This is a genomic window from Furfurilactobacillus curtus (assembly GCF_045862785.1).
Classification (GTDB): domain Bacteria; phylum Bacillota; class Bacilli; order Lactobacillales; family Lactobacillaceae; genus Furfurilactobacillus; species Furfurilactobacillus curtus.
This window is the reverse complement of the sequence record NZ_BQXO01000007.1, coordinates 650-57,872: the sequence shown is the minus strand read 5'-3', so window position 1 is coordinate 57,872 and position 57,223 is coordinate 650. Positions and strand designations below refer to the sequence as shown.

Sequence of the window (57,223 nt, the reverse complement as noted above, 5' to 3'; positions counted from 1 at the left end):
TGTAAAAGTCATGTAATCATTCAATCGATCAATTTGCCGTTCAAAATTGGGGACATTGGTTAAAATACCAAGAGGATCATCCACAATTCGCATCGGAATCGTCGTGGGTTCGATCGCGACCATCCGGCCTGTACGATCGGCTACCGCAAAGTGTAACTCAGGACGTCCAAATTTATGATCGCTGAAAGTGTCTGCCATTAGTTCAATTTCATTGATATGCGCTTCAATTTCCGCAATCGAGTGAAAGTTTCCCAGCAGCCAAAATGCAAATTCATAGGGCGCCAATTGGACACGGTCGGTCCGCTTTATCTCTGCATGTTTAAAACCATTTGCAAACGTTAGTTTTTGCGCCGTCAATCCCCATTCGTTCACACCGTCGGACAAATCAATGCGTTCTGGACGTTGAAAAGCCCCACCTACCATCGCATATTGATTGGTATATTGGCGATGATCAAAATCGCTTTGCCACTGATAACCACGGGGTACAAATGCCGGTGTATTATCGAGCGTGGGCCAATCCATAGTCCGCGATAAAACATGCGTGCCATCAACGGCAATTTGAAAAATACTGGTACACATTTATGCCTCCGTACTCTTGGTTGATTGGTGCTGCTTACTTAAGTGTAGATAGGCGATAAAATGAAAAATAATTCCGGCGAGTAATAATAATCCGCCGACCCAATTGGACCAAATGGCACCAATAATGGCTAACCCATATAGAATCATAGACCGCACAGGATCCAATTGGACACTGTGGTCAATCACTAAATTAGTTGTACTCATTAATTCTTGATGATCATGAAGATAGCGATACAGCCAATAATAGACCGCTGAGATAAATAGTGCCACCGTCGCGTAGATCATGAAACCAGTGCGAACGTCAGTCGAATTTCCACTAGCAATAGCGGTAGCAACAAGAATCATTGGATAATCTAACAGCGTCACGCTGAACATTGAGAGTAAATTTAATAGGTTAAGATTCCGATCGATGACTTTTAGGCTGGCAAAATAATCATGGTGGAATAGCCAGAGTGTTCCAACATAAAAGTACGACACGCCATAGGCTAAAAATTCAGGCCATTGGTGCATAATTCCTTGCCACAGGTGACCGGTTCGATAACTAGGAACCTTAAATTCAAGAACTAAAATGGTAATCAGTATAGCAAACACACCGTCACTGAATGCTTCCAAACGTGCTTTTGACATGATCATTGGCGGCGATCCTTACTGACTAATACTTGTTGATAATGAACGTGATGATCCTCAACATAGGCGTAGAGCCGTAGCTGTCCAGCATCATCAAAGTCACCCAAATCAAGCATCATTCGTCCATTAATCTCTTCAAGGCCGTGATAAGCATCTAAAACAAAATTGCGTAACGTCAAGCCTTCTTGTATTAAAGCATCCGTCTGTGCTGAAGCCGCAGCCAAAGTGTATCCTTCATCCAACATCGTTTTTATCCCAGACACTTTCAAAAACGTTGCATACCCATACACACGTTGCTGTTGTTCGTCCTGTCGATCTTTAGAATTGATATACCCTTTCGTTTCCCAGTAGCGCAATTGTCGCGTCGAAACACCGGTCATCCGACTAATTTCTCCAATACCAAAAATTAACTTTTCCGTGCTAAAGATATGGCCACTATTCGATTCACGTAGGCTCGGCCGATTCATAGGTTCACCTTGTTTCTACATTAGTCTTCTGGATACAATTCTCTTTCCATTTTACGATGCCAAATGTTGGCTTCCAGGAAGGGTTGGCCGAAAACTTCAAAGGACTGTTTGGCATAAAAGCTAACTGCCGTCTCTTGTGCTTCCAAGTAAAGAGAACGATAACCATCGGCTTTAGCATCTTCGGTAATTTGATCCATCAATGCCCGTGCATAACCTTTATTGCGCGCCCAATCAATGGTGGCAACCCGTTGAATTTGCAAGATGTCTTTGTCCAATTTTGTGACACGCGCGGTTACAACTGGCGCATCATTCTCATAGCCAACATAATGGGTAGCCTGATCATCATGTCCATCAAATTCTAGATCTTGACTAATGCCCTGTTCGTCGACAAACACTGCATTCCGAACTGCTTTGGCGTCGTCGTAAATCTTACCTTCTTCGCCAGTTTGCTTTTCAAAATCAATCGCGGCTTGTTGCTTCTTCCGCTTACCAAAACCAAATAATGCCATCTAAATAAATTCTCCTTTTTTAAAACTCAGTGTGGAACTGGGGCGGTAGAGGCCGAGCACTAACAAGAGATTGCCGGTTGGCGCATTTTGCCAAGGGGAAATCTCAGGTTAGGCACAGACTTCTGCACCAGTGCAACACGACAATAAAACTCAGTGTGGAACTGGGGCGGTAGAGGTCGAGCACTAACAAGAGATTGCCAGTTGGCACATTTTGCCAAAGGGAAATCTCAGGTTAGGCACAAACCTCTGCACCAGTGCAACACGACAATAAAAACTCAGTGTGAAACTGGGGCGGTAGAGGTCGAGCACTAACAAGAGATTGCCAGTTGGCGCATTTTGCCAAGGGGAAATCTCAGGTTAGGCACAGACCTCTGCACCAGTGCATCACGACAATAAAACTCAGTGTGGAACTGGGGCGGTAGCTACTGAGTCCCGTTAGGCGCAGGTAATAGCACTAGCGCAGTAGCGGTTGTGCACTCACCAGCTTATTTCTCGTTGTAACCCAGTACTGTGATCTGTTGGTCATCCAACAACAGCCGTGTTACACTCCCATTTGCTGGTCGTTCGGATAGATCGAACTTGCCTTGACCATAACGTTCCATAAGACTAAGCAGTGTGTTGCCATGGCTAATCACGAGCACATTGTCGTCATCGTCAAGGTCAGCATTATTGCGAATCAAATCAAAGCCACGGTCAATGCGGGCCCAATATTCGTCGTTACTTTCTGCATCATGAAAGGGATCGGCTTCTTTCATTAAGTCTTTGGCTTTGGCGATAGAGTACTTTTCTTCAATCGCTTTAAACCCGTTTAAGCCGTGTGGGCGACCCACTTGATCCCAGACATAGTTCATATTTTCGCCTTCAAAAGAGCCATAGAACTGTTCTCTAAAAAAGGGGCTACTCAATGGACTGACTTGATTTGATAACGTATTAGCGGCCAAAATCATCGCGGCAGTTTGTTGGGCTCGGGTCGTATCAGAACAATACGCTGCTGCAAACCGAATTTCAGCCAGCCGCTGACCAGCACCCTTGGCGTCAGCGATACCCATCGCTGTCAATGGCGAGTTGCTCCATCCTTGTAATTTGTTATAAATGTTAAAATACGTTTGCCCGTGGCGGACTAAATACAACGTTACTCGAGCCACATCCATCACCCTTTCCAAATTAATTTATCTTTATTATACACGATCGTTGTCTGAGCAAGACGGTCAACGATTTAAAGTTTATGTAAGGTCACAAGCTGTTTTTATCTTGGTCACCAACTCACGTGGTACACTTAATCGATGTTAATCACGAACCGGAACGAGGAAAGAAATGCGATGCGTAAGTTGCAAGCAAAACTAAATACTCGAATTGGCCTATTTTGGCTGTTGATTTTTCTGTTTTGGGCCAAGACTATGTTGGCCTATATCATTGACTTTCATTTAACAATCAGTGACCCACTTCAAGGGGGCATTATGCTCATCAACCCCCTTGGCACTAGCCTACTATTATTTGGACTGGCCTTTTATGCGCGCAAAGCCCGTTATTTTTATCCGATTCTCGGACTAACGTACATTTTAAACACTGTCCTATTGTATTTGAACGTGATCTACTTTAGAGAATTTACCGACTACATGACTGTGTCGACTATGACCGGCTATGACAAAGTCAACCAAGGATTATCAGGTAGCTCATTGGCTTTGACAATGCCTCATGACGTGCTTTACTGGCTGGATATCATCGTCATCCTCACATTATTTATCGTTCGTTGGCTTCGATTTGACAAACTCCCTCTGCCTAAAAAAACCGGCTTTGCTATGACTTCCTTTGCCATCGCAATGATTACCTTTAACTTAGCCGTCGCAGAGGTGGATCGCTCACAACTCATGACGCGAACATTTGACCGCAGTTACGTCGTTAAATACCTAGGGTTGGACTTCTTCACGGCTTACGACGGTGCTAGTGAGTGGCATACCTCAGCGATGCGCGCTGCGGCAACCAAGTCAGAACTCAAAGAAGTGACCAACTTCACTAAATCTCATTATGCCGCACCTAATAAAACAATGTTTGGCGCCGCTAAGGGTCGCAATGTCATTATCATCCATCTGGAGAGTTTCCAACAATTTTCCATTGATCAAAAAATCAATGGAAAAGAAGTTACGCCATTCCTTGATAGTCTGTATCACTCTAAGGACACCTATGCTTTTGACAACTTTTTCCACCAAGTTGGTCAAGGAAAAACATCCGATGCAGAGAACATGCTCGAAACCGGCACGTATGGTCTACCCCAAGGTTCACTTTTCGCCCAACTCGGTAGTGACGAAACCTTCCAGGCTGCACCAGCCATCCTTGAACAATCACCGGAACATTACACCACCGCCGTCTTTCACGGAAATGTACCTAGCTTTTGGAATCGAAATAATGTCTATCCTAACTTAGGCTATCAATATTTCTTTGCCCAGGAGTATTACGACCATAGTGGTGATCGTTCTGAAGGCTATGGCTTAAAGGATAAACTACTCTTTGATGATTCAGTCAAATACTTGCAACACCTGCAACAACCGTTTTATGTCAAATACCTAACCGTAACCAACCACTTCCCCTTTGATCTCGATAAAGAAGATCAAGATCCCAACTTCAAGACGACGGATACGGATAGCTCAGTTGTTAATAATTACTTTATCACCAATCATTATTTGGATCAGTCAGTTGAAGAACTCTTTAACTTCCTCAAAGCTTCTGGGCTTTATGATAAATCAATGATCGTTATTTACGGTGATCACTATGGCATTTCTAATTCTGAAAACAAGAGTCTAGCTCCTGTGCTTGGTAAAAATGCTGAAGACTGGACTTCGTTTGACGATGCTCAACTACAACGTGTCCCATTTATGGTCCACATCCCTGGTAATGGCCATGGTAAGATCGAACACCAATATGGCGGTGAAATCGATGTCGAGCCAACTTTACTTCATCTGCTCGGAATTAACACCAAACAATACGTGCAATTTGGCACTGACCTCTTTTCCAAGCAACACGATCAAGTCGTCGCTTTCAGAAATGAAGATTTTGTAACGCCAAAATACACCTCATTGTCTGGCACAGTTTACGACAATAAAACGGGCCAAGTTGCCAAACTCACCGCAGCGCAAAAGAAACAAGTGACTGCCGACCAGACAAAAGTCGACAAAGAATTATCGCTCTCTGATTCACTCAATCAAAAAAATTTGTTGCGCTTCTATGATCCAAAAGGGTTCACTCCGGTTGACCCAGCCAAGTATAAATATACTAAAGGCTTACAACGAGCTGAACAAATTGAACGTGATCGTGGTGTTGGTAGTACTTCACTCTTTAGTCAAAACGGCGACAAATCGATTGAAAACTTATATCATACTGATGCCCCTGAAGTGAATAGTAAGGGTCAATAGATTCATTGATCATCTTTTGAAGAAAACAAGCTCGTTTCCATTAACGTGGAAGCGAGCTTGTTTGTTTTCCTGGTTCTGCAGATAAAATGTAATTCCCTTTTGTTAGGCATTAATTGCTTGCTGCCAGCCAGCTGGTGTTCAGAGGCGTCTGCCTCACATTTAGACAAAAATGGCACTCAAAAATGGAGCTGAAAAAAAGCCAAAATCTAAATTTCACTTCTAGCCTAAATAGCAAAAAAGCGGGACCTAAGTCAAGTAAGTGCACCCTTAATACTCGTCACTTACCGGCTTATATCCCGCTCTCGTTTTTAAAAAATTCATTTCACATTAATTTCTTCATGATGTGCTGCCCATGGATAAGCCTTCACAACGCCCACAACTTTGCTTTTCGGAACAAACCCGTAATAGCGACTGTCATTTGAAACAGCCCGATTATCACCTAAAACAAAGTACATTCCCTTAGGCACCCGCTTTTTACCGGCATTTTTCGTCCAATTCTGATCATAGCTTAAGCTGTTTAGCGTAAAGCCTTGATACTTGCTACCTGAATGAGGTAATGGGCTTAAGGTTCCTGCGATCCGTTGCTGCTTAGTAATATAGTTTTGAGCGACGTATTTCCCATTGATATATAACTTACCATCAGCATGATAGTCAATTTCATCGCCAGGCAGTCCGATCACCCGCTTAACATACTTAATGTTGTGGTCGGTCGCTTGTGGATCAACACCGTACGCGTTGAAGACAATCACTCGATCACGACGAATTGGCGCCATTTTAAACGCCCAAACCTTTTCGTTATTTTGTAGATTTGGCTCCATTGATGGACCGTCAACCCGCACGTGGGCCACAAACAACCACTGTACAAGGAAGGCGATTAACACCCCGATCACAACCGGCCAAATCCAACTCATTACTTTTTTGATGGTGGGCACATCCTCTCAAATGTCAAATTAAGTGTGATCAATGCTGAAATTAATGACGCACCCATCACGTGTTTGATTATAACGATTTTTTGTACATTAGCGTAGTTTTATCCTCAAAATCGCGGTAAATTTTAACTATCATTATAAATCCCACCATTTTACTTCAAACTTTTTAAAAGGACCCATAATCAATGCAAAATTCATTCTTTCAATGGTGGCGCGCGCCGCGCAAAGTCACTCATCAAATTCGTGATCGTAAAATCTCTTGGTTAGAGTTATTTTCCGATTTAGCCTATGTGGCCATTATTCATCTAATCACCGTGAATTTCGCCACCCATTGGACTCTCAGTGGCGTTATGACTTTTACCCTAGCCTTCATGCTGATTTTTAATAGTTGGCTAAACATCGCTTGGTATTATGATTTGCATGGCGATGATAGTCTCAGAACCACGGTCTTACTGCTCAGTCAGGTGCTCGCAATTAGCCTGGTCGCAGTATTTCTACCTGCTATTTTCATAAATCATTGGACCGGATTTCTATGGACTTATTTGGTCGTTCAGACACTTATTACTTATATTTGGTGGTCCACCGGGCATTTTGATCCTGATCATCGAGTCACCTCTTGGCCCTATGTCAGATATTACTGTGGCGCTGGCATACTCCTCATTATTGCAATAATCGTCGCTAACCCCACGGTGTCAGTTGCCATTTTATGGAGCGTTTTTATCATTGATTTTGGTACGCCTTTTTTCACGCGGCGGCGATTTGATCGCGAATCGATAAAACGTCAACTTCCCTTTGAAATTTCAGCGTCTTTATTGGAGCGTTTTGGTCAATTCACGATGATCATTTTGGGGGAAGCACTTGCCGATTTGATTGACCATGGTATTGAAGAAACAACTATGAAAACCATTCTACTCTTCTGTATCAGTCTGCTGTTCGTCGTTGCCATCTGGTGGCTCTACTACATGTTGATGGACAACTTGCACATTCATGGACATAGCTACCTGCCACTACTCTTATTTCGACTACTCCATACTCTCTGGTTATTCGTCCTAACAGGACTCATCTTTAGTTTAAGTTATCTGCCTGAGCCACATCATTCTGGCATCCAAATTTGGTTTAGCATTTTTGCTGTGATGACATTTCTACTGCTCCAAGGACTAGCAAATTGGAATAACTGGCAACTAAAGTCAGCAAAGGCTTTATTGTGGCAAGGTGGCGTCCTGATGTGCTTGCTGATTGGCGCTAAATTAGCTCCAATCGGACAAATCGGTTTAAGTACCCTTGGCTTACTGGTCTACATCCTTAGCCGAGAACCCCAGTTACATCAATAATCAAAATACGGGGAGCTTAGTCCAGATTGATCCGAGCCCTGCGCTCATCTATTTGTCTGGCAAATGAACCGAGGTGCTGTGAACTGGTCCATGATGATGTGGATCAATAGCAAAGGCTGCGCTGTGGACAGCTGTGGCAGCTTCACCAAAACCAGTCGCAATCAGGGCCACTTTACCTGAATAGTTAATTGCATCTCCGGCCCCATAGACACCAGCAACACTAGTTTGCATGGTGGAATCTACGGCGATTTGTTGGTGCTTTTGTTCAAACTGTAGCTCCCAATTTTCAAACACCGCATGATCAGAAATAACACCGAAATTGACGACTAAATCATCAACCGTGATGGTACGATGATGATCCGTTTTCATTTCTTTCAAGTCGACGTCCAGCCGCCCATCACTCGTGGCCGCTAATCCTTGAGCTAGATACGGTGTCATTTGCTCAACGCTGGAAGTATTCAAGCTGGTGACGCTATGTGGCAATGCTCTAAATTCATTACGCCGATGCATCAAGTAGACATGCTTGGCCACCGGTTCAATCATCAAGGCAATATCAATAGCCGCATCCCCGCCACCAGCGACCATGACGTCATGATTCGCGAAATGAGCTAGCTTCGGTAAAAAGTACCATAAATGTTCGTTTTCAAACGATGCCGCATTTTCAACAGCTAGTTTACGCGGTGTAAAGGCGCCGTTACCAGTGGTAATAAGAATGGCTTTACTGTGTGTCACGCCACCATTAGTCGTGATAGTAAAATCACCCAACTGCCCACTAATGTTAGCGACAGTCTGACTCGTTTTGACCGTTACCGGAAATAAAGTCATTTGTTCACGCAAGCGATCAACCAATTCTTGCCCGCTGATGCCGCTAAAACCCGCAACATCTAAGATTTTCTTTTCTGGATATAACGCACTTACTTGCCCCCCTACGTCTGGTAAACTTTCCAAGACTTGGGTGTGTAATTCTTGTAAACCAGCATAAAAAGCGGCGAATAACCCTACTGGGCCGCCACCAATGATCGTTAAGTCATAATTCTGCTCAGCCATGATCGTCTCTTTCTACTTAATCATTAATTTTTGGCAAATGTAATAGGTTATTTTGTTCAAATAAACGCCCGATTCGCAACAAGGTTAGTTCTTCACCTTTACGGGCGGTGAATTGAATTCCTAATGGCAAATTCTTCTCTGTCAGCAGTGTGGGTAAACTAATCGCTGGCTGACCGGTCAGATTTGCTTGTTGGGTAAACGGCGATTGGGTCAATTCTTGTTCGAAATAATCCCATAACAACTGTAATCGATCGGCTGGTGCCAATTGGGCAACCTGATCAATCTGGGCGTCAATATCTGGATCGACTAGTGGATTGTCCAAACGCGGCGCCGGGTGTGCAGTAGTTGGCGTGAGGTATAAATCATACGTATCATGAAACACGTCCATTTGCGCACTTGCTGCATCCCATAGACTAATTGCTGCACTATATTGGGCGCCAGTTACGCCCAAACCGGCCTGATAAATCAACCATGTTAGTCGTTCCATATCATCCATCACGAGTGGTCGACCTAGCGCCTGACTAACTTCATCAAACATTGCAGCTGTCTCTGCACCATTCATTTGATAATAAGAACGCATTAATGCCAAGCCATCTAATGGATTTGCTTGTTCCACAACATGATAACCTTGCTGTTTTAAAAAGATAACTGCATCTTCCACAGCTTTAACAGCATCACTCGATACAGGCGTGCCTACTGGTGATTTGGTCGAATAGGCAATCGTCAGTTCATGGGGTTGGTCCCATAACTGATCGTTGAATCCTTGCAAGTTGATGGGTGTCGAAAATGGCGCGGCTGGTTGATACGTTTGTAGCCAATCCAATAATGTCGCCGTGTCGCGAATAGAACGAGTCAAAGCAAAATTAATGGATGCCCCACCCCAACCTCGCCAACCCGTTGGCCCAACTGGAACCCGACCACGCGTTGGTTTTAATCCGATTAGGCCAGAAAATGAGGCGGGGATTCGAATTGAACCACCACCATCGTTGCCAGCAGCTACTGGCACGAACCCAGCTGCGACACTTGTTGCCGCGCCACCTGATGAGCCACCTGAATATCGCTCATGATCCCAAACATTCGCTGTTTTACCATAAAGAACTGGATCAGTAATGTTCTTAAACCCGAATTCAGGAGCATTAGTCTGACCGATAATAATGAAACCGGCTGCTTGAAGTGCAGCCACGAAGTTGTCTGTTTCACCGGCGACTTCGTCTTTAAAAAGTCGCGAACTCAATGTTGCTGGCTCACCTTTTAAATTTTGACCCAAATCCTTAAGTAATAAGGGCACTCCTAAAAAGGGCTGGCCCGTGTCAATTAGCTGATGGGCTTCTGCTAAGGCCGCTTCTCGCCGCGTTGAAACAACCGCATTTAACTGGTCGTTACCCGCGTCAATGCGCGCAAAAGCCTGGTGAACAAGTTCTTCACTGGTGACATCGCCTTGGCGAACCTGTTGTGCTAACGCAATTGCATCCCATACCATGATCAATAACCTCCACTTCAGGTAAGTTGCTTACCGTCAGTATACGCATTTTTGCGTCAATGAGCGAAGAAAAGCTCAGCACATGAGTGCGGCTTGAAAAACAAAGTAAACTAAAAAACATCACGGGCAAGCAGTCACTCATAATGAGTACTCAAGTCCGTGATGTTTTTATCCACGAGAATTAATTAATTCTCGTCTTCTAGCTTTTGGGCATCTGCATCAATCGTGGCAAACCCGGACACTTTGTTAGCTGGCTTAGGGTTCTTAGCACGGTCTTCTTCTGCTTTTTCGATCAACGCTTTCCGTTCTTCCTTACTCAATTTAGCCATTGTTATCGCCTCTTTTGTAATGAATCAACAACGGGCGTCGCTAAGTGATTGGCTCGGTGTAAAGCTCGCTGACTTCAGTCTAGCCCTTTTCAGTGAAAGATTAAACCCACCGGCAGGTTATGTCCATCTTTCAATTTATCCCAATAACTAATGTTCAAGCATTAATCAACACGCAAATCATCTCGTTAGTTAATCTATCCCTTTAGACGGCTGCTTCACTTTGAACTATCGTTGGTCAGCAATTAACTCATAAACCAGTACACGACCGACGTGGTCAACAGCACTGAACCCCTGCGCAATTAATAAATCTGAAGCAGCACGATTTTCCTCACTAACATTTGCCAGTAAGCGTTTTAAGTTCAATTCGTCAAACGCAAATGACATCATATGGGTTAAGACTTCAGTCATCACACCATGTTGTTGAATCACAGGTAATAATTCAAACTGTATCTCGGCGACAGTCCTATTTGTGTCAAAATGAAGGAAACTAAATGTGCCTAAATATTGCTGAGTTAGTTTGTCCCCAATGCCCCAAATTAAAGCCTCATTATTCATTACTTGACTCATTGTTCGGTTAACGTAAGTCGTCGTAGTCATTAAATCCGCGTCCACATTGCGGCCAATCATGGCAGCCACTGTCTCGTCATGCCGAAGTGCGAAGATGTCCTTAACCTTGTACATCGTCAACCAGTCCAGCACGTAATGTGCGGTCATGATTGGATGATAACGTTCAAATTGCATTAAATTGGCCCTCTTTCTTCCCCCATTAATTAATATAACCCATTATACTAATCTCACCGCCTTAAGGAAGGATTAACCATTGCTGATTTCACCTCATGGTATAATTTCTGCATGCCATTAGAGGGGGAAATTAACATGTGGATCACGGATTATAAACGATTTTGGCAGCATGCGTTCAAATTCTCAGGGACTACAAGTCGTGGTGAATTTTGGCGCGTTTTTTTGATTAACTTAGCAATTGAACTCTTATTACAGATTCCCCAAAATATACGTGCCTTTGATTATAAGCAACATCCGACCGCTCGTATTGGGACCGGCAACCCTCACCTTAACCACTGGCTATTTGCTGGCGGTGATAACAGCGTGATTACAAATGCTTTTTTAGGGATAGCACTCTTATTCTTACTCGTAACACTTATCCCTAAGTTAGCCTTAACCATTCGACGTTTCCACGACTTTAATTGGTCCGCCGGCTGGCCAATTGCTTTTTGGACTAGTCGCTTTCTAATCACAAGTGTCATCATCTTTAAGCTCATTCAGGTAATTGAACACATTAAGCAAAAGCAGATGACCGCAGCCACTTATAATATGATGACAATTTTGATCGCAGCTAGCGTTTTTCTCCTAGTTCAATTAATCGAACTAATTTTATTAGCTAAACGGGGCAAACAGCCAAACCGCTTTACAACAAGTTCCACTAACCCACAAAATTGACAAACTTAAACACAAAAAGTTAGGACCAGCGCAAAATCTGAATTCTATTTTCAAGTTAAATAATCAAAACGACGAGTCTGGGACAAAACTAAAATATGAATTTAATTTCCAACCTAAACAGCCAAAAAGCGGGACATAAGTCAAGTGATTCCACCTAAAAGCAAACTGCAGACAATGAATAAACCATTATCATTCGTAGTTCGACCTTAGTGCTCCTCACTTACCGACTTGTGTCCCGCTCTCCGTCCTATCATTTCTAAGCTTGATTTTCCATTGGTTGCTTGATGTTCAAGGTCATCGCGTTAATTGCCACGATTACCGTGCTTAACGACATTAAAATCGCCCCAACCATCGGATCAAGCATAAAACCAAGTGGCGCAAGAATTCCAGCGGCTAAAGGAATCGCTAAAATATTGTATCCAGCGCCCCACCAAAGGTTTTGGGTCATCTTGCCAGTCGTCTTGCGGGCCAGCTCCAAAAATTCCACGACATCATGTGGATCGCTCCTGACTAAAACAACATCAGCTGAATCAATCGCAACGTCGGTTCCTGAACCGATCGCAATGCCGACTTCTGCTCGTGCCAAGCTTGGCGCATCGTTGACACCGTCGCCAATCATCATCACTGCGCCACGTTGCTGGTATTCACGAACATATTTTTCTTTATCTTCAGGCAATAATTGGGCATGTAGCTCTTCAATCCCCAATTGAGCCGCAACTTTGGCGGCAGTTTGCTGATTGTCACCAGTCAACATTACTGGGGTAATATTCTGTTGTTTCAAAGTTGCAATTAGTTCTTGAGCGGCCGGCTTTAATTCATCACCCTGCGCCACATAGCCTGCCAATTGGCCATTGATGGTTAAATAGCTAACTGAATTACCCGCACTCGCTAACGAATCAAATTGCTGTTGATCGAAGGTGATCTGTTGTTTCGTTAAATAGGCCGCCGAAACAAGCTGGATCGACTGACCTTGCCAAGTGCCTGACAAACCAGCACCAGTGATCTGGGTCACATCATTAATAGTAGCCGGTGTCACATTCTGGGCTTTTGCCGCACGTAAAATGCCCACCGCCAATGGATGGCTAGAGCCGGACTCCAAGCCAGCTAACAGCGCTAAAACCTGATCTTCAGATCGCTGATCATCATAACTCCCGACAGCATTAACTTTAAAATCGCCTTCAGTTAAGGTTCCGGTCTTATCCATTAGCGCAAACTTTAGGGTCTTGACCCGCTCGAGGGCATCTCGATTGCGAATCAACAGGCCATTACGGGCAGCGATAGATGTACTCCGGGCAACTACCAACGGAATCGCTAACCCCAAGGCGTGCGGACAAGCGATCACTAAAACTGTCACGGCTACTGATAATGCCAATGGCAAATTACCAACAACTAACCAAGTAACAAAGGCTACAATGGCCACAGATAACGCCGCATAAAAGAGGGTCCCCGCCACGCGATCGGCCATATTTTCTTGTTGCGACTTCGACTGTTGAGCATTCGTCACTAAATTAGCCACTTGCGCTAAATATCCCGAAGCACCCGTACCAGTGACACGCATTTCAAATGTCCCATCCCCATTGATGGCACCACCGATCACTGAATCATCAGCTTGTTTCGTCACTTGTTTGGATTCACCAGTTACCATCGCCTCATTAACTGACGTACTCCCCTTGATCAAAACACCATCAGCCGGAATTTGTTCACCAGCCCTAACTGAAACTTGATCTCCCTCGACTAAGTCAGCAACCTTGACGTCTTGTAATTGCCCATCAACCACTTTATGGGCAACATCGGGAAGTAATTTAGCCAGCGAATCGACTGCTGAGCCAGCATTCATCACAGCATTCATTTCAATACGATGACCAAGCAACATAATCACAATTAACGTGGCTAGTTCCCAAAAGAAATTTGTGACCATTGGACGAACGTGAAAGAGATCGTTGGCAATGACGGCATAAATACTGTAGATGTAGGCCACCGAAATCCCCATTGCAATCAACGACATCATCGCTGGTTTGCGCTCTTTTAACTCTGCCTTAGCGCCAGAGAAAAACGGCGATCCTCCGTAAATGAAAAGAATCGTTCCAATAATCGCAACGAGCCAATCACTCCCCCAAAAGGTGACTTGAAAAGGCAGTTTAAGGCCCATCATTGGCGTCATCACAATAATTGGCAATGTAAGTACTAAAGAAATCCAGAACTTACGGCGCAAATTGCCCATGTGCATCATACCGTGGTCGCCCATGGGCATGTCCATCTGGTCGTCCATATTATGGTGATCCATCGACATGTCCATTCCTGACATTTCATGGTCTTTCGGCATTTTATCCATTGTGTTCCTCCCGTTTACATATGTAATCAATAACCAGAGTTTACATTTGTAAACGACTGGTGTCAAGCCAACTGCCTGTTTTTTTATTCCTAGCGACGATGCGCGTCATATACAGTGGTAGATAACTCGGGATGAAGCACACTAAAAACACCGTCGGTAAACATTACCCACGGTGTCTCACTGACTTTTTACATTTATGGTTGGCAACCATCAGGTAGACAGTTACATGCAACTTCTGACGGAGCATCAACCGCCTTCGTTGCCAACAACTGTTGTAACTGGGCAATATCCGTGCGGCTTAAGGTCAAGTCGTCAACCAAACTTGCTAAAGTCGCGCCCACTTTCATCTCACACAAATGGCCAAACAACGCGTGCGTCGCTGTATCCATCGCCGCCTGTTCAGTGACCAATGGTGTATAAACAAAAGCTTGATTTGCCTTGGTAGTCGCCAAGGCGCCTTTTTTAACTAATCTGCCTAATAACGTTTTCACAGTGGCCGACTTCCAACCCATTTTATCAGCTAAGATAGTTGAAATTTGCCGACTTGTTGATTCGCCTAACGTCCAAACAATTCGCATGACTTCCCATTCTGCATCGCTAATTTCTAGTTGTACAGTTGCTTCCATGACCAAGACAACCTCCTCACCAGTGCATTTAATAACGCTTAGTTTACACTTGTAATCACAAATTATCAATCCACATGTTGACTACGTTAAGGCTCAAATTGGTCATCTTGATGGTGAAAATGTTTCATTGTATTTTCAGATAAATGAGTTTTATTTACTGCAATTCCTCGTTATACTGGCTGCAAGTCTTTGGAAAAAGGAAGGGTATGCTGATGGATAATCAATTTGCACAACGCGCGACAATTGGATCTGAAGGCCGGCTAGCCCAGCTATTTGGTGGTCAATTAGGCAATCAAGGAATTAAATTTTCAGCTGGGAATCCAGATCCTAATTCATTTCCCACCGATCGGATGGGGACTGCGATTAACTCAGTTTTACATCAAACAGGCAATCAATTATTTGAATACCAGACTGTTGTGGGGCCCAATTCACTACGTACTCAGCTTGCAAAGCGAATGGAAAAAACGGCTGATATCGCCACAAGTGCCGACCAAATCTTATTAACGGCCGGTGGGCAACAAGCATTGGATTTGGTAGGCAAACTTTTGCTTAATCCTGGCGATGAAGTTGCCGTCGAGGCGCCGACCTACGTTGGTGCACTGGCTGCTTTTGATCAATACGAACCAACTTATTACGATATCGAATTAGCTGATGATGGTCTCGATATCGATCAGTTAGAACGTACATTACGCCAACATCCTCACATAAAGTTGCTTTATACCGTCCCTGACTTTCACAATCCTACTGGCATCACGATGAGCATTGATAAACGTCAACGTTTAGTCCAGTTAGCTGACCAATACGATTTTTATATCTTAGAAGATACCCCTTACCGCGATTTAAGCTATGTAGGCTCCCCATTACCAGCCATTAAGTCATTTGACCGGGCCGGTCGCGTCATCTTTATCAGTAGCTTTTCAAAGATTTTGATGCCTGGCTTGCGCCTTGGTTGGGTTACTGCTAGTCCCACCATCGTTAATAAATTACGCCAATTAAAAGAGACCAATGATCTTGAGTCACCTGCGCTGATGTTGGCCGCCGTTGACGAATTTATGAAAACCAACGATTTAGACCACCATATCGCAACCCTATTACCGAGTTACCACCAACGCTTAACCACGATGATCGACGCCCTTGATGAAATGATGCCAAAATCCGTCCACTTTACTCGACCTACAGGCGGCTTCTTCATCTGGGTCACTTTGCCCACAGGATTCAATGCAGCCGATATTCTTGATCAAGTCGTTATTCCTCAAGCGCAGGTTAGTTACGTCCCTGGACGCGTCTTTTATGCACATCAAAACGTAACGAATACCTTCCGCCTTAATTTCTCTGGCGTAGAACCCACTGAAATTATAACCGGCGTTACTCGCTTGACTAATGTTTTGATACCGTTATTATCTCAGCCCACGACTTTTAAAGCCGCTGCTCCCGTAAAGTCAACTGTTCAAAATCATCACTAATCGGCTCAAAATATCTCACTTACCCATGCTTGCATACCCTTCCACCTTAATTAGCCCTTGATAGAAACACGCTTGGCTCTCGATTGGCTTAGTTGTTATTTCCTACCAAATGGGCTATAAATAAGTTCATACTTAAATCTAAATTGATGGGTGGATAGACATGACACCAATGAAGGAAGACTACCTAAAAATGATTTTTGAATTAGGTGGGGTTTCTGAAAAAGTTTCAAATAAACAGCTCTCTTTGAGCTTAGACATTGCAGCCGCTTCAGTCACAGAAATGATCAATAAGCTCGTCGAAGAAAAACTCGTCTCACATACGCCATACGCTGGTATTTCCTTAACTGCCACAGGCCGTCGGGCAGCTGAAGAATTAGTTCGCAAACACCGCTTATGGGAGTGCTTTCTCTTTGATAAATTAAATTATTCGCTGGCCAACGTGCATCAAGAAGCGGAAAAGCTTGAACACAGTTCCAGCGATCAAATGATCGACCAACTCGATGTCTTTTTAGACCATCCAGCACATTGTCCGCACGGCGGGGCAATTCCTGATCGCGAGGGTCATTATGATGAGGGTAGTCGTGTTGCCTTAGCCGCGATTGCGGATGGTCAGCGGGTCAAATTATCGCGTTTTGTCGATAATCATGACCTTCTTGAATATCTTGAAAGCCTGAATTTTGCCGTCGATCAGGACTATGTCGTCACAAATCATGCGCCATTTGAAGGACCAATAACTGTTCAAACGGACGCTGGTCGCACGATTGATGTTAGCTTTAAAGCAGCTAATAATATTTTTGTTGACGACTTATCGGCTTCATAAATTTACATCAGCTCGCTGGTCCTCCTTGGGTCAACAAACGCTTCGCCTAAAACTATTTTTAGACTAAGGATCGATTGAAAACAGCCACTTCCTAACTGCGGGAAGTGGCTGTTTTCAATCGAGCTAACCAAGCCTGAGGTCTGTGCTTTGCCAACCTTGTTCCTTACACTTAACCTAGTGCCGCCAGTCCGTTAGAAACCTAAATTGGCTAATCAAAACAATTCGTTAATTGTTAACAATGTCATGAGAATTAACCCAGCCGACTTGAGTAAGGGCTTTCATTCGTCTATTATGGAATTGTAATTAGACAGTTTTACCTGTTTTAAATCATAAGATTGTGGGGATAACAAGATGGCAACAAAAAAAATGATTCTTGACCTTGATACTGGGGTTGATGACGCGTTGGCATTAGCCTACGCCATAGCTGCACCAGAAGTTGATCTCATTGGGATCGTTTCATCCTATGGAAACGTGCTCGTTGACAAATCAGCAGAAAACTCATTGAACTTACTTGAGTTACTCGGTGCCACGGATGTACCCGTCTTCTTGGGCGAATCACACTCTAGTACAACTGATCATTTTGATGTTATGGAAATCAGTCAAAAAATTCATGGTGTCAATGGAATTGGTGAAGTTGAAATTCCAGCGGCTAAACGCCCAGTTGAAAGTGGTAGTGGCGTTGACTTTATTATTGATGCTGCTCACAAATACGGCGATGACTTAATTCTCGTACCTACTGGCCCACAAACCAATCTAGATGCTGCCATCCAAAAAGATCCTGAAGTTGCCAAGCTGATTGGCAATATGACATTTATGGGCGGTGCTTTAACCGTTCCTGGTAACGTAACCGCCTTTACCGAAGCCAACATTAATCAAGATCCTGCCGCTGCGGATCGGGTTTTCCGTTCACCATTGCGCGCAACGATGGTTGGTTTGGACGTCACGTTACGAACGCTACTCACTAAGAAAGAAACACAGCAGTGGCGTGATTTAAACACTGTCGCCGGTGAAAAATTTGCCGACATCACTGACTACTATATCGATGCTTATTATGACTTAGACATCGACAAAAACGGTTGTGCCATTCACGATCCACTCGCGGTTGGCATTTCCATTGACGACTCTTATGCCAAGCTCATTGACCTCAACATGAAAGTTACCCACGACGATGAGGCTAACCCAGCTGACATCGGCCGGACCATCGGTGACACAGCTCGGTTGAACGATCCGACGACCAACATGCGTGTCGCGGTTGACGTGGACAAAGCGCGTTATCTTGCCCACTTTATGGATCTGCTGACAAACTTGTTCGCTAAGCACTAAACACAGCTAATAATCTCTAAAACAAACACCTTGCTGATAAAAACGGCGGGGTGTTTTTATTGAAGCCAATGTTAGTTTCTACCACAAATCATTGATCAATTCCACGACAATGACTGACGAACAAAAAACTTTGTCACATGAACGGTCCCTAGCGTAGAATGTATACAAAACTTAGGCAACTGTTTAGGGGAAGGTGTCATCATGCAACATCGAATCGTTAACGCGCTTAGTTACCTCAGCATTTTATTCTTACCAGTTATCTTTCCACTCATTGTGTGGATTGTTGGCGCGGGTCAACGAGACATCGCCCATCATGCCGCACACGCATTTTGGAGCCAACTAATCCCAGCCATTTTTGCCTTTATGTTATTCTTTTTCATCGCCGTTTACGGATTAACAACCGGTGCTACCGCTGGTCTGGGTTGGCTAACCCTGTTGTTCATTGGTGTCCTATGTTTGCTGTCAGTCATCCTATGGTTCTATAACATTGTGATGGGCATCCGGATGCTGGTTGTTTAATCAGCTCGGGATTACAACACATGATAAATGAAATTAAGTGAGGAATCGCTCATGAAAACAGCAACAAAATCAAACACACGTAATTTAGTTTTAGCTGCCTTATTTATTGCCATTGTCTTGGTTCAAGTATTGGTTCCCTTTTTAGGTTACATTCCCCTCGGTTTAACCGCTGTTGGCTTACAAATCGCAATTATCCAATTTACCGTCGCGATTGCTGCCATTATGATGGGGCCTTGGTGGGGTGGCCTCATCGGTGGGGTTTGGGGACTCGCATCACTCATTCAAGCGTGGACACAAGTCTATAATCTAGGCGCGTTTTTATTTCGTAACCCAGTGACCGCGATTGTCCCTCGAATTATGATTGGCATTGTGGTCGGGTATGTTTTTCAAGAGCTCGCTGTTAAACGTCAACATCGCGGATTAGCGCTTACTTTATCAGGATTCTTGGCTTCCTTTACCAATACGGCCTTAGTCGTGTTGTTTTCTTGGATTACGATCGCTGGCTTCGGTTACTACTTCCCAGGTATCCCCCACAGTGGGACTTTTATGTGGATTCTATTATCCTTAGTTGGCGTCAATGGCATCGCTGAGATGATTGCAGGTGTGATTATTGTACCGATTGTTGGTAGTGCTATCTTGGCTGTACGCCGATCGCGAGACTAGCGCTTAACACCCGTGATGGCTCACACTTTGCTGTAAACGCGTTTGCCAGGCCTGAGCCCTGCACACAACCGGCAACCACTACCGGGTGAAACCCACCCGTCCGTGATTTTCAGTTGTTGCTCGGGCTCAAAACGGCCCGGCTCACGCTCTGATCTGTTCTTCTATTGCTTTTTTTCAAATTTTCCTTTACGCTTAGGTTGCTTCACAAATAATAACTGGGGTGCCATTTGGCTGAGATAAAACCCATTGAACCTGATCCGGTTAATACCGGCGAAGGGAGTTACGTAATCCGAATTCGGATTATTTGTCTTATTGACATTTACGACCTCTCACTCAGGCTCGACACTGGTGAGAGGTTTTTTTGTCCTCACTGTGACGGGCACATTGATTGCAATGGTCGCCCCTAATGGAGGTTTTTCTATGCAACAAACAAGTCGTTCTAATAGTTGGCATCTGCGAGATGTGATCCTGATTACCATCATCGCCATTTTTATGGGGATTATTTTCTTTGTTACCGGCTTTTTATACAACGGCCTAACTGCACTGCTAACACCCTTTGGCTTAGCACCATTTGCCAATGATGCCATTCTAGGAATTTGGACGATGGCCGGTCCACTAGCTGCTTTTATGTTACAAAAAATGGGAGCGGCCACAATTGGTGAAATTTTGGCGGCTGCCGTTGAAGCAATCATCGGTGGTCAATGGGGGCCAAGTACGTTGATTTCTGGTTTTGTCCAAGGAATCGGCTCCGAATTAGGCTTCACGTTTACTTTATATCGACGCTACGACATGTTCAGCTTAACATTGTCCGCCTTGACCACGGCGCTCGTTACCTTCACTTGGGATTTGTTCCGTTCGGGATACAATCAGTATCATCTTTGGATGATTATCGCATTGTTCATCACCCGGTTTATCTCGATGTGGGTGTTTGGCGCGTTGCTAGTTTCGGCTGTCACTCACCTGCTTGACCGCTCACAATTGTTGAATCGTAGTCGTCACTAATCCTAAATCAATCTAAGGTGTAATCTTAATGACAATGATTGAGCTGTCTCACCTGACTTTTAAATACGATGAAATGGATCCGCTAATTCTTGATGATCAGTCATTGATCATTGATGCGGGAACCTTCAATTTATTAACGGGTCCTTCTGGAACTGGCAAATCAACCCTCCTCAAGCTCATTGCTGGTTTATATCCAAGTTTCACTGGTATTCAAACATCTGGCACGGTAACCGTCAATCAGCAAGCCATTGCCGAGATGATTCCCGCCAAACGCGCACAACTCGTCTCGATGATGTTTCAAAATCCCAGTGAACAGTTCGCTATGCAAACACCACGTGAAGAACTTATCTTTACCTTGGAGAACTTACAAGTGCCCGTAACTGACATTCCGAGTCGAGTAAAAACGGCACTTGAATTCGCTGGCGTTACTGCCTTCGCTGACCGTCAATTTACAACCCTTTCTGGTGGGGAACAGCAAAAGGTATCTTTGGCAGTCATTGTCGCACTTAATGCACAAGTCATTTTATTGGATGAACCATTCGCAAATGTTGATCCAGCTGCACGGCGCTTTTTATTGGCACAATTAACCAAGCTTGTTGACCAGCATGGTAAAACCATTCTCATCGCGGATCACGATTTATCTGATTACCAAGCGCGGATCAATCAATTGTTTATTCTCGATCCGGAAAAACGGCGCGTCCACCTTGCTGATGACGCCGAAGCAATGGCACGCTTTGCTGACTTTGACCAGCATCAACATCAGCAACAACCTCTATTATTGCCAGATTCCGCCACGCTTGAACCAGTATTTAAATTACACAATTTTTCTGTCGGGCATCAAAGTCCCTTGATCATTCAAGAGTCGCTCGACCTTTTCGCTAATCAGTTGACGGTCATTACCGGTGCTAACGGAACTGGCAAGTCGACCCTTTTTAACGCCCTCGTTCGTTTGCAAAACTATCACGGTTCACTCACTTGGCAAGATCAACAAGTAAGCAAGCAACGACGCGCACGTTATGCTAAACAGGTTGCCCTAGTCTTTCAACAGGCCACCAGCCAATTCCTAAATATTACTGTGGCCGAAGAACTTGCCATGAGCCATCGCCAACAAGTCAGTTCGGCTTGGACAACCACGCGAACAACTACAGCCCTTGAGCAACTTAACTTAGCCGGTCGCGGCGATCAAGTCGTTTATTCACTCAGCGAAGGCCAAAAGAAAAAGCTCCAAATTTTATCCATGCTGATTATGGGTACCCCTACGCTGCTGCTGGATGAACCGCTCACTGGTTTAGACCTGATTTCGGAACAAACCGTGTTGAAATTATTACAGGAAGCGGTTCATCAAGACGGCCGCACCGTCCTCATGATTACCCATCAGCTGACCAATGTAGCTGCCTTTGCTGATCTTCATCTTAATCTCGACCAACAACACCTAACTTATGAGGCTTCATTATGAATCCAACGCTATTATTAGCTTTAGTCCTCATCGTCGGTGTTGAAATTTCGTTCACCGCGGTAATATGGGCTAATGTCATCATTATTTTGATTTCAATTTTGACTATGCTATGGCAACGAGCTCCTGTGTTAGCTTACGTTCGCTTAGCACTAGTCCCATTAATTCCCGCCGTTGGTATCTGGTTTTCAATTCGTTACTTTTCAACTACCCAAAGCGTCCACTTTGCTTGGGTCATGTCCAGCCGGATTTACGCCTACGCCTTTTTAGGCGGGCTATTTAACTTTTCCACCAGTACTTCAGCGACGTTAGCCTCATTAGAACAAAATGCTCATATTCCGACGACCTTTGTCTACGGAATGCTCGGTGCCTTTAACTTTGTTCCTAAAATTCGCAGCGAGGTTAGCATCATCCGATCTAGCGCACAAATGCGCGGCATCACGTTGCACTTCTGGTCGCCACAACTATTATTTAAAGCAATCGTTGCCGCCTTAAATTGGTCTGAAAATCTAGCCGAGGCTATGACTTCCCATGGATTTTCTGAAAATGCCCCGCGAACCCATCTGACAATCATGAGCACCCCCTGGTGGAACTATCTTGTTGGCGGCATCGCACTAATTGGGCTACAGCTTTTACTATTTAGCGGCTTGGCCTAATATCCCGTTTCATTAAAAAATCGCTGACGCGCACAAAATTGGCTGCGCTCAGCGATTTTTTATTGACGAAAAAACAAGATTGTTATCATCTTATGAGTTTTAGAGCTATGCTTCATTTATCAAGCTACATCAGCCCAAGTCTTTGATAAACAAAGTTTTTTTGGAGACCATCGAATGAACGAAGATAAAAAAATACGCGCACTTCAAGATGTTAATCAATTACTGAATGATTTCTATCAAAGTCTCCCTCTCGACCAAATCGCCTTACAGCAGATCGTCTCAGTTACCTATAAAACCATCAACGAACCGGACAAGCTTGCCCAACAATATCGACAGGTGCCTGAGGCAATCGCAAGGATGAACAAAGCGTTTGAGCGGATTGCCCTTTTGAAACAGTATCATTTCACCAAACAACAAGCTCAAATTCTTGCCGAGTTAAACAACCAGGTCAGACAGGCATTTCAATATGGTTGGATCGGCCTAATTGACATGCCAATTTGGTTTCAATAGTTCATTAATCATCATATGGAGGTTCCAATGCAAAGAAGTTATTAATCTTCCCACCGGCAAGCCAATCAGTGATCGTCAACTAAATAGAAAGTAACCGTCGATGATATTTAATCGTAATGAGAAATCTTTCTATCAAAAATAAAGCCGCATGATTCGCTTTAACGAGTACCAGTTGTGATCATTCATTAAAGAGTCTGGGACAAAACTATAATCTAAATAGCCCAAACACGGGACATAAGTCAAGTGACTCCGCCTAAAAGCGAACTGCCAACGATGAATAACCATCATCATTCTCAGTTCGCTTTTAGTGCTCATCACTTACCGACTTATGTCCCGCTCTCTTTTTCAGTTCTGTTCAATTAATTGCTTATTGAATTGGTTTACCCCCTGCATGCATTGTGATAACCTCGCGGACCGTATTATCGGCTTTTAATAAACCGGCTAATGTTGCCACAACATCAGCTAATGGCTTGTGTTCGTGTACACCAACGATCACGGTATGAACTTCATTAACTAATTGTTTCGCTAATATTTGACCGGCTCGGCCACGCCACCAATAATAAAAAATTTCATTAGCTTTTCTCCTCAATTTCTTGGGTTGTCTTAAAGTATGGCACTAGGGCAACTGGAATGCTCAGCGAAAATTGACGAACTAATGCTTCTGGATCCGTCTTCATCCCCGATTGGACCCACTCATAAACGACGTTATTGACTGCATAAATATAGAATTTTCCGGCGAAGCGAACCGTCTCAGGTACTTGCCGAAAGTTTGCGTCTAAGTACCGATTAATGGCCGCTAATGAGGTCTGACAATAGAGCCGTTTGAACATGTACTCATTTTGATTACTTAGCAGATCATTGAAAAAATTCGGATGGGCTTTAATCTGCGCTAAAACGGCCCGATTGGCAGTGTCCAATGAACGATCATTAATTAACTGGTCATAGCTATCAAATAGTAGCATGGCCAAACTTGCCTCAATTAGCGCGTACTTGTCATTAAAATAGTAATAGTAGGTCTCTCGCTGGAGCTTCATATCACGCATCAACCGAGCAATAGAAATCTTTTGCACGGACATGGAGGTTGTCAAATTCAAGAAGGTTTCAATAATCCGTCGTTTTGTATTTTCAACCATGGTTCACCTTTCGTCACCATACATTTGCCTGTAAGTGTATGTTTCTATTCTAATTATTCTTCGGTATTCTCTCTCCAGAACGTCAAATGGTACGTTTGATAATCACGTCTTTCGGAGGAAAATTATGACAAATCCAATTCTTGATCCTCTGACTCTAGCAAACGGAGTCACCCTTAGCAACCGAGTCATGATGGCCCCCATGTGTGATCGTTCCGCAGACACTCATGGGCGAGTCACTGATGCTCAAGTCAATTACATGAAAGCACGATCCAACGTTGCCGGAATCTTAGTTACCGGTTATGCAGCCGTGAGTGCCGCTGGTCTGGTGGAACCTGGTCAATTAAGCGTCGCAACCGATGATACGATTCTTGGTCTCAAACGTTACGCAGCAGCAATGAATCATCATCATAACAAAGCAATCTTACAACTTAGCCATGGTGGACGGGAAAGTAAAGTCTCACAGGCTAACGGGCTGACCGTTTACGCGCCAAGTGCACGCGACTTTCCGTGGTTAGCTTATCCTGTTGCTAAAATGACAGAATCCGATATCCAACAGGTTGTGAATGACTTTGCGACTGCGACTAAACGCGCAATGGCGGCTGGATTTGACGGTGTTGAAATTCATAATTGCAACCATGATTTATTACAACAGTTCTTTTCTAGTTATTCCAATCGCCGTACTGATGCTTGGGGTGGATCACTAAATAAACGTGCTGCACTGCCGCTGGCTGTATTACAAGCTGTCGCAGACACGATCAAACAAGCTCATCGACCGGATTTTATTTTAGGTCTGCGTATTAGCCCAGAAGAGATTCATGGTCAAACAGTCGGTTACACGATTGACGACATGTTGACGCAGATTAAAGCGGCCAAAAAAATTGGCTTTGACTATCTTAATGTCTCTTTAACGGGTGCCCAATATAACTATGAGGCTGTACCAGCTAACCACACTGCCACGTTCGCCCAACTCTTGCGTCAAGCGCTATCACAGTCAATTCCCGTCTTTATCGGTTCACAAATTCACACGGCTGCGGATGGTCGCCGAGCTCGCCAGCTCGCCGATGGTTTTTACATTGCGCGAGCAGCTTTAATTGATCCGCAATTTACACCCAAAATTGCTGCTGGAAAAGAAGCGAATATCGTCACCACAATGGCCAATCAACGGATTTTAAATGTCCAACTTCCCCAACCGCTAATCGCAACTTATCTGGATCCAAATGGCTATGGTGGCGCAATCCCTTTACCTGGCTTAACGCCAACTGCTGGATAGACGAAAGGAGGATAGTCCATTATGGAATTTCACGATGTCGTGTATCAGCGCCGATCAATTCGCACTTTTAAAGATACCCCCCTCGATTCAACCGTCTTGGAGCAACTTGTAACAGATGCCACACGCGCCCCATCTTGGGCGAATTCCCAGCCCTGGCACATCACTATCGTCACCGGTGCTACGCTCAAGCGCATCAAAAAACGTCACTACGAGCGCGCTGTCGCTGGACGTGGTGGCACAGCCGATTTAAGCGTCGCCCACCGTAACGATTTTGCTCGCGAAGCGCAACAAAACATGGAAAATTGGAATCAACAAGTTAATGAAACCCTTAATAAGGATCCGCAGGGAATCGCGACCTTTTCACAAGCTCAAGCCACGCTTTTCAATGCAGCTGCTATCGTTTATCTAACCGTTCCTCAAAATGCAACAGGATGGTCCTTATACGACCTCGGTGCTGTCGGCCAAACGCTAGCGTTAAGCGCAACAGACCATGGAATTGGTTCAATTCCTGCCTATGAACTTGTGCGTTATCCAGATATCGTTCGACAGGAAACAAATCTGCAAGCAACGCAACTACTGGCCATGGGCATTGCGCTTGGTATTCCAACTGATTCACCAATTAATACGCTTTATACAACCAGAATGCCACTGACTAACAGCCTGACCCTGCTGCATTAGTAGTCCTAAGTGCCTCATGACTTTTTTCAAAGATGCCCCCTTAAGAATTAATTCCACTAAAATAGAGCGTTCCTAATCCTTGTCTGACTTAGGCAAGGATTAGGAACGCTTTTATTCGTTATCTAGGAGTCAAGTTGACATCATTTAATGTACCGGTCTAAAAACTTTGTTATCCGAACTTGGTAAACATGCGGATTTTTGCTAAATGATGCAGCATGGCCCGCGCCTTTAACTACCCACAATTGCTTCGGTTCGTTGGCGGCATGATATAACGTGTAGACCATCTTCGTTGGCACAAATTTATCTTTCGAACCATGAATAAACATGATTGGTCGTCGATTATGAGCCACAGCCTTCACTGCACTAGCCTCACGATAATTATAGCCAGCTCGCAACTGACTGATTGCACTCACAACTGGCACTAATGGCCATGAAGGTAGATTATACATGGCTTTGGCTTGGTAGTTAATCTCATCTTCGACCGTCGTATAGCCACAATCTTCGACATAAGCCTTAACCTGTTTGGGCACATCATGTTCGCCACTAACCATCATGGTTGTGGCCCCACCCATTGAGACACCAAACATCACGATCTGACTATTTTGACCATTTTTGTTCACCACCATTTTTAACCAACGCAAATAATCTTTGCGGTCCAGCCAGCCATATCCGATGTATTTGCCCTGTGATTGGCCCGCAGCTCGATCATCTGGGATCAGGACGTTGTAGCCCATACGATGAAACATCGTCCCGTAAGCGGACATTTTTTCTTTGTCACCACCAAACCCATGTGCAATGACCACGGTCTTATTGGTCGCTTTTGTAGCTGGCAAATAATTGGCAACTAGTTTGAGATGATCTGGTGTCGTCTGGCGCCAAGTCTGTTTAGGCTGTTCTTTAAACCATTTATCTTGTTCATATAACGGGTCACTTCGTTTCAAGGCCCCATTATGAATAAAGGCTTTATGACTGCGAACTTCTGCTACCTGAAAAAAATAATTGCCTGCGCCAATTAGACCCACGACCAGCAGGATAACAACTACAACCAGACTGATCCACAGTCCACGATGGTGTCGTCTAACCTTAGTAGATGAATGTTTCATGCGATGTTTTGTCAAAACTGTTAACCCCCTAACCCAGTTTTCACACTGTAACACTTACTTCAAATCGAGACAAGTTAGTCGGCCACAGACTAATAGAATGCAACCGCCTACAATTAAGGCGTTCGTGTATCGTTAGGACTGGTATAATAACGGTAATATCAGCCTTGATGGAGGGATTAAGATGAAATATCAACAAACTTGGGATCTAGAAAGCATTTTCCCGGGTGGCTATGATTCGCCAGCCGCCAACGACCGCTTATCAGCATTGGCAAAGCAAATTAACGCCTTAACGATTTCGCAAGCAGAACTAGATTTGGTTGAAGACGCCCCAGCTTTTACGGGACTACAGGCTTACCTAACCGCTCGCAATGCCATCGCTGATGGTTTAAAGGAGTTGGATGTTTTCTGGTCAGCTCATCTTTCAGCGGACTTTAATAATCCCGCCATTCCACCCAAATTGGCTCAATTGACGACGGTTAAAACCAACTTTGACGACCTCGAAGTTAAATTTGGCAAACAACTGGCCGATTTGAGCGAAGACGATTTTAAACAATTATTGAGCCAATCGGATTTTGAGGAAATCAGCTTCAATCTGAGTGAAATTCGCCAACAAGGCCCTCGAACAGCTGGATCCAGCCACCGAGAGCATGATCAACAAATTGTCCATCGATGGTTTTTCCGGTTGGAGCCATCATTATGACACCATCGCTGGTAAAATCGAGGTTCCCTATCAAAACGCTGATGGTCACACTACAACATTGTCAGCTGGGCAAGCACTAAATCAGCTCACTGGCGCACCACAGAATGCCACTCGTGATCATCTGATGCCTGCCTATGAAGAGGCTTGGGGAGCCCAAGAAAGCATCGTTGGCGATACTTTGAACCACTTAGCGGGCTTTCGTTTACAAAATTATCAACTTCATCATGTTGACGATTTTTTAAAGCGACCGCTCGAACTCAGTCGAATGAGTCGTCGGACATTAAGCACCATGTGGAATGTCGTTGAAGCCAATAAAGACATGTTTATCCCCTACATGGATCGCAAAGCTGCTTTGCTGGGCAAAGATCATTATGACTGGCAAGATCAAACGGCGCCAATTATGGTCGACGGTTATCACAGTCAAAGCCTAAGTTACGACGACGCTGCTGATTTTATTGTCACTAACTTTAACAAGTTTAGTCCAAAAATGGCGGCCTTAGCTCAACGCGCCTTTGACCACGCCTGGATTGAAGTAGAAGATCGCCCAGGCAAACAACCTGGTGGCTACATGGTTGAACTGCCAGAACGCCAAGAATCAAGAATCCTCATGACTTATACCGGCACGCCTGATGATGCGGCGACCATCGCCCATGAGTTAGGCCACGCTTTTCACTATGATATGGTCAAGGACTTACCCGAGATGCGGCGCGACTATGCGATGAATGTGGCAGAAACTGCGTCCACATTTGCCGAATTAATTGTCGCGGACGCCAACGTTAACGCGGCCACCTCTGTCGGCGAACAAATTAATCTGCTTGATGCGAAAATGACGAATCCTGTAGCGATGTTCATGAATATTCGTGCACGCTACTTATTTGAAACAAACTTTTACAAAGAACGACAACAGGGTCTTGTCACACCTGCTCGATTAAACGAATTGATGCTGGCCGCTCAAAAATGGGCCTTTTCAAACCACTTGGGCACCTATCATCCCCATTTTTGGGCTAGCAAATTGCACTTTTATATTGACGATATCCCCTTTTATAATTTTCCTTATACATTTGGCTATCTATTCAGCCTAGGCATCTATGCCAAAGCGCAAGCCGACGGGGGTGACTTCGAGGAGCGTTACATTGCCTTACTGCGTGACACAGCAAATATGTCAACGGAAGCGCTCGCTAAAAAGCACTTAGACGTGGACTTAACTCAACCAGGCTTCTGGCAAAACGGCGCCAATTTAGTCCGAAAAGATATTAATCGCTTTATCGAGCTATCTGATCCCTTCGTCAAATAACTGGGAGGTTTTCATGACAGTCACGACCTTTTCCTTTCCTTCAACTGATCGGCGCCATGAATTAGAAGCACGTCGCTGGACACCCGATAATGTCGTGGACATTGTCGGTACCGTACAAATCGTCCACGGAATGGCTGAACATATCGATCGTTACGCAGAATTTGCCGAGTTTTTGGCTGCTCATGGCTGGGTAGTTGCTGGTGATAATCATTTAGGACACGGTCATTCCGTCGGCCAGACCCCTTTGGGCTACTTTGGCAAGCATCAAGCTATTGAACACTTAATCGATGACGAATTCACACTGACCAAACAGCTACGTCATGAGTATCCCGGCATCCCCCACATCATTATTGGGCATTCGATGGGCGCTATGATGACACAATTATATCTCACACATTATGGTGCTTGGGTTGATGCCGCTGTCATTATCGGTTCAGCTGCTTACCATCCGGCGTTGGCAATCGTTCGTCCAGTAGTCGCAATCTTCAACTTTTTTGCACCACGTCACCCGAATCATATGTTAGACAACCTAGCATTTGGTGGTTATGCCAAACGTTTTCCAGAATCCTCACCTTTTCAATGGTTATCGGCTAATCCACAAAATGTGCAGCGCTATAACGAAGATCCGTTGTCAGGTTTCACCTTTACCAACAATGGTTTTTCCATCTTATTTCGAATGGCCACGCTCTCTACCCATCATCATTGGTTTAACGGTATCCCATTAACGTTGCCCATCTTATTTACCAGCGGACAAGAAGATCCTGTAGGCGGCTTTAGTATTGGGCCGCGCCAGCACGTTAAACACCTCATTAACGCTGGCCATCGAAACGTCAGCTTGAAAATTTGGCCGGGCATGCGTCATGAAATTTTAAATGAGGATGACCGGCAGCTCGTCTATCAAGCCATTTTAACGTGGCTCGAACAAAATGCCATTACAGAAAGAAAGTGATCCCATGTTTCCTGATCGTTTGCGAGCTTTACGTCGCGGCCGCAATATCACCCTTGATCAACTAGCAGATGCATTAAATCAACATCTAGCACCTAATGAACGACCAAATACGGCTTCGCAGCTCGGTAACTGGGAACGCGGTGTGCGCACACCCACTTACATTGAAGTCCGTAAGTTATCTGAATATTTGGATGTCTCATTGGACTATTTAACAGGTAAGGCCGAGCAAGATGAGTATGATCTCGGTCGCTTGTTTTTATCCGGCAAACGGCTGACCTTTAATGGCGAAGCCTTGAGCAGTCAAAATCGTTATGATATTTATCAATTGATTGAAGGATTCATGCATGGTCGCCAAACCCGGCAACGTGACGTTCCCATCGACCATCAAGAAGAGCTTGATCTCGGTTATGATGAACCTTGAAGGAGTTTGTAAATGAATCCAAAACAACGTAAGAAGTTAAAACGCCAATTTCCACACGTCAGGCAACCTCACCTAGCCCCGCGATCAAACTCCGATTACATCACCAAAATGCAGGCCTTTCGCGAGCAGTTTACTGATTATAGTGCGGCCGTCTTTCTCATTAACCAAGTCCTAGAAGCTGATCGCTTACTGGCAGCTGGGTTATTGCCCCAACCATTACCACCGTTACTGTTGCCCGATAATTATCAAGATACGATCTACCAAACCCTCTTAGCTAAGTATCCACTAGGTGATCCAATCGGCGACCAAAAATGGGCAACACTCTCCGCGGCCTTGCCGAAATTAGACCATCAATTACGCGACTTTCGTGATTATTTAGAAGCGACGTATGGTATGTGGGCTTATATTTCTGCGCCCTTCACTAATGATTTGAGCAACTATCTCAAAGGTGTTCCCACGCTAGAACTCATGGCTGGTAATGGTTATATTTCTAAAGGATTGCGCGATCACGACGCCAATCAAACTTTATACGTCACTGATTCCACTGCTTGGACTAACGAAAATGAAACAGGCAGGCATCCAGTCATCGAAGTTGAACCACTGGATGCTTTAGCAGCAATCGCCAAGTATGGTACGAATGTGGACGCGATTATTATGAGCTGGTCACCAGATGGTCAAGAGATCGACTGGCAAGTTCTGCAAGCTGTTCGCCAGCTTCCAAATGCGCCTCAATTGATCGTCATCGGTGAAAAAGGGGGCGCCACTGGCTCAACAGCATTTTGGCAACACGCAAAATTAACTGAAAATGCTGACTTAAACCGACATTTTCATGACTTCGATCTGATTAAGGACCGGGTGTACATCGTAAAGTGAGGCTAAACTAAATGAAACAAGAACTCCGTGACGCACTTGGCTTTCTTGGAGCTGGCCTAATCCTACTCGGCTTTGGTCTATGGGCTAAACAACTGGCAACCAGTGCTTTTGGCACGGTTCTTGCCCTAATTGGTTGTTATAATCTATTTCAATATTTTCAACGCTAATCACCACGAAACAGACATTAGTAGATGCCCGGCCCCCACGCTTCAAAGACTGCGTGGGTTCTGAGCGTTTTTTACATACAATGTTTGGTTCTGCTCAAAAAGTCATCGCCAAATAACGAATGATCATGCTATACTATCAAGTAATCGTTCTTAATTATTTGGAGGGGTCCAGATGCAAACAATTTTAAAAAGACGGCCAACACTTGGCTGGCAGATTCTCATTGGTTTAGCAATCGGAATTATTCTCGGGGTTATTTTTTATAAGCAAGCCCCTGCAATTAGTGCTTTTCAGCACATTGGCGCCCTATTCATCGGTCTAATTCAAATGATTGTGCTACCGTTAGTCATTTCTTGTCTGACCGTCGGCGTAGCAAACATTGGGGATATTCAAAAGCTGGGCCGCATTGGTGGTAAAACACTCTTATACTTCTTTACAATGACGTTGATTGCCATCGGCTTTGGTCTATTGGCCGGCAACCTCTTCCATTTTGGCCACCTAATCGATATCAAGGCCATTCCTAAGACAGACATTTCTTCAATGATCAATACCGCTCATCAACAAGAAGGCCATGGCGCTTGGGCGGTAATTTCCAACATCATCCCCAGTAACTTTTTCAAAGCCTTGTCGACGAACAATATGATTGCAGTGGTGTTCTTTTGCGTCTTTTTCGGTGTTGGCACAGCAGCGATTGGGGAAAAGGGGCGGATTATCGTTGATTTACTTCGTGCCATTTCCGAAGTAATGTTTAAAATTACAGACTGGATCATGCAGCTATCCCCCATCGGTGCCGGTGCTTTGATGGCTGCTACTGTTGCTCAATTGGGGCTTGGTGTCCTCCAACCGCTCGGTCTATTCATTGCCTTAGCGTATATGACCATGATCTTATTCGTTCTCATCGCGCTTAACCTCGTCGCACGATTGTTCGGCTTTAACTTGTTGGAAATTTTGCGAGTCTTCAAGGAAGAATTGATTCTCGCCTTTTCCACAGCAAGTTCAGAAGCTGTCATACCTAAGACGATGGCTAAGTTGCAACATTATGGTGCTAGCAACTCAGTGACCTCATTTGTCATTCCAATCGGATACACTTTCAACCTCGATGGTTCTGCCATTTACCAAACATTAGCCGCGTTATTTTTGGCTGATGTATATCACATTCCCCTTTCATTCACCCAGCAGTTACTCTTAGTCCTACTACTGATGGTGACCAGTAAAGGGATGGCGGGGGTACCAGGTGCTTCCTTCATCGTACTGATTGCCACCATTTCATCCATTGGCGTCCCTGTTGAGGGATTGGCCGTCATTGCCGGTATTGACCGGCTTGTTGATATGGGGCGGACCACCGTTAACGTGATCGGTAATTCAGTGGCCACGTTGGTGATTGGAAAAGCTGAAAAGCAATTCGATCCTGCGCAACATGCGGCTTACATTAAGAACATGGCGGACGCTTAGTTTTCATCATCTAAAATCCAGCCAATTAAAAGAACGCTCACCTTGCATCGACAGCAGGTGAGCGTTCTATTTAGTTGACTGGACAAATTAGGCGGCAGTCAAATTGGGAACCGGAAAGTAGACCAAGTTGAACGTAGCAGGCGACGACTCAGTAAGTGGCCGGAATTCTAATCGTTTAACCTGATCCTAACCTAGGTTTTCAACCCATTAAGCGCTAACATGATCCTGTGCTATTCGTGTAACTCAATCGGCTGACCATCCGGATCTTGAATAAACGTCATTGCTTTACCCGTGAACTCATCATGCCGAATCGGTTCCGCCTTGACACCAAGTTCAGCTAGTTCAATCACTGTTTGAGCCACATCGTTGACTTGAAAGGCGATGTGCCGTAATCCCAATGCCTCTGGATAGCTTAGCCGGGACGGACTATTTGGGCGGACAAACAGCTCGATTTGCACGTTGCCAGCCACTAACATCATCACTGTGTCATGCTTGACTGGCCGATCATACTCGCTGACCAGTTGAAACCCCAATTTGGTCATATAAAAATCCTTGGCTTTTGCGTAGTTTGAAACCACAATCGCGATATGATGCAATGTTCCCAGCTCCATAGCTCGACCCCCTAAGTGATCGCTCAACTTTATTTTACAAGGTTAAGCAACTATTAATCATTAGCATTAGTGTATCATAACTACTGGGCCTTTTAAGGCTGTAACTTTAAGCAACAAAGTTCCCGCGATCAAAAAAGTCCCTCACTTTTCAGTGAGAGACATGTTTGGCGTGTTCAGTAATTACCCTCCTGAACTTAAGGGGTTCTTCAATGAAGAAGAACTGAGATGTTAGTACCCAATAGTAGTCGGTGGGCAGACCGCCGTGTTCCACAACACAAACGATCAAGCACTCCAAAATGCGTTGGAAAAACGTGCCCCTAACTTCGATAGCCACTAGTCTCCGCAGAGAAACGACAAAATGCCGCCTGGCTGATCTCGACTCATCGCATAGAAAAAGTTTAACACGGCTAAATTAAAAGTGCAAATAAGAGAAAATTATCGTACTAAAAGTCCGCTTGGGCTTCGAGCTTTAAACGGCAAATCGGTCTACATAGGTGAACGATCAGCAAATCACTGAGTCAGACGACAAACAGACGGCGGTGTTTGACTTGTTTAATAAGCTTAAGGACACTGGTGATCACGGTCGGACAAGATCATGTCTTTCTTCGAAATATAAGTGAATTAATCGCAAAGTAAACCATGCTGAACGTAGCACCTGAATGCCGTGGCGTTCAGGTTCGTCGACCAGGGAACAACATTGTAAAAGTCTAATCTGGCACTAGTATAAGATTCCAACTGCTGAAAATTAACGTCTTTCCACCACTCACATTGCTCGACACCCATCAAAAATGTCGGTATGATAAACGCATGACTAATTTTATTGCTTCAACAAAACTTGCCTGGGTATTAGATTTTGTCTTTCATCCATTAAATTATCTGGTTCCATGGACGAACCACTTTAACTACTGGGGATACGTCGTCTTATTTGGGGTCCTTTTTCTAGAAAGTGCCTACTTATTATTTTCATTTTTACCAGCCCAATCATTACTATTCGTCGCTGGCGCCATTTCTGCCAATCATAGCTCGGTACTAAGTATTTATATCCTGCTTGTCGGCTTTATTACGGTTACGCTAGTCGGTTCGATCATCAAATTTCGGGCCGGTTTAAAATTAAATGATAAAACAAACACTCATCGTAAAAAAGAGGCCGCCGCAGGTAAATCGCCCTCCAAAGCAATGCATCGCCTGTCTCAATCCGAAGCATACTTTAAACGCTATGGCGGTAGCTTCTTAATCATCGCCCGGTTTATTCCTATCATCGGGCTGTTCATGCCACTAATTGCCGGAGAGACCAACATGGACCGTAAGCAATTCCACCTATTTAACACCATTGGCGTCAGTTGTTGGATCCTTGTGGCAACATTGGCTGGCTTTTTCTTCGGTAAAACTCAATTTGTTAAAAACTACTTCACATTTATTTGTATCGGGATTGCATTGTTACCAATTATCATTCACGAAGCGGTTCGCTTTATTCGTGAATGGACAGATGCCTTCGCTGAAGATTAATAACATTATTATCAATTAAGCCTGTAAAAAAAAATAATCACGATCCGCATTTTTGAGGATCGTGATTATTTTTGTGCAACTATATCACCCTAGTTTGTTTCGGCCTGGGCTATTTTATTTTAGTCCGTCTGTTCTTCATCGTCAGCTTCTGCAATCGTCAGTCGTTCCACTTGTTCTCGTAGCCAATCGATTACTTTTTCTGTAACTGACTCGTTATCATCTAAGAACGCTTGCACTGAACTTGCCATGTCAATCCGCATTTTAGACACGTTAATCGCTGGAGAATCAAAGATCATGTACACATTTACTGGTAACACCGCGTCCGCATCCAGCATTTTATCAATTTCATTCACGTAGGCAAATGGCAAATTAATCACCGAACTTTCCAGACGAACATTGATTTCAACATCGTGAAATCCTGTAACATCAACGCGAGCTTGGAATAGCTTACCAGCCTGTAGCTGCTTTAAAGCAAAATCAAAGCTCGCTTGCATCACTTCTGTCGGCGTATCATTTAACTGTGCGAACGTAGCCGTATCAGCGTATGCCGCATATGTCTCATCTTTAATTGCGGTTAAAAAATCGGCAACTTGTATATCCATTATTTATGCCCCTTTTGCGATTGTTGTTTCTTGGCAGCTTCTTTAGCCACCCAGATACGGTTATTTTCTTCGTAGTTCCGGCGAAAACGTGCTCCGGCCACAAAGGCTTCAAAGTTCGTCACCAAGCCAATTACCGCGAATAAATCAATCACCACATTAATAAACACGACTCCATGTCCACTGAATGTCTTCACGACTGCTAGCAAGAGTACCGCTGAAAAAATCAACAAAACAAAGGCCTGTGGATAAACTGAAAAACGCCAATTAAAGGTAAACATCAACACCGGAATGGCCACTAGCACAAGCATCAATACCTCGTTAGCCAAAAACGCGGGCCAATGACTACTAGCGCTACCGCCAAAGCCAAAGGATACCCCCGCGTTTACAATCGTATAAAAGATCCACCCGGCAATCGTCAAACTAACAACTCGAACATCTCTCATCTAGCTAAAAACCTTTCTATGCCAGCAGATCGATGAGTTGATCCTTTGAAATGCCGACGAAGTATTTACTGAGGTCTACGTCCGCTAATGCATTACGCAGATCATCACGGTCATACTTAATTTCAGTGAGGCGGTCAGCTAGGGCAGTGACATCTTCTGGTCCGAAGAAATCGCCGTAAAATTTGATGTGCTTGATCTTCCCGTCTTCAACGTTTAGACGCGCGTCAATGGTCCCGTAGTCAAAGTGCTGTCGCTTTTTCACCGTAAATTCAGGCGAGTTACCGTAAACCCAGTCCCAATTATTGTAGTATTGTTCGTACAACTTGTCGATTTCTTTCTGATCTTCATCGGTGACGTTATATTCACGATCCTTGATTTCAGTCAAATCATCAACACCAAACAATTCTTTCAATAGGATGTCGCGGAATGTTGGGACATCGATGTCTTGGTACTCTGGCGCTAAGAATGGTCGTAAGTTGGTAACCCGTGAACGAACAGACTTAATCCCCTTGGAAGCGATCTTATCTTCTGGCACATTTAAAGCATGCGTCACTACGTCCAAATCGACATCTAACATTAAGGTTCCATGAGAAAAAGTCTTCCCATTGCGTGTATACATTGCATTACCTGAGAATTTCCGACCATCTACTAGAATATCATTGCGTCCAGACACCTCTACAGATTTGGCCCCCATTTTTTGCAAAGCGGTCACGATTGGTTGCGTAAAGGACTTAAAATCACCAAAGTCTTCACTATTGGAATCGACCACGAAGCTGAAACATAGGTTGCCCAAATCTTGGTAAACTGCGCCACCGCCAGAGAGTCTTCGGGTCACGCGAATATTATGTTCTTGGACGTATTTTTGATTGATTTCTTCCAATGTGTTTTGGTTGCGACCGACAATGATACAAGGTTCTTCATAGTAAAATAGCAATAAAGGTTCGTCAAAATTCTTGTTATTCATTAAATACTGCTCAGTAGCCAAATTTTCACCAATATTGTGTGACTTCATCGAAACATAATACATTGCGATTGATCCTCCTGATTAGTGGCATCTTGGTAAACGTCAATTTACTTGCGCTCAGATTTTATTTTATCCAACACAAGTTCTACTGTGATGTTAGCACTTTCTGAAAGCGGAAACAAACACTAATTTGACGCTGTTTATTAATTTTATTTCACAAACTTTGTCGCCTTGATTTCCAGGATGATACTGGCATTGCCTCCCTAACTTTGCAGTTATTTTCACGAGTGGGCGACTAAATCGCTTACAACGAGCCATAGAAAAGGTATAATAAATACCAAGCAAAAGTATTAGTTAATTGAGGAAAGGCGGCATGTAGTGATGCTACAACAATATAAAAACGTTCTCGCCCCGATCGATGGTTCAAAGGCCACTGAACCGGTTTTGGAAAAGGCGATTGAAGTCGCCAAACGTAACGAAACCCATCTTGATATTCTAAATGTTTTGGAGGTCAACCAATTTTCGGATAGCTATGGTGGCGCCGTGAGTGGTGATGTCATCTATCGTCTCGTTGAAGATGTGCAAAATCGCCTAGAAACATTAAAGAAACAGGCTGAGGATGCTGGTGTTAAAGACGTGGATATCCACGTTCGTTTCGGAAATCCTAAACCTGTTATCTCTAAAGAATTCCCTCACGACCATGGCAACGAGCTAATCGTCATGGGAACGACTGGATTAAACGCTGTCGAACGGTTAATGGTTGGTTCTGTAACCAACTATGTTAGTCGTAATGCTGATGTCGATGTCTTAATCGTTAAAGTTAATAATAAATAAATTCAACTTAATTAGCTGAACCCGCTACTCATTGTAGCTTGGGTTCAGTTTTTTTGTTTTCGATTAGAAGATACAACCTACTTAAGCTTAATTTCAGTTTCCGTTAAGCTCGCTTTATGAACCAGCGGCTATAGTAAGCCACCATCGAAAGAAAGGAAGTGGTGGCATGCGTCAGCACCTAAAACACTGGGATTGGTATTTTGTTCTAATTCTGGTTCTAGCCGTCTTTTTATACGGTTGGAACATCTGGCAGGCAGGATCAGCTAATGATTTTTACACCGCTGCAATCGTCAGTATGACAAAAAATTGGCATAACTTTTGGTATGCCAGCTTTGACCCAGCCGGTTTTATTACCGTTGATAAGCCGCCGGTGGCCCTCTGGTTTATGGCCGCCTCAGCCAAATTATTTGGCCTTCACGGATGGAGCATTGTGTTGCCTTCCGTCGCATTCGGTGTTGGATCAGTGGTATTAATTCGCCAGATGGTTCGACCATACTTTGGCCGGTTAGCCGGCAATTTAAGCGCATTCTTTATGACGATCACACCGATCGTCGTGGCCGATTCGCGAACAAACAACATGGATGCAACATTGATCTTTTTCCTGCTCTTAGCTGGTTTTACATTACAACGAGCCATACTGAAGCGCCGTGCTTGGCAAGTAACGGTCGCTTTTGCGCTGATCGGAATTGCCTTCAACATCAAGATGCTGCAAGCCTTCATGTTGTTGCCTGCAATGTATTTCTTTTATTGGATTGCCAGTACTGTCACTTGGCGAAAAAAGGTTGCCCATCTGATTGTTGCAACCATCGCACTAGCTGTCTTCACTTTATTTTGGCCACTAGCTGTCGACAACACTAGTACCAAAGATCGACCTTACATTGGGAGTTCATCAACGAATTCCGTCTTAAACTTAGCTTTTGGCTATAATGGCTCTCAACGATTACTCGGGCAGTCCACGGGAACCGGCAGTCGCTTTCCTGGCATGAGTGCATCAACTAAATCTGCTAATAAAGTCACCGGTAAATCAAAAATACTGCCAACTAAAACTAACCATGCCCCGAATGGTCAGCACTCAACTAGAAGACCCGGGCGCCAAGGTGTCGGCGGTGGTCAAGGTGCCTTTAATATTGGAACCGCTGGACCTTTCCGGTTATTCCAACAGGCCTTAGGTGAGCAAGTCAGCTGGTTCTTTCCACTAGCACTAACTGGCTTAATTAGTGCCTACTTATATGAAGCTGACCACAAGAAAAAATGGTGGCAAACTACGATTAACCAACAGCAGTTGTGGTACTGGACTGCTTGGCTAGTCCCCGTAGCAGGTTTCTTCAGTATCGCTAGTTTCTTTCACCCATATTATATGATCATGTTGGCCCCGCCGCTTGCTGTGCTAGCTGGAATCGGGGTGACAGTCTTCATTAAGGCATTAAAAAACCAACATCAACTTTGGCAACGCTACCTTTTTGCCAGTGGAATTCTCTCTACCGGTGCATTACAAAGCTGGTATGTTTACAGTGACTATCCGTGGTTGTCTTGGCTGATTGGCTTAGGGTCAATTGTAGCTACTATCGTGATCATTACTTCATTTAAAGCTGTAAAACGCACTAACATCGTCAGCCTGATGGCACTAATTCTCCTCGCCTTGGCACCTAGTTTTTGGTCCTTGACTCCCACTCTGGCCGCTGAATCAGCCGCAATTCCAACGGCCGGCCCTGATTTATTAACTAATGCCCGGAAAAGTGGTGGGATTGGCAACGAATCTGCCAATCAAAAGCTCATCAAGTATCTAGATCAGCATGATGGTAATGCCAAATACCTCTTTGCCACAAGCGATTCCGGTACAGCGGCGCCATATATCATTAAGACCGGCAAGGCTGTCATGGCTATTGGTGGATTTAATGGCACCGATAAGGCAATTTCACTTAAACATTTTAAGCAACTCGTTAAAAAAGGCGAAATCAAATATTTCTATGTTTCAGGTAGAAATAGTAACAGCGCCATCGTTAAATGGGTTCAGAAAAATGGAACCAAAATCAGCGCCAAAAAGTATGGTGGGCGTAATACCACCATGGCTAAATCTGCCGGTACTCGCGTTGCAGCACTGAGAGGCAAAGCAAGTACTGGTGCAACTCCGCCACAAGTCAAGTTGACTGGGCGCTTTAAGAGCGGTCGAGGTAAAAAAGACCTGAACCAAAAGCCTCGGAATGCCAATCAGAAACCCAATTGTTCCCATACCAGTCGAATTGGCGGCATGGGTGGAAATGCTGGAACGCTGTATAAATTGAATTAGAAAGGATGAGATGAAGATGACAACTCCCAAAAAAGAACTTATTTCAATCGTTCTCCCGGTCTTTAATGAAGAAGCCCTAATCATGAACACCATCCGCATGGTGAACGCATTCATTAAAAAACGCGCCGAGGCTTACGAAATCATCTTCGTTGACGACGGTTCCACCGACCATACGGCTGAAAAAATTCGTAAGGCAATGACCTTTCACCAAGAAATGCGTCTAATACGTTTTTCTCGCAATTTCGGGCATCAATTGGCTATTACTGCAGGGGTTCGTTATGCCAACGGCGATGCAGTGGTCGTTATGGACGCTGATTTGCAAGATCCGCCGGAAGTGATTGGACAAATGATTGACGTCTGGCATCATGGTGCCGATGTCGTATATGGTCAACGTGCACAACGAGAAGGTGAATCTTGGTTCAAACGTCTCACAGCCAAGGCCTTTTATCGTATCCTACACCAGCTGACAAGCATAGAGATTCCCATTGATACTGGTGATTTTCGCCTGATGGACCGTAAAGTCGTCAGCGTGTTGAATCGCATGAACGAACAGTCACCCTTTGTTCGGGGAATGGTCAGCTGGGTTGGCTTTAAACAAGTCTCCGTTACCTATACCAGACGCCCACGACAAGCGGGTGAATCCAAATATCCCCTTTCAAAAATGATTCGGCTTGCGCTTGATGGCATCACGTCATTTTCTGCATTACCTCTAAAATTTGCAAACTGGGCAGGCGGTGGCTTGCTCTTTATTGCGGCCGGTTTAACACTTTCTGGCACTTGGGGCACTGTTTCTAACACACAATGGCTGTTAGTCGTCGATCTCTTAATTGGCAGTCTATTATTATTTAGCATTGGCATTTTAGGTCAATATTTAAGTCGCATCTTCGAACAGTCTCGTGCACGTCCACGATATGTTGTCGAAGATACCGTTGGCTTCCCCGCCATACCAAAACAACGCTTCGTCACACATTCGGCTCATGTTAGTCAACTGCCTGAGCGTCATCAATACAGCTCACACAGTTAGCTTCAGCGCATCAATACAGCCACAATAAAAAGGGTTTCGATTACGCGGAAACCCTTTTTATTGTGGCTATTTAAATAGGCAGAATTGATTTTCAAACACGGTCAAACCAAACGTTGCCAATCTTCTGCCCACACGAGACCCATCACTTTTTCTCCCGTATGAACACCAATTGATGGTCCGATATGTGCAATTTCAAACTGCACATCCCCGGCAGTAGTCGTTAAATTATCGCTAGCTAAATCGCTCATCCACTCAGCGCTGCCTGCTGGATTATTACCATCAATAATAGCTGCCCGCACCGGATAATTTTCCTGGCTCAGTGTAGCAACAAAATCCTGCTTTACCCGTTGAAATGCACGCCGAGCAGTGCGCTCCTTAGTTAAGGCCACAATTTTGCCGTCTTCAAATGTCAAAATTGGTTTAATTCGTAACAGGTTACCCACGAAGGCTGAACTATTCGTAATTCGCCCGGTGCGCAATAAGTGACTCAAATCATCGACAACAAAGTAAACGTGAGTAGTCGCTCGCAGCCGTTCTAACACTGGCAAAATTTCAGCAGCGTGCTTGCCAGCTTTGGCCATCTTAGCAGCAACTAACGCCAACCATGCTTCGCCGGCACTCGCCATTTGCGAGTCAAACGGATACACTTTGATTTCTTTGACAGTAGGTACATAGGCCGTCAGGTTTTGTAAGAAAGTAGTGATCCCACTCGATAGATGAATACTAATCACTTCATCATAGCCTTCAGCGATCAATTGATCGAATACTTCCTGCATTTGCATCATCGTAACTTGGGCCGTGGATGGCATCATTTTTTCTTCGCGCATGCGTTGATAAAATTGCTCACTGGTGATATCCACATTTTCAAGATAAGTCTGGGTCCCAAAAATCACAGTAATTGGCACAACATATATGCCAGCAGCCTTAGCTACTTCCGGATCTAAATAACTGGCGCTATCGGTAATCACGGCTGTCTTCATCCTGCTACCTCTTCATCATCAAGTTCAGACCGTATTCATCCCGATCTATTGTTGTTTTCATCTTACCCGATTTAAAACTCATTTTCGAGCAACCTTGGTCGTTAAATTTTAATTATTAAACACCGCTGCTTATTTAAATTCACCATTCGGATCGTTCAAATAGCTTAGCTCGGACAGATTATGTTGATCAAAAACTTTTAAAAGTTTGTCTACACCATCCGCAAATTGGTGCTCGAATAGCTCATCACGACGCATCCAACTGACGGCACCTTCTGAAGAAGATTCCAGTTCACCAGAAAAAGAATCAGTTCTAAATAAAGCCACAATATAACGGCCATGTTCGCCCATAAATTCTTTAAGGCCGCAAAAAATCGGATTATGCACCGTTAACCCAGTTTCTTCCCAGACTTCCCGGACGGCCGAATCAACAAAGCTTTCTCCCGGCTTAATGTGCCCACCGGGAAAGGTCAGCCCCGGCCAATCTGGATTTCGACGATCCTCAACGAGAATCTGATTTGTTTCATTATCAGACACTAAGACTAAGTTTGTTAACTCCACTACTTCGGTTTTAGCCATTGTTTCTCCTCTCTGTCTTGCCAATAGACCCATTATCTGTTTTGAAGACATCGTACACAAGGCTTCTCAGAACTTTTGACTAGCCTAATGCACTTTAATTAATGTACGACTTAAAAATAACAAATCATTTAGCATAAGCTTAGGCCATCGCACTAGTTAATGTGGCAGGCCAATCACCAACAGAGTTATTCAGACATTTATCCACTACTAACCAGCAATCTCCGTCATTAAAAGTTTGCTCAGCTGATCGCGCGGCTGCTTAGCTTGAATTTGATTCACAATAAATATAAACGGCCAGTAAATTTTAACCTTATGAAATTTTGTTCAGTAAAATGCTAGGATCCGGTTTATTATTCGATGCTTCCTTAAGTTCCCGACTACGCAACTGGCAGAAATAAACTAATTAATAATGGCAACGCTAGTGCAACATTCCACACCAAGTGACCCAGTAACGAAATCCAGATATTTTTTGTCCAAGCGTATACACCAACTAGGACTAATCCGACAATGGCTAGCGAAATAATCGAAGATAATCCATCCCCGGAAATTGCGTGAACTGTGCCAAATAGTCCAGCACTAATCAACGCCATCAAGACCTGAACGATCCTCGACTGCCGCCTAAATTGAAAAAATAATTCGTAGCGAAAGATGACTTCTTCTGTAAATGGTGCTAAGACGGCCGTCACAAATCCAATGATCGAAGCCATCCGAATAACTATGGGCGATTGAGCAGCCGCGGCGCCTGGAACTAGCGTGCTAGCCAACCACTGACTGACGGCGAAGCCAATTAGGACGACTACCACTCCAATCATTGCCTGCCCACGTTGTTGCTTCAATCGATGCCAGTCGGTGGCTAACAAGCTTCGTTTAAACCAGATAACATTTGCAAATACAAAAATCGCAATCAGCGCGCCAATAATGGTTAATGCGACTTTTTCATTCACTAAAGCATGCTCCAAAACCAATCCCAGCAATACTTCACCGGTCATTAGCCCCATCAAATATACATCTTGGCGGCGCCAGATTTTCCTCATCGCTCTCACCTCTAAATAGATTATGCTAACTATAGCAGACCGGCTGATGATCGTCAGATAATAGTAATGCTCTCAAAAAGTCCCAGTAAAAAACGCGCGGGACATCATGTCGGTAAGTGACGAGCACTAAGGGCGAACTTAAAATGATGATTTGCTCATCGTTTGAAGTTCGCTTTTAAGTGGGGTCACTTGACTGATGTCCCGCGTGTTAGCGATTTAGATTGAAAATAAAATTTAGCTTTTGCTTTTGTCCGAACCTATTTAGGTCAAATTCTAATAACCAGTGAGATGAAGCCCATAAGCAATCAAATATAACGCCCAAATGTGGGTCGGATAGAAAATGTAGAAGAACCATTTGTCACTACGTCCCCGTTGCCCATTGTAGAGCGCGATTGGAATGATCGCACCAACCATCATCCATGAATAATTTGTACTAAACAGTCCTTGGAAATTAAAACCGGTGAAAATAATCGCAATAACGACTAGGCTCAAAATTTGGCCCATACGATTATTTCTGAATAAATAGAAGAAAATCGCTAATAGAACAAATAATGGACCACCTTCTGTGGTAAATAAGTTGGGAATGAACTGTGAAACCCGGGCTGCAGCAACTCGCATTGATTCAGGAACAAATAAAATTGCTGTACCAATTACTGACAGTAAAACTTCTAAACTTAAAATGCCAATGCCTTGCCAAATCAAATGCCGATTATGATCGCGCCGACCATCGGTAATTTTACTGATTCCTAGCATTGCAAACACGCCTAGAAACAGCGTGCCAAAAATATTATTCAGCAATCCTAAACGCCCACCATCTACGGGCAACCACATTTGTAATACGAAGCTGCCAAGGCTCATGATCCAAAAGCCAATCAGTAATCGCCATAAATAGCGTTTACGATCGTGTGTGTGAACGAAACCTTCCACAGATAGGAAAAGGAATAACGGCGCCACAATCCGTCCCAACATATTAAACCAAGTTGGAATACCCAGAGGCAGTAATTCTTCATGAATATGATCAAGTACCATCAAGAGAATTCCTAATACCTTGATGGAAAACCCATCCATTGATAACTTTCGTGCCTTCATTAATACTCTCCTTTACTTCATATGACTCAATGGCATTAATTTTACTTGTTTTATTATAGTAAATGACTAAAGTTTTTCTTAAGCCCTTAATCCCTTGGTATAATAGAATATAAATTAATTTTCGTCGGTCCTCACGACCGGCCTTAACGGAGGAATGTTATGTTAATCATCGGCGCTTCAATTCTCGCCGCCATCATTATCATTACGGGCATTATCCTGTTGCGTCACCCTAATTTCTGGGTCGGCGCTTTAATGGCTTTTGCAGTGGTTCTACTCAGTGCTGGCTTATTTTGGCAGGGCTTAGACTATGTCCTTAATTTGATCGCCGCCCGCTCCATGATCCTCGGCCTAAGCTTACTGTTTATTATTGTTCTTGCTTTAGCTGGTTTATTCTTTGGCTTCATTATTTATTTAATCCGCAATACTTCGATCATGTCCAGCCGCGAGGGTCGTAGCCTAACCAGTCGCTTATCAGCCATGCTAGGCGCCAATTTAATTATTTTAATGCCTGCCATGTGGTTAATGATTCGCGCTACGACCCGTTTAACCAAAATCCCCCTTGCCATTTTTGTCTGGGAAGATCTCTTCTTCTCGTCGCTCTTTTTATGTTACCTGATTTATTCCGCGCTAAATCAATTCTTTAATCGACCAACACAGATCGACTACTTAATTGTGCTAGGCGCTTGGTCTGGCAAAAAAGGACAGATTCCTCCTTTATTAAAGGGGCGTGTTGATGAAGCCGTGATTTATTATCGACGCAATGGCGGCCAGCCTAAATTCGTGGTAAGCGGTGGTCAAGGGCCTGATGAAACAATTTCCGAAGCGGCAGCAATGCGTGATTACCTACTAAGTTTAGGCATTTCCAATGAGCAGATTATTGTGGAAGATCAGTCACGCAACACCCTCCAAAACATGCAATTTTCTAAACGCTTGATCGAAGCTGATTGGCAAGGCGCTCAGCCGCCAAAGATCGTCTTTTCAACTAACAACTACCATGTTTTACGAGCTTTATTATATGCGCGAAAAGCCGGATTACCGGCAACCGGAGTCGGTTCACCTACTTCATTCTTCTTTCTCCCAAGCGCTTTAATTCGAGAATTTATCGCATTATTAAACTACTATCGTAAAACAACTATTGTAGTCGCCTTCCTCATTGCCATCATCATGACTTGGTCCTTTTGGCATGTTGCTTCATAAATAATGGAAAAGTCGCACAACAAGGAGAATTGTGCGACTTTTTTGTATCAAATTTTATAGATATTTATTGAAGAATTTTGTTAACTGTTCAACAGCTGGGTCAACGGCTTTGGGTTGGTCATACAAGTCATAGTGCGAAATTCCGTGGAGCACAAGAAGATCTTTTTGCGTTGAAGCCGCTTGATTATAAACGTCAAAACCAAAGCGATAGGAGCCGAAGCTACCTGGCTTGTCGCCGATAATCAGCTCTAGTGGTTGCGTTAAGAGTTTATCTACTAAGTTTAACGGATCGTAACCCAGTAGCAAGGCTAAACTCGTGTAGCGTACCTTATTAGGTGAAAATTCATCCGCACCTCGAGGCGTTTTATAGTAATCGACCGCTTCGACGATATCAATATCATCAATTCCAGCAGCTTCACGTTCTGCTTGACTGTTCGGGATCCATTGACCCATCATCGCTTCACCACCACGAGCCTCAATGGTCCGCTGTTGAGCAATATTATTCAATGTTTCAATCAACTGTTGATCGGGCCCGAAGGCTTCACGGTAAGCACCACCAGCGCTAGCAGCTGCGACCCCTGCCACCGCCTTAATTCGCTTATCAACCTTCGCCGCATTAATCGTGTAACCACCACCAGCGCAAATCCCTAATGCGCCAATTCGATCGCCATCAACATACGATAGCGTATCTAGGTAATCAATCGCGTACATGATGTCTTCCGTGCGGTTAGCCGGATCTTCAATGAAACGAGGTTCACCCTCGCTTTGGCCTTGATAAGCAGCGTCAAAAATCAAGGACAAGAAACCCTGCTCTGCTAATTTTGTGGCATAAATTGTTGAAGTTTGGTTCATGTCAGCACTAGTTGGGTGAGTGATCACTAAGGCCGGTACCGGCATTTTTTGAGCCGTATCTTGGTCAAAATCATCGGGAAAGACTAATTTTCCAGCTAAATTGAAATGACGGGCCTTAAATTGAACTGTTTGAAATTTTGCCATGTTTGGTAACTCCTTTACAAAAGCTTGAGCTAAATAACTTAACAACGAGACATAGTTTAGCCGGGGCTGCCAAAAATCAACACCACAAACTTGAAACAACTGTTACTTAAGTTACAATAGTTACCAAAATGTCTCGCACAGGAGGAAAATCATATGGATCCGCGCGCACAACGAACGCAATCCTTACTATTAGCGGCCCTAGCTCAACTGTTGACCACTCAAAATTTTGACCAACTGACGGTTACCGGCATTTGCCAAACTGCCAATGTCTCGCGAAAAGCGTTTTATACTTATTATGACGACAAATATGAACTCATCGACGCCTTCTCAAATCAACAACTTGAGCAACTGGATCAAGCCAGTCATAGCAATGATCAACTCTCCGCGGTGGAACGGTTGACGATTTGGGTCACCTATCTTGATCAACAACGAATGCTATTTGCCAAGCTATTGACGAGTGATGCTTCTTATTCATTTCGTCGAAAATTTGGCGCTTATTTACTAACGGGATTAGCGCATCACGAAAAGAACTCAATTGATCGCGTTACCTTGACGTTTCTGGCAGCCGGCTTTCTCGGCGTCATTGAAGGCTACATCACTGGGCAATTTACAGGCACTCCTCAAAGCATTGCCGTAAAACTGGATGCATTATCTCGTGACCAAATTACACTAACATAATGAACGATAGTCCACGTAAAGAGAACGGGACATAAGTCCGTAAGTGACGAGCACTAAGGGTGAACTACGAATGATGATGATTTATTCATCGTTGGCAGTTCGCTTTTAGGCGGAGTCGCTTGACTTATGTCCCGCATTTTGATGATTGAGCTTAAGAAATGACATTTAGTTCTTGTTCTTGTTTCAATCTCCACAATTAGTTTGGTAAAATTACCATCGATTTAATCTGGTCGTCGGCCAATGTGAAATTAAATGGACTCACCCCGTTGAAGCCGTTACCAGCCACTTTAATCATTAATCGCCATTGATCGGGTGCCAACGATTGGGCATCCTGTAACGTAAATTGAGATTGCTTGCCAATATTATCGGTTTGGTTCCAATGGGAAATTTCTTCCGTACCATGGTACTCGTTACCCCAATCATTGATGACCCCATCGGGTGTAAATAGCGCCACGAAAGCATCTGAGTCACCTTGATTGGTTGTATCAATAAACGCTTGTAACGGTGCGGGAATCTTTGCCATACCATCAGCTTCTTTCACAATTTGAATTACACTAATTCTAACACGATCGCACTTAACCAGCGACTGGTGTTAATCCCCGAACAAGAAATTCAGTGGCTTCCTGACTAAATTTCGCCAATTGTGCTTCACTCAACGACTGGTTCATCAAGACCGCTGGCAACATGTAACCCACTGCGGTACTCGCAATATATCGGGCAATGCGCATTGTAGGCCAGTCCACAACTTCACCTTGTTGTTTATAGTGATCCAAGACTGTCGTCAGCGCAGATACCACCTGATCTAGCTCCGGAATCAATATGGTTAATTCTTGCGAGTTTGTCCGTTTGGTTAGTTCTTGGAGGAAGACGCGAATTTGCTTACGATTCTCCAGCGCAAATTGCATCCGATTACCGATTGCTTGTTGCAAAAAATCGGCGAAATGTGGATACGAAGCATTCACCACGGCATCCGTAAATTCCGTAATCAATTGAGGAATTACCTCAGCCAAAAACGGGCTCATAATCGCCTTTAAAATATCATCCTTGGTCTTAAACCGTTTGTAAACCGTTCCTTCGGCTACTCCAGCAACTCGTGCAATATCAGTTGTTGTTGTTTGCTCGAAACCTTTTTCAGAAAATAAGGATAAGCTAGCCCGCAAGACCGCCTTTTGCTTTGAAGTTAAATCAGATTCATTGAAGCTCTCAGCCAATAATGTTTCAACACTGTGTTTAACTGCCATCATTCTCGCTCCTAAACTTGACGATACTTACGCATTGCTAGTAGGTTCAAGATCAAGAACAATACCATGAACCCTAACAAAACCAACAGATTTGGGGCCACCTGACCGATTGTCGCGCCTTTTTCAATTACATTACTCATGGAATTAGCCCCATAGTACAATGGCATGATGTAGGCGATCGGTCGCAACCAACTTTCCATTTGATCAATCGGGATAATCCCGGAGAAGAAGACCTGTGGAATGACAACAACCGGGATAAATTGGACCATCTGAAATTCTGAGGAGGCAAAAGTTGAAATCAATAGCCCCAGGGTCAGTGCAATCCCCGCTAGTAAAATATTAATCACCAGCATCGTCCAAACACTGCCCAAAATTTGAATCTTGAATGCCAGCACACTGAAACTTACGATTAGAATCGTTTGAACAAGTGCAAATAACCCATAACCAGATAGATAACCCGTCAGGATCTCACCCCGTTTAACAGGCGTTGCTAGCAACCGATACAGCGTGCCTGTCGTCCGTTCACGCAATAGCGCAATCCCAGAAATCAAAAAGACAAAGAAGAAAACCACAAAACCAATCATGATTGGCAATAGTGTATTGAAGAACGTTGAATTACTACTACCATATAGATAGTGGGTGTGTAGCTTCGTGGTTTTAGCGGCCTGCCCTGGTTGCATAGTGGTCAAGCCATTCGCTTGCGGTTGCGCATTCGGATCAATTTGTTTCTGTAATTGAGCAAGCTGCTGACTCATCTGTTGCATCGCTTTGCCTTGCGTCTTAATGGTCGTTGCCGCCGCTTCCATCTTTAATTTAACTTCAGCACCTTGTAAGCTATTCTTCAAAATCGCGCTCTTGCTCTGGTCGCTATTCTGTAAAGTCAACGTGAGTTTGTCACCTGATTGAGAAAGGACCCCCGCATAATCGTGTTTGCGGATAACTGTCTTAGCTGATTCGTCATTTTTTAAATCATGTAACTGCACATGTTTACTTTTCATCGCAGTAATTAAACTGCTATCTACGTTGCGGACGCCTAAGTCAGCAACCGTGTTCGAATTGGACTGAAACAAAAAATACATTAAGGTCAAAATCAATAAGGGTGCCACAAACATCAATGCTAGGGTCCGTTTATCACGAATCATTTCTAATAAAACACGTTTAATCATTGCTAGTGTGCGCATCTTGTTCCCTCCCAGCTTTCAAAAAGGCTTCTTCAACCGTATCTACACCATATGATTTAATCAATTCCTGTGGCGTGCCTTGAGCAATGGCTTCACCATTACGAATCATCATCAAGGCATCAGCCTCTTCCGCATCTTCCATCACATGAGTGGTCAATAGGATTGTAATACCGGTTTTGGCCAACCGATGCAATTCTTGCCAAATTTGTTGGCGCAATTCTGGATCAATACCCACAGTGGGTTCGTCTAAAATCAATAGCTCTGGACTTGAAATCAGCGCGATTGCAAGCGATAACCGACGTTTCATCCCACCAGAGTAATCGTCGACGCGTTTATCCAAATCACGCTGCAGATTAACTACTTCGGCGGCATGCGGGATTTGGCGCTTTAATTCATCTGGATTAACGCCCTGCATCGCCCCAAAAAAGTTCAAATTCTCGCGAGCCGTCAAAGCGCCATACAATGCATCAGTTTGGGCCATGTAACCAATCTTAGCTAATAACAAGCGGTTGGGCATTGAGACTTGTCTAAAACCGTCACGGTGCCTTTCTGCGGCTTTAGCATCCCCATAATTGTGCTAACTAAGGTTGTCTTTCCGGCGCCGCTGGGACCGATTAAAGCGAGAATCTGACCAGCGTTAACGTCTAGATTAATATCTTTCAAAATGACTGTTTTGCCATAACCTTGTTGCAGGTCATGAACCTGAATGACTGCTGCCATGTCGTTGCCTCCATTTTTTAAAAGTGAGTGTTTGCTCACTCATAATATACGACGACCTGTCTCGATTTGCAACCCTGCTGCCTCTATTTTCCTATAAAAATCTCTCTGCATCTGACTGATAGTGGGATAACTTATGATCAATTTGTTGCAACTGTACTCGCTTGGCCTCGATTTGTTGAACGACTTTGGCCCGTTGCTGTTTAAGTAACTCGATTCGTGCCGGCAGCGTACTGATTCCTTGATCAACCAACTGCCGATAATGAGCTAAATCAGCCAGCGACATGCCTGTCTGACGTAAATAAGCAACAAATTTTGTCCAATGAACCGCTTCGTCATCGTATAAACGATTGCCGTGCGGGTCTCTAGCAGTCGGCAACACAATTTTTTTAGTTTCATAAAAACGAATGGTCCGGATTGACAATCCAGTCTCCGCTGCCAGTTGTCCAATTAACATCATCTTAATCGCCTCAAATCATTTGACCTCTAGTTACGTTAGAGGTATACAGTGAGCTTACAATATAAGCCATAAGGAGATCAATTTAATGACACGCCAATTAACATTAATTACCGGTGCTGACCGGGGAATGGGCTTTGAACTTGCATTAGAACTAGGACACTTAGGCCAGCATATTCTAGTTGCCGCCCGCAATGCTGACAAAGGCAATGCGGCAGTCGCTCAGCTGCGTGACAAGGGAATTGAAGCCGACTCGCTTGAATTAGACGTCACCGATGCAAAAAGTATTCACCAAGCCGCGACAACAGTAACACAGCAGTACGGTCACTTAGACATCTTAATCAACAATGCTGGGATCGCGCTTGATAACTACGAAAAACCCTCAACTTTACCAATCGACACCATCAGAAAAGACTTCGACGTCAATTTCTTCGGCGTGGTCATGGTGACCCAAGCATTCATTCCATTATTGCGCCAAGCCCCCTTCGCTAAAATCTTGAATATCTCTAGCGCCGTTGGTTCACTAACGCTAGCTTCAGATCCAACAACCAGTATTTATCAACACAGCGCCATGGGCTATCAGGCTTCTAAAACAGCGGTCAACATGTTCACGGTGGATTTAGCTAACGAATTAAAAACCACCAACATTACTGTCAACGCCGTTAATCCCGGCTGGGTCGATACAACATTTGCCGGTGGTGGCGGCAACAAGACCGTTCAAGAAGGCGTCGCCCGCACCGTGGCTTTGGCCAGCAGTCCAGATAATACGATCAATGGGACTTTCTCTGATACAGATGGGCTAGTCCCGTGGTGATCATTGACCTGCTACATGTTAAAAGATGTATGTAAAAAAACGTTTAGCCCAACATATGACCGACCTTGACTTTTGCGCCAGGCTGGTCATATTTTCAGGTTAAACGTTTTTTATTGGCGACACGCTAATTAATCATCAATTTGCTTAGCATCAGATTTCAAACTAGTCAGCAAGGCGTCTAACAATGCGACGGAATCGTCAAACCGAACGGTGTAGTAGCGTTCGCGACCACGTTTGTCCGCATTAACTAATTTAGCGCCCATCAGCAATTTTAAATGATAAGAAACAGCTGGTTGCGTTAATTTCAATCGGCCTGTAATCTCTGAGACGGTCTGTTCACCGTTGTCGAACAGATTCAACAAAATTTCCTGCCGCGTTTTGTCGGCCAAAACACTAAATACCGGGATGGCATCTTCCAATAAATGCATGGTTCGTTCACTCACAATCATCACTACCTTTCACTACAACTCATTAACTTCTTTATCCTACAACAGCAGAGGAACAATTTAGTGACAGCTATATGCCAAGAGACGAATGGTGGGACTGGCACGGCAACAACATTCATTTAGACACTTTCCGTAATGCTAATGCTAAAGTCAAAGTTGTGATGCTACACGGTGTCGGCACCAACGGTCGGCAAATTTCCATGATCATGGGTGGGCCACTGTACAAACTGTCCAACCACGAAATCGAAACCATCTGCATCGACATGCCAACTTATGGTTTAACTCAAGTTAATCAAAAGACACCAATCACTTACAACGACTGGATTCAGGTCGGTAGCGACTACATTGACCATGAACTAGCCCGTGACAATCGGCCGATCTTTATTTATGGCCTGAGTGCTGGCGGAATGGAAACTTACGACGTCGCTGCCAAAAATGGTAAGGTTCGCGGCATTATCGGCATGACGTTTCTTGATCAACGCAATCAAGACGTCCAATACACCACCACGCGCAATTGGTTCATGGGCCACATCACGACACCAATGTTGCCAGGTTTTGTTAGCTTAGGTCTGGGCCGGATGAAAGTTCGGATGAGCACTGCCTCCAAAATGAGCGCCCTCTGCAATAACCCTGAAGCCCAAGCAGCATTTATGCGCGACAAGACAAGCGCTGCTAACAGTTCCTCATTGGCCTTTCTCAATTCCTACATGCATCACAACCTAATTGTCGAAGCAACCGACTTCGATGTTTGCCCAATCCTCCTCACCCAACCTGCCGAAGATCGTTGGACCCCATATCGCTTGAGTCAACACCATTTGGAACAAGTGAAAAAAGTCCCAGTCGAAGTCAAAATGTTGCGTCACGGTGGCCATTACCCAGTTGAACCAACCGCCCTTGATGACCTGCACTCAGCCGCATTAGCCTTCATCAATAAATATGCGGCCAAAGAAATGAACGCTTAATTCACCGTTAATTAAATATGAAAAAAAGAAGGACCCGCGAGAAATCGCGAGCCCTTCTTTGCGTCATTCATTCAAAAATCATGATTCATGACGATGTTTCTTCGTACCAAGCAAACCTAGTGCAGCCAACATACCAGTCAGCCCAATCAAAACAACCGCATCGTTTGAAGGCGCCTCCGTTGCCGGTAAACCTGAGTGCCGATTTGGCGCTGGCTTCGTGCCCTTCGTCTGAGCATTGAAGTTGCCGGTAACCGTATCAGCGATCATTTGACTAGCTCCAAAGTTCGGCGCTTTGCCCTGACCATTTGTTACCAAATTACTGTTGCTGTTATCCGAGTTTGAGTTGCCCGTGTTGTTCGAACCACTGTTACTGTTATCCGAGTTCGAGTTGCCCGTGTTGTTCGAACCACTGTTACTGTTGCCCGAGTTCGAGTTGCCCGTGTTGTTCGAACCGCTGTTGCCCGAGTTCGAGTTGCCCGTGTTGTTTGAACCGCTGTTACTGTTACCCGAGTTCGAGTTGCCCGTGTTGTTACCATCACTTCCCTTAATTGTCACAGTGAAGCTGGCTGTTACCGGATCACTCCAAGCAACCGTAATTGTGTAAACCCCCGGTACATTAACATTAACCGAACCTGTCCACTCGATGACATTATCAGGAATTACATCATCAAATTGGTCGGCAGATTCAACGTACTTATAGGTAATTTGTCCAGGATCAACAATTGAACCATTCATCCGTTTTACTACCGTCACATTATCAGAAACTTGCCAACCAGAATCTAATGGAATTTCGCTGTTTTTGACAAGAACTTGCGCTTGATTCTCCAGCCAAGTAACGGTCGTCGTCTGGGTAACATAATCACCAATCCCATGATCAGCTTTGTTTCCCCAAGCAAATTCAACCACCATAGATCCCACTTTATTCTCGGATCCAGAGAGAACACGATATTCGACCACATTGGCATCAATTTTGGCATCAAATTCATCTTGTACTTCTTTGAGTTGAATGCCATTTAAATCAACTTTATTTCCATGATCATCAATCAATTCGAGCACGTTCAGCTTAGGATTCCAAACACCATTATTCGTGTAAACAGCTGAAGGTGCGACCGTTAGAATCGGAGTCGTCAAACCATTCCCGATTAGATTATCACCATGATTATCGTTACCAGTGTTGTTATTACCGACATTCCCATCACCATGGTTATTGTTACCAGTATTGTTTGATCCAGTGTTGTTGTTACCAGTGTTGTTTGAACCTGAGTTCGAATTACCTGTGTTGGAATCACCAGTGTTATTCGAGCCGCTGTTACTGTTCCCAGTATTACTGTCACCAGTGTTGTTTGAACCTGAGTTCGAATTACCTGTGTTGGAATCACCAGTGTTATTCGAGCCAGAGTTCGAGTTACCCGTGTTGCTGTCGCCGGTGTTGTTCGAACCACTGTTCGAGTTACCCGTGTTGCTGTCACCAGTGTTATTCGAGCCAGAGTTACTGTTCCCAGTGTTGCTATCACCGGTGTTATTCGAGCCGGAGTTCGAGTTACCTGTGTTGCTGTCACCAGTGTTATTCGAGCCAGAGTTACTGTTCCCAGTGTTACTATCACCGGTGTTATTCGAGCCGGAGTTCAAGTTACCCGTGTTGCTGTCACCAGTGTTATTTGAACCTGAGTTACTGTTCCCAGTGTTGCTATCACCGGTGTTATTCGAGCCGGAGTTCGAGTTACCCGTGTTGCTGTCACCAGTATTGTTCGAACCACTGTTCGAATTACCACTGTTTGAGTTCCCGGTGTTGTTGTTACCAGTGTTATTCGAGCCGCTGTTACTGTTCCCAGTATTACTGTCACCGGTGTTGTTTGAACCCGAGTTCGAATTCCCAGTGTTGGAATCACCAGTGTTGTTTGAACCCGAGTTCGAATTACCTGTGTTGGAATCACCAGTGTTATTCGAGCCAGAGTTACTGTTCCCAGTGTTGCTGTCACCAGTGTTATTTGAACCTGAGTTCGAATTACCTGTGTTGCTATCACCAGTGTTGTTTGAACCCGAGTTCGAATTCCCAGTGTTGGAATCACCAGTGTTATTCGAGCCACTGTTCGAGTTACCCGTGTTGCTGTCACCGGTGTTGTTTGAACCTGAGTTCGAATTACCTGTGTTGGAATCACCAGTGTTATTCGAGCCAGAGTTACTGTTCCCAGTGTTGCTGTCACCAGTGTTATTTGAACCTGAGTTACTGTTCCCAGTGTTGCTATCACCAGTGTTATTTGAACCTGAGTTACTGTTCCCAGTGTTGCTATCACCAGTGTTATTCGAGCCACTGTTCGAGTTACCACTGTTGGAATCACCAGTGTTATTCGAGCCAGAGTTACTGTTCCCAGTATTGCTGTCACCGGTGTTGTTTGAACCCGAGTTCGAATTCCCAGTGTTGGAATCACCAGTGTTATTCGAGCCACTGTTCGAGTTACCCGTGTTGCTGTCACCGGTGTTGTTTGAACCTGAGTTCGAATTACCTGTGTTGCTATCACCAGTGTTATTCGAGCCAGAGTTACTGTTCCCAGTATTACTGTCACCGGTGTTGTTTGAACCCGAGTTCGAGTTACCAGTATTGCTGTCGCCGGTGTTGTTTGAACCTGAGTTCGAATTACCTGTGTTGCTATCACCAGTGTTATTCGAGCCAGAGTTACTGTTCCCAGTGTTGCTGTCACCAGTGTTATTTGAACCTGAGTTACTGTTCCCAGTGTTGCTATCACCAGTGTTATTCGAGCCACTGTTCGAGTTACCACTGTTGGAGTTTCCAGTGTTGTTGTTACCAGTGTTATTTGAACCTGAGTTACTGTTCCCAGTGTTGCTATCACCGGTGTTATTCGAGCCGGAGTTCGAGTTACCTGTGTTGCTGTCACCAGTGTTATTTGAACCTGAGTTCGAGTTACCGGTGTTGCTATCACCAGTATTGTTTGAACCTGAGTTCGAATTACCTGTGTTGCTATCACCAGTGTTATACGAGCCGCTGTTACTGTTCCCAGTA

At 44.3% G+C, this 57,223-nt stretch carries 57 protein-coding genes, 3 pseudogenes and 1 riboswitch (1 of these 61 only partly in view); of the genes and pseudogenes, 28 read left to right on the top strand and 32 right to left on the bottom strand.

All coding sequences use genetic code 11. From position 1 onward, the window contains the following. The 5 genes from ACKTR2_RS09555 to ACKTR2_RS09535 all read right to left on the bottom strand — a co-directional run. A protein-coding gene (locus ACKTR2_RS09555; RefSeq protein ID WP_407884846.1) for a linear amide C-N hydrolase crosses the window boundary here: on the bottom strand, positions 1–579 show its 5' portion. The gene continues 399 nt to the left of window position 1, outside the view; only the first 579 of its 978 coding nucleotides appear in the window; it begins with the start codon at positions 577–579; the stop codon falls past the left edge of the window. Further along, positions 580–1,212, bottom strand: coding sequence for a TMEM175 family protein (locus tag ACKTR2_RS09550; protein WP_407884844.1), 633 nt, complete (start codon positions 1,210–1,212; stop codon positions 580–582). Beyond that, positions 1,209–1,673, bottom strand: coding sequence for a MerR family transcriptional regulator (locus ACKTR2_RS09545; RefSeq protein WP_407884842.1), 465 nt, complete (start codon positions 1,671–1,673; stop codon positions 1,209–1,211). Before ACKTR2_RS09545 ends, ACKTR2_RS09550 begins: the two co-directional genes overlap by 4 nt. Positions 1,674–1,693: 20 nt before the next feature. Next, positions 1,694–2,182: a GNAT family N-acetyltransferase gene (locus ACKTR2_RS09540; protein ID WP_407884841.1), complete on the bottom strand. Its 489-nt coding sequence runs from the start codon at positions 2,180–2,182 to the stop codon at positions 1,694–1,696. A 485-nt stretch (positions 2,183–2,667) separates the two neighbouring features. Further along, positions 2,668–3,327: a histidine phosphatase family protein gene (locus ACKTR2_RS09535; RefSeq protein WP_407884839.1), complete on the bottom strand. Its 660-nt coding sequence runs from the start codon at positions 3,325–3,327 to the stop codon at positions 2,668–2,670. Positions 3,328–3,501: 174 nt separating this feature from the next. On the opposite strand from ACKTR2_RS09535, the gene ACKTR2_RS09530 reads away from it, so the two are divergent. Beyond that, positions 3,502–5,589, top strand: a complete 2,088-nt coding sequence (locus ACKTR2_RS09530; RefSeq protein WP_407884837.1) for an LTA synthase family protein — start codon at positions 3,502–3,504, stop codon at positions 5,587–5,589. 317 nt (positions 5,590–5,906) lie between these two features. Here the strand turns inward: ACKTR2_RS09530 and lepB are convergent, their stop codons facing one another. After that, complete coding sequence (gene lepB / locus ACKTR2_RS09525; RefSeq protein WP_407884835.1) at positions 5,907–6,500, bottom strand: signal peptidase I; 594 nt, start codon at positions 6,498–6,500, stop codon at positions 5,907–5,909. A gap of 203 nt (positions 6,501–6,703) precedes the next feature. Between lepB and ACKTR2_RS09520 the strand changes: the two genes are divergently transcribed. Beyond that, positions 6,704–7,849 carry a low temperature requirement protein A gene (locus ACKTR2_RS09520; protein ID WP_407884833.1) on the top strand — a complete coding sequence of 382 codons (1,146 nt, stop codon included), beginning with the start codon at positions 6,704–6,706 and terminating at the stop codon, positions 7,847–7,849. A gap of 48 nt (positions 7,850–7,897) precedes the next feature. Here the strand turns inward: ACKTR2_RS09520 and ACKTR2_RS09515 are convergent, their stop codons facing one another. The 4 genes from ACKTR2_RS09515 to ACKTR2_RS09500 all read right to left on the bottom strand — a co-directional run bounded on the left by ACKTR2_RS09515 (position 7,898) and on the right by ACKTR2_RS09500 (position 11,446). Then, on the bottom strand, positions 7,898–8,896 hold the full coding sequence (locus ACKTR2_RS09515; protein WP_407884831.1) for an NAD(P)/FAD-dependent oxidoreductase: 999 nt from the start codon (positions 8,894–8,896) through the stop codon (positions 7,898–7,900). Positions 8,897–8,912: 16 nt separating this feature from the next. After that, positions 8,913–10,376 (bottom strand): amidase, encoded by a 1,464-nt coding sequence (locus tag ACKTR2_RS09510; protein WP_407884829.1) that lies wholly within the window; start codon positions 10,374–10,376, stop codon positions 8,913–8,915. Positions 10,377–10,561: 185 nt separating this feature from the next. After that, positions 10,562–10,705: a hypothetical protein gene (locus ACKTR2_RS09505; RefSeq protein ID WP_407884827.1), complete on the bottom strand. Its 144-nt coding sequence runs from the start codon at positions 10,703–10,705 to the stop codon at positions 10,562–10,564. A 225-nt stretch (positions 10,706–10,930) separates the two neighbouring features. Continuing rightward, complete coding sequence (locus ACKTR2_RS09500) at positions 10,931–11,446, bottom strand: GNAT family N-acetyltransferase (RefSeq protein ID WP_407884825.1); 516 nt, start codon at positions 11,444–11,446, stop codon at positions 10,931–10,933. 135 nt (positions 11,447–11,581) lie between these two features. Here ACKTR2_RS09500 and ACKTR2_RS09495 point away from each other — a divergent pair, with 135 nt between their 5' ends. Continuing rightward, the gene (locus ACKTR2_RS09495; protein WP_407884823.1) at positions 11,582–12,160 is read left to right on the top strand and encodes a DUF805 domain-containing protein; all 579 of its coding nucleotides are present in this window, start codon (positions 11,582–11,584) and stop codon (positions 12,158–12,160) included. A 256-nt stretch (positions 12,161–12,416) separates the two neighbouring features. On the opposite strand, the gene ACKTR2_RS09490 is transcribed toward ACKTR2_RS09495, so the two are convergent. Continuing rightward, positions 12,417–14,465: a heavy metal translocating P-type ATPase gene (locus ACKTR2_RS09490; RefSeq protein WP_407884900.1), complete on the bottom strand. Its 2,049-nt coding sequence runs from the start codon at positions 14,463–14,465 to the stop codon at positions 12,417–12,419. A 221-nt stretch (positions 14,466–14,686) separates the two neighbouring features. Beyond that, positions 14,687–15,118 carry a CopY/TcrY family copper transport repressor gene (locus tag ACKTR2_RS09485; protein ID WP_407884821.1) on the bottom strand — a complete coding sequence of 144 codons (432 nt, stop codon included), beginning with the start codon at positions 15,116–15,118 and terminating at the stop codon, positions 14,687–14,689. A 212-nt stretch (positions 15,119–15,330) separates the two neighbouring features. Between ACKTR2_RS09485 and ACKTR2_RS09480 the strand changes: the two genes are divergently transcribed. From ACKTR2_RS09480 to ACKTR2_RS09440, 9 genes are all read left to right on the top strand, one after another. Further along, positions 15,331–16,581: an aminotransferase-like domain-containing protein gene (locus tag ACKTR2_RS09480; protein ID WP_407884819.1), complete on the top strand. Its 1,251-nt coding sequence runs from the start codon at positions 15,331–15,333 to the stop codon at positions 16,579–16,581. A 160-nt stretch (positions 16,582–16,741) separates the two neighbouring features. Next, positions 16,742–17,401: a metal-dependent transcriptional regulator gene (locus ACKTR2_RS09475; RefSeq protein WP_407884817.1), complete on the top strand. Its 660-nt coding sequence runs from the start codon at positions 16,742–16,744 to the stop codon at positions 17,399–17,401. A 351-nt stretch (positions 17,402–17,752) separates the two neighbouring features. After that, complete coding sequence (locus ACKTR2_RS09470; RefSeq protein ID WP_407884815.1) at positions 17,753–18,724, top strand: nucleoside hydrolase; 972 nt, start codon at positions 17,753–17,755, stop codon at positions 18,722–18,724. A gap of 201 nt (positions 18,725–18,925) precedes the next feature. Then, complete coding sequence (locus ACKTR2_RS09465) at positions 18,926–19,243, top strand: hypothetical protein (protein ID WP_407884813.1); 318 nt, start codon at positions 18,926–18,928, stop codon at positions 19,241–19,243. A 51-nt stretch (positions 19,244–19,294) separates the two neighbouring features. Next, complete coding sequence (locus ACKTR2_RS09460) at positions 19,295–19,906, top strand: ECF transporter S component (RefSeq protein WP_407884811.1); 612 nt, start codon at positions 19,295–19,297, stop codon at positions 19,904–19,906. A gap of 206 nt (positions 19,907–20,112) precedes the next feature. Then, positions 20,113–20,202, top strand: a riboswitch (TPP riboswitch). 124 nt (positions 20,203–20,326) lie between these two features. Further along, positions 20,327–20,908, top strand: coding sequence for an ECF transporter S component (locus ACKTR2_RS09455; protein ID WP_407884809.1), 582 nt, complete (start codon positions 20,327–20,329; stop codon positions 20,906–20,908). A gap of 28 nt (positions 20,909–20,936) precedes the next feature. After that, complete coding sequence (locus tag ACKTR2_RS09450) at positions 20,937–22,364, top strand: ATP-binding cassette domain-containing protein (protein ID WP_407884807.1); 1,428 nt, start codon at positions 20,937–20,939, stop codon at positions 22,362–22,364. Then, positions 22,361–23,017 (top strand): energy-coupling factor transporter transmembrane component T family protein, encoded by a 657-nt coding sequence (locus ACKTR2_RS09445; protein ID WP_407884805.1) that lies wholly within the window; start codon positions 22,361–22,363, stop codon positions 23,015–23,017. Before ACKTR2_RS09450 ends, ACKTR2_RS09445 begins: the two co-directional genes overlap by 4 nt. Positions 23,018–23,191: 174 nt before the next feature. Next, on the top strand, positions 23,192–23,527 hold the full coding sequence (locus ACKTR2_RS09440) for a hypothetical protein (protein WP_407884803.1): 336 nt from the start codon (positions 23,192–23,194) through the stop codon (positions 23,525–23,527). A 367-nt stretch (positions 23,528–23,894) separates the two neighbouring features. Here ACKTR2_RS09440 and ACKTR2_RS09435 read toward each other — a convergent pair whose 3' ends face one another. Both ACKTR2_RS09435 and ACKTR2_RS09430 read right to left on the bottom strand, forming a co-directional pair. Beyond that, complete coding sequence (locus ACKTR2_RS09435; protein ID WP_407884802.1) at positions 23,895–24,116, bottom strand: hypothetical protein; 222 nt, start codon at positions 24,114–24,116, stop codon at positions 23,895–23,897. Continuing rightward, positions 24,100–24,660, bottom strand: a complete 561-nt coding sequence (locus ACKTR2_RS09430; RefSeq protein ID WP_407884800.1) for a TetR/AcrR family transcriptional regulator C-terminal domain-containing protein — start codon at positions 24,658–24,660, stop codon at positions 24,100–24,102. Before ACKTR2_RS09430 ends, ACKTR2_RS09435 begins: the two co-directional genes overlap by 17 nt. Positions 24,661–24,784: 124 nt before the next feature. Here ACKTR2_RS09430 and ACKTR2_RS09425 point away from each other — a divergent pair, with 124 nt between their 5' ends. Further along, entirely contained in the window at positions 24,785–25,930 is a 1,146-nt protein-coding gene (locus ACKTR2_RS09425; RefSeq protein WP_407884798.1) for an oxidoreductase, read from the top strand. A 21-nt stretch (positions 25,931–25,951) separates the two neighbouring features. After that, a complete protein-coding gene (locus tag ACKTR2_RS09420; protein WP_407884796.1) occupies positions 25,952–26,608 on the top strand; it encodes a nitroreductase in 657 nt (218 codons plus the stop codon). A 140-nt stretch (positions 26,609–26,748) separates the two neighbouring features. Here ACKTR2_RS09420 and ACKTR2_RS09415 read toward each other — a convergent pair whose 3' ends face one another. Further along, positions 26,749–27,711: an alpha/beta hydrolase gene (locus tag ACKTR2_RS09415; RefSeq protein WP_407884898.1), complete on the bottom strand. Its 963-nt coding sequence runs from the start codon at positions 27,709–27,711 to the stop codon at positions 26,749–26,751. Between the two features lie 181 nt (positions 27,712–27,892). On the opposite strand from ACKTR2_RS09415, the pseudogene ACKTR2_RS09410 reads away from it, so the two are divergent. The 6 genes and pseudogenes from ACKTR2_RS09410 to ACKTR2_RS09385 all read left to right on the top strand — a co-directional run bounded on the left by ACKTR2_RS09410 (position 27,893) and on the right by ACKTR2_RS09385 (position 33,565). Then, positions 27,893–29,705, top strand: a pseudogene (locus tag ACKTR2_RS09410) (M3 family oligoendopeptidase). Positions 29,706–29,718: 13 nt separating this feature from the next. Next, a complete protein-coding gene (locus tag ACKTR2_RS09405) occupies positions 29,719–30,654 on the top strand; it encodes an alpha/beta fold hydrolase (protein WP_407884794.1) in 936 nt (311 codons plus the stop codon). A 4-nt stretch (positions 30,655–30,658) separates the two neighbouring features. After that, complete coding sequence (locus ACKTR2_RS09400) at positions 30,659–31,075, top strand: helix-turn-helix domain-containing protein (protein ID WP_407884896.1); 417 nt, start codon at positions 30,659–30,661, stop codon at positions 31,073–31,075. 12 nt (positions 31,076–31,087) lie between these two features. After that, positions 31,088–31,948, top strand: a complete 861-nt coding sequence (locus tag ACKTR2_RS09395) for an SAM-dependent methyltransferase (RefSeq protein WP_407884792.1) — start codon at positions 31,088–31,090, stop codon at positions 31,946–31,948. 11 nt (positions 31,949–31,959) lie between these two features. Then, positions 31,960–32,115, top strand: coding sequence for a hypothetical protein (locus ACKTR2_RS09390; RefSeq protein WP_407884790.1), 156 nt, complete (start codon positions 31,960–31,962; stop codon positions 32,113–32,115). Positions 32,116–32,287: 172 nt separating this feature from the next. Next, positions 32,288–33,565: a dicarboxylate/amino acid:cation symporter gene (locus ACKTR2_RS09385; RefSeq protein ID WP_407884788.1), complete on the top strand. Its 1,278-nt coding sequence runs from the start codon at positions 32,288–32,290 to the stop codon at positions 33,563–33,565. A gap of 230 nt (positions 33,566–33,795) precedes the next feature. On the opposite strand, the gene gloA2 is transcribed toward ACKTR2_RS09385, so the two are convergent. After that, the gene (gene gloA2 / locus ACKTR2_RS09380) at positions 33,796–34,176 is read right to left on the bottom strand and encodes an SMU1112c/YaeR family gloxylase I-like metalloprotein (RefSeq protein ID WP_407884786.1); all 381 of its coding nucleotides are present in this window, start codon (positions 34,174–34,176) and stop codon (positions 33,796–33,798) included. An 807-nt stretch (positions 34,177–34,983) separates the two neighbouring features. Between gloA2 and ACKTR2_RS09375 the strand changes: the two genes are divergently transcribed. Then, positions 34,984–35,682, top strand: coding sequence for a VTT domain-containing protein (locus ACKTR2_RS09375; protein ID WP_407884784.1), 699 nt, complete (start codon positions 34,984–34,986; stop codon positions 35,680–35,682). Between the two features lie 119 nt (positions 35,683–35,801). On the opposite strand, the gene ACKTR2_RS09370 is transcribed toward ACKTR2_RS09375, so the two are convergent. The 3 genes from ACKTR2_RS09370 to ACKTR2_RS09360 are packed head-to-tail and all read right to left on the bottom strand — an operon-like array spanning position 35,802 to position 37,754. Next, positions 35,802–36,284 (bottom strand): hypothetical protein, encoded by a 483-nt coding sequence (locus ACKTR2_RS09370; RefSeq protein WP_407884783.1) that lies wholly within the window; start codon positions 36,282–36,284, stop codon positions 35,802–35,804. After that, positions 36,284–36,727 (bottom strand): hypothetical protein, encoded by a 444-nt coding sequence (locus ACKTR2_RS09365; protein WP_407884781.1) that lies wholly within the window; start codon positions 36,725–36,727, stop codon positions 36,284–36,286. The genes ACKTR2_RS09370 and ACKTR2_RS09365 overlap by 1 nt, the downstream gene beginning before the upstream one ends. Before the next feature lie 16 nt (positions 36,728–36,743). Beyond that, positions 36,744–37,754, bottom strand: a complete 1,011-nt coding sequence (locus ACKTR2_RS09360; RefSeq protein WP_407884779.1) for a lipoate--protein ligase — start codon at positions 37,752–37,754, stop codon at positions 36,744–36,746. Between the two features lie 318 nt (positions 37,755–38,072). On the opposite strand from ACKTR2_RS09360, the gene ACKTR2_RS09355 reads away from it, so the two are divergent. From ACKTR2_RS09355 to ACKTR2_RS09345, 3 genes are all read left to right on the top strand, one after another. Next, positions 38,073–38,525: a universal stress protein gene (locus ACKTR2_RS09355; protein ID WP_407884777.1), complete on the top strand. Its 453-nt coding sequence runs from the start codon at positions 38,073–38,075 to the stop codon at positions 38,523–38,525. Between the two features lie 166 nt (positions 38,526–38,691). Then, positions 38,692–40,812, top strand: a complete 2,121-nt coding sequence (locus ACKTR2_RS09350) for an ArnT family glycosyltransferase (RefSeq protein ID WP_407884775.1) — start codon at positions 38,692–38,694, stop codon at positions 40,810–40,812. Between the two features lie 16 nt (positions 40,813–40,828). Continuing rightward, on the top strand, positions 40,829–41,836 hold the full coding sequence (locus ACKTR2_RS09345; protein ID WP_407884773.1) for a glycosyltransferase family 2 protein: 1,008 nt from the start codon (positions 40,829–40,831) through the stop codon (positions 41,834–41,836). A 101-nt stretch (positions 41,837–41,937) separates the two neighbouring features. On the opposite strand, the gene ACKTR2_RS09340 is transcribed toward ACKTR2_RS09345, so the two are convergent. The 4 genes from ACKTR2_RS09340 to ACKTR2_RS09325 form a co-directional block, all read right to left on the bottom strand. Further along, the gene (locus ACKTR2_RS09340) at positions 41,938–42,816 is read right to left on the bottom strand and encodes a DegV family protein (protein WP_407884771.1); all 879 of its coding nucleotides are present in this window, start codon (positions 42,814–42,816) and stop codon (positions 41,938–41,940) included. Positions 42,817–42,945: 129 nt separating this feature from the next. Then, positions 42,946–43,443: an 8-oxo-dGTP diphosphatase gene (locus ACKTR2_RS09335; RefSeq protein ID WP_407884769.1), complete on the bottom strand. Its 498-nt coding sequence runs from the start codon at positions 43,441–43,443 to the stop codon at positions 42,946–42,948. Positions 43,444–43,769: 326 nt separating this feature from the next. Further along, positions 43,770–44,426, bottom strand: coding sequence for a CPBP family intramembrane glutamic endopeptidase (locus tag ACKTR2_RS09330; RefSeq protein WP_407884767.1), 657 nt, complete (start codon positions 44,424–44,426; stop codon positions 43,770–43,772). A 273-nt stretch (positions 44,427–44,699) separates the two neighbouring features. Next, a complete protein-coding gene (locus ACKTR2_RS09325; protein WP_407884765.1) occupies positions 44,700–45,515 on the bottom strand; it encodes a TraX family protein in 816 nt (271 codons plus the stop codon). 159 nt (positions 45,516–45,674) lie between these two features. On the opposite strand from ACKTR2_RS09325, the gene ACKTR2_RS09320 reads away from it, so the two are divergent. Continuing rightward, entirely contained in the window at positions 45,675–46,712 is a 1,038-nt protein-coding gene (locus tag ACKTR2_RS09320) for a YdcF family protein (protein WP_407884764.1), read from the top strand. Positions 46,713–46,766: 54 nt separating this feature from the next. On the opposite strand, the gene ACKTR2_RS09315 is transcribed toward ACKTR2_RS09320, so the two are convergent. Next, the gene (locus ACKTR2_RS09315) at positions 46,767–47,708 is read right to left on the bottom strand and encodes an alpha/beta hydrolase (protein WP_407884762.1); all 942 of its coding nucleotides are present in this window, start codon (positions 47,706–47,708) and stop codon (positions 46,767–46,769) included. A gap of 153 nt (positions 47,709–47,861) precedes the next feature. Here ACKTR2_RS09315 and ACKTR2_RS09310 point away from each other — a divergent pair, with 153 nt between their 5' ends. Further along, on the top strand, positions 47,862–48,386 hold the full coding sequence (locus ACKTR2_RS09310) for a TetR/AcrR family transcriptional regulator (protein WP_407884760.1): 525 nt from the start codon (positions 47,862–47,864) through the stop codon (positions 48,384–48,386). Between the two features lie 196 nt (positions 48,387–48,582). Here ACKTR2_RS09310 and ACKTR2_RS09305 read toward each other — a convergent pair whose 3' ends face one another. From ACKTR2_RS09305 to ACKTR2_RS09285, 5 genes and pseudogenes are all read right to left on the bottom strand, one after another. Continuing rightward, entirely contained in the window at positions 48,583–48,909 is a 327-nt protein-coding gene (locus tag ACKTR2_RS09305; protein ID WP_407884758.1) for a nuclear transport factor 2 family protein, read from the bottom strand. Between the two features lie 52 nt (positions 48,910–48,961). Then, the gene (locus tag ACKTR2_RS09300; protein ID WP_407884756.1) at positions 48,962–49,627 is read right to left on the bottom strand and encodes a TetR/AcrR family transcriptional regulator; all 666 of its coding nucleotides are present in this window, start codon (positions 49,625–49,627) and stop codon (positions 48,962–48,964) included. Positions 49,628–49,638: 11 nt separating this feature from the next. Then, a complete protein-coding gene (locus tag ACKTR2_RS09295) occupies positions 49,639–50,808 on the bottom strand; it encodes an ABC transporter permease (RefSeq protein WP_407884753.1) in 1,170 nt (389 codons plus the stop codon). Next, a pseudogene (locus ACKTR2_RS09290) lies at positions 50,786–51,528 on the bottom strand (ABC transporter ATP-binding protein). Before ACKTR2_RS09290 ends, ACKTR2_RS09295 begins: the two are co-directional and overlap by 23 nt. Positions 51,529–51,619: 91 nt before the next feature. Beyond that, the gene (locus ACKTR2_RS09285; protein ID WP_407884751.1) at positions 51,620–51,985 is read right to left on the bottom strand and encodes a MerR family transcriptional regulator; all 366 of its coding nucleotides are present in this window, start codon (positions 51,983–51,985) and stop codon (positions 51,620–51,622) included. An 85-nt stretch (positions 51,986–52,070) separates the two neighbouring features. Between ACKTR2_RS09285 and ACKTR2_RS09280 the strand changes: the two genes are divergently transcribed. Then, on the top strand, positions 52,071–52,796 hold the full coding sequence (locus tag ACKTR2_RS09280) for an SDR family oxidoreductase (RefSeq protein WP_407884749.1): 726 nt from the start codon (positions 52,071–52,073) through the stop codon (positions 52,794–52,796). Between the two features lie 128 nt (positions 52,797–52,924). Here ACKTR2_RS09280 and ACKTR2_RS09275 read toward each other — a convergent pair whose 3' ends face one another. Then, the gene (locus tag ACKTR2_RS09275; RefSeq protein ID WP_407884747.1) at positions 52,925–53,239 is read right to left on the bottom strand and encodes an ArsR/SmtB family transcription factor; all 315 of its coding nucleotides are present in this window, start codon (positions 53,237–53,239) and stop codon (positions 52,925–52,927) included. 77 nt (positions 53,240–53,316) lie between these two features. Between ACKTR2_RS09275 and ACKTR2_RS09270 the strand changes: the two genes are divergently transcribed. Further along, positions 53,317–54,204 carry an alpha/beta fold hydrolase gene (locus ACKTR2_RS09270; RefSeq protein WP_407884745.1) on the top strand — a complete coding sequence of 296 codons (888 nt, stop codon included), beginning with the start codon at positions 53,317–53,319 and terminating at the stop codon, positions 54,202–54,204. A 78-nt stretch (positions 54,205–54,282) separates the two neighbouring features. Here ACKTR2_RS09270 and ACKTR2_RS09265 read toward each other — a convergent pair whose 3' ends face one another. Continuing rightward, on the bottom strand, positions 54,283–55,335 hold the full coding sequence (locus ACKTR2_RS09265) for a bacterial Ig-like domain-containing protein (RefSeq protein ID WP_407884902.1): 1,053 nt from the start codon (positions 55,333–55,335) through the stop codon (positions 54,283–54,285). A gap of 447 nt (positions 55,336–55,782) precedes the next feature. Then, positions 55,783–55,833, bottom strand: a pseudogene (locus tag ACKTR2_RS09260) (hypothetical protein); the annotation flags it as partial. Positions 55,834–57,223 lie beyond the last annotated feature (1,390 nt).

What these genes read in the sequence shown, in the direction of transcription:
- ACKTR2_RS09550 (WP_407884844.1), bottom strand. Translation starts at nt 1,212, where the DNA reads ATGATCATGTCAAAAGCACGTTTGGAAGCATTCAGTGACGGTGTGTTT.
- ACKTR2_RS09545 (WP_407884842.1), bottom strand. Translation starts at nt 1,673, where the DNA reads ATGAATCGGCCGAGCCTACGTGAATCGAATAGTGGCCATATCTTTAGC.
- ACKTR2_RS09540 (WP_407884841.1), bottom strand. Translation starts at nt 2,182, where the DNA reads ATGGCATTATTTGGTTTTGGTAAGCGGAAGAAGCAACAAGCCGCGATT.
- ACKTR2_RS09530 (WP_407884837.1), top strand. Translation starts at nt 3,502, where the DNA reads ATGCGTAAGTTGCAAGCAAAACTAAATACTCGAATTGGCCTATTTTGG.
- lepB (WP_407884835.1), bottom strand. Translation starts at nt 6,500, where the DNA reads ATGAGTTGGATTTGGCCGGTTGTGATCGGGGTGTTAATCGCCTTCCTT.
- ACKTR2_RS09520 (WP_407884833.1), top strand. Translation starts at nt 6,704, where the DNA reads ATGCAAAATTCATTCTTTCAATGGTGGCGCGCGCCGCGCAAAGTCACT.
- ACKTR2_RS09515 (WP_407884831.1), bottom strand. Translation starts at nt 8,896, where the DNA reads ATGGCTGAGCAGAATTATGACTTAACGATCATTGGTGGCGGCCCAGTA.
- ACKTR2_RS09510 (WP_407884829.1), bottom strand. Translation starts at nt 10,376, where the DNA reads ATGGTATGGGATGCAATTGCGTTAGCACAACAGGTTCGCCAAGGCGAT.
- ACKTR2_RS09505 (WP_407884827.1), bottom strand. Translation starts at nt 10,705, where the DNA reads ATGGCTAAATTGAGTAAGGAAGAACGGAAAGCGTTGATCGAAAAAGCA.
- ACKTR2_RS09500 (WP_407884825.1), bottom strand. Translation starts at nt 11,446, where the DNA reads ATGCAATTTGAACGTTATCATCCAATCATGACCGCACATTACGTGCTG.
- ACKTR2_RS09495 (WP_407884823.1), top strand. Translation starts at nt 11,582, where the DNA reads ATGTGGATCACGGATTATAAACGATTTTGGCAGCATGCGTTCAAATTC.
- ACKTR2_RS09490 (WP_407884900.1), bottom strand. Translation starts at nt 14,465, where the DNA reads ATGTCAGGAATGGACATGTCGATGGATCACCATAATATGGACGACCAG.
- ACKTR2_RS09485 (WP_407884821.1), bottom strand. Translation starts at nt 15,118, where the DNA reads ATGGAAGCAACTGTACAACTAGAAATTAGCGATGCAGAATGGGAAGTC.
- ACKTR2_RS09480 (WP_407884819.1), top strand. Translation starts at nt 15,331, where the DNA reads ATGGATAATCAATTTGCACAACGCGCGACAATTGGATCTGAAGGCCGG.
- ACKTR2_RS09475 (WP_407884817.1), top strand. Translation starts at nt 16,742, where the DNA reads ATGACACCAATGAAGGAAGACTACCTAAAAATGATTTTTGAATTAGGT.
- ACKTR2_RS09470 (WP_407884815.1), top strand. Translation starts at nt 17,753, where the DNA reads ATGGCAACAAAAAAAATGATTCTTGACCTTGATACTGGGGTTGATGAC.
- ACKTR2_RS09465 (WP_407884813.1), top strand. Translation starts at nt 18,926, where the DNA reads ATGCAACATCGAATCGTTAACGCGCTTAGTTACCTCAGCATTTTATTC.
- ACKTR2_RS09460 (WP_407884811.1), top strand. Translation starts at nt 19,295, where the DNA reads ATGAAAACAGCAACAAAATCAAACACACGTAATTTAGTTTTAGCTGCC.
- ACKTR2_RS09455 (WP_407884809.1), top strand. Translation starts at nt 20,327, where the DNA reads ATGCAACAAACAAGTCGTTCTAATAGTTGGCATCTGCGAGATGTGATC.
- ACKTR2_RS09450 (WP_407884807.1), top strand. Translation starts at nt 20,937, where the DNA reads ATGACAATGATTGAGCTGTCTCACCTGACTTTTAAATACGATGAAATG.
- ACKTR2_RS09445 (WP_407884805.1), top strand. Translation starts at nt 22,361, where the DNA reads ATGAATCCAACGCTATTATTAGCTTTAGTCCTCATCGTCGGTGTTGAA.
- ACKTR2_RS09440 (WP_407884803.1), top strand. Translation starts at nt 23,192, where the DNA reads ATGAACGAAGATAAAAAAATACGCGCACTTCAAGATGTTAATCAATTA.
- ACKTR2_RS09430 (WP_407884800.1), bottom strand. Translation starts at nt 24,660, where the DNA reads ATGGTTGAAAATACAAAACGACGGATTATTGAAACCTTCTTGAATTTG.
- ACKTR2_RS09425 (WP_407884798.1), top strand. Translation starts at nt 24,785, where the DNA reads ATGACAAATCCAATTCTTGATCCTCTGACTCTAGCAAACGGAGTCACC.
- ACKTR2_RS09420 (WP_407884796.1), top strand. Translation starts at nt 25,952, where the DNA reads ATGGAATTTCACGATGTCGTGTATCAGCGCCGATCAATTCGCACTTTT.
- ACKTR2_RS09415 (WP_407884898.1), bottom strand. Translation starts at nt 27,711, where the DNA reads ATGAAACATTCATCTACTAAGGTTAGACGACACCATCGTGGACTGTGG.
- ACKTR2_RS09405 (WP_407884794.1), top strand. Translation starts at nt 29,719, where the DNA reads ATGACAGTCACGACCTTTTCCTTTCCTTCAACTGATCGGCGCCATGAA.
- ACKTR2_RS09400 (WP_407884896.1), top strand. Translation starts at nt 30,659, where the DNA reads ATGTTTCCTGATCGTTTGCGAGCTTTACGTCGCGGCCGCAATATCACC.
- ACKTR2_RS09395 (WP_407884792.1), top strand. Translation starts at nt 31,088, where the DNA reads ATGAATCCAAAACAACGTAAGAAGTTAAAACGCCAATTTCCACACGTC.
- ACKTR2_RS09390 (WP_407884790.1), top strand. Translation starts at nt 31,960, where the DNA reads ATGAAACAAGAACTCCGTGACGCACTTGGCTTTCTTGGAGCTGGCCTA.
- ACKTR2_RS09385 (WP_407884788.1), top strand. Translation starts at nt 32,288, where the DNA reads ATGCAAACAATTTTAAAAAGACGGCCAACACTTGGCTGGCAGATTCTC.
- gloA2 (WP_407884786.1), bottom strand. Translation starts at nt 34,176, where the DNA reads ATGGAGCTGGGAACATTGCATCATATCGCGATTGTGGTTTCAAACTAC.
- ACKTR2_RS09375 (WP_407884784.1), top strand. Translation starts at nt 34,984, where the DNA reads ATGACTAATTTTATTGCTTCAACAAAACTTGCCTGGGTATTAGATTTT.
- ACKTR2_RS09370 (WP_407884783.1), bottom strand. Translation starts at nt 36,284, where the DNA reads ATGGATATACAAGTTGCCGATTTTTTAACCGCAATTAAAGATGAGACA.
- ACKTR2_RS09365 (WP_407884781.1), bottom strand. Translation starts at nt 36,727, where the DNA reads ATGAGAGATGTTCGAGTTGTTAGTTTGACGATTGCCGGGTGGATCTTT.
- ACKTR2_RS09360 (WP_407884779.1), bottom strand. Translation starts at nt 37,754, where the DNA reads ATGTATTATGTTTCGATGAAGTCACACAATATTGGTGAAAATTTGGCT.
- ACKTR2_RS09355 (WP_407884777.1), top strand. Translation starts at nt 38,073, where the DNA reads ATGCTACAACAATATAAAAACGTTCTCGCCCCGATCGATGGTTCAAAG.
- ACKTR2_RS09350 (WP_407884775.1), top strand. Translation starts at nt 38,692, where the DNA reads ATGCGTCAGCACCTAAAACACTGGGATTGGTATTTTGTTCTAATTCTG.
- ACKTR2_RS09345 (WP_407884773.1), top strand. Translation starts at nt 40,829, where the DNA reads ATGACAACTCCCAAAAAAGAACTTATTTCAATCGTTCTCCCGGTCTTT.
- ACKTR2_RS09340 (WP_407884771.1), bottom strand. Translation starts at nt 42,816, where the DNA reads ATGAAGACAGCCGTGATTACCGATAGCGCCAGTTATTTAGATCCGGAA.
- ACKTR2_RS09335 (WP_407884769.1), bottom strand. Translation starts at nt 43,443, where the DNA reads ATGTCTTCAAAACAGATAATGGGTCTATTGGCAAGACAGAGAGGAGAA.
- ACKTR2_RS09330 (WP_407884767.1), bottom strand. Translation starts at nt 44,426, where the DNA reads ATGAGGAAAATCTGGCGCCGCCAAGATGTATATTTGATGGGGCTAATG.
- ACKTR2_RS09325 (WP_407884765.1), bottom strand. Translation starts at nt 45,515, where the DNA reads ATGAAGGCACGAAAGTTATCAATGGATGGGTTTTCCATCAAGGTATTA.
- ACKTR2_RS09320 (WP_407884764.1), top strand. Translation starts at nt 45,675, where the DNA reads ATGTTAATCATCGGCGCTTCAATTCTCGCCGCCATCATTATCATTACG.
- ACKTR2_RS09315 (WP_407884762.1), bottom strand. Translation starts at nt 47,708, where the DNA reads ATGGCAAAATTTCAAACAGTTCAATTTAAGGCCCGTCATTTCAATTTA.
- ACKTR2_RS09310 (WP_407884760.1), top strand. Translation starts at nt 47,862, where the DNA reads ATGGATCCGCGCGCACAACGAACGCAATCCTTACTATTAGCGGCCCTA.
- ACKTR2_RS09305 (WP_407884758.1), bottom strand. Translation starts at nt 48,909, where the DNA reads ATGGCAAAGATTCCCGCACCGTTACAAGCGTTTATTGATACAACCAAT.
- ACKTR2_RS09300 (WP_407884756.1), bottom strand. Translation starts at nt 49,627, where the DNA reads ATGGCAGTTAAACACAGTGTTGAAACATTATTGGCTGAGAGCTTCAAT.
- ACKTR2_RS09295 (WP_407884753.1), bottom strand. Translation starts at nt 50,808, where the DNA reads ATGCGCACACTAGCAATGATTAAACGTGTTTTATTAGAAATGATTCGT.
- ACKTR2_RS09285 (WP_407884751.1), bottom strand. Translation starts at nt 51,985, where the DNA reads ATGATGTTAATTGGACAACTGGCAGCGGAGACTGGATTGTCAATCCGG.
- ACKTR2_RS09280 (WP_407884749.1), top strand. Translation starts at nt 52,071, where the DNA reads ATGACACGCCAATTAACATTAATTACCGGTGCTGACCGGGGAATGGGC.
- ACKTR2_RS09270 (WP_407884745.1), top strand. Translation starts at nt 53,317, where the DNA reads ATGCCAAGAGACGAATGGTGGGACTGGCACGGCAACAACATTCATTTA.